The organism is Azospirillum sp. INR13, assembly GCF_015390205.1.
Taxonomy (GTDB): domain Bacteria; phylum Pseudomonadota; class Alphaproteobacteria; order Azospirillales; family Azospirillaceae; genus Azospirillum.
The window spans coordinates 1-44,755 of record NZ_VUOI01000030.1; the positions used below are offsets into that span (position 1 = coordinate 1).

General features: G+C 66.0%; 40 protein-coding genes, 1 pseudogene and 1 riboswitch. Of the genes and pseudogenes, 17 read left to right on the forward strand and 24 right to left on the reverse strand.

Annotated elements, in window-relative coordinates; translation table 11 throughout:
• Nucleotides 1–153: 153 nt before the first annotated feature.
• Nucleotides 154–510, reverse strand: a complete 357-nt coding sequence (locus F1643_RS17880) for an Hpt domain-containing protein (RefSeq protein WP_255542987.1) — start codon at nucleotides 508–510, stop codon at nucleotides 154–156.
• Between the two features lie 224 nt (nucleotides 511–734).
• Here F1643_RS17880 and F1643_RS17885 point away from each other — a divergent pair, with 224 nt between their 5' ends.
• From F1643_RS17885 to F1643_RS17900, 4 genes are all read left to right on the forward strand, one after another.
• Nucleotides 735–923 (forward strand): hypothetical protein, encoded by a 189-nt coding sequence (locus F1643_RS17885; RefSeq protein WP_194914556.1) that lies wholly within the window; start codon nucleotides 735–737, stop codon nucleotides 921–923.
• Nucleotides 924–1,114: 191 nt separating this feature from the next.
• Nucleotides 1,115–2,302 (forward strand): urate hydroxylase PuuD, encoded by a 1,188-nt coding sequence (locus F1643_RS17890; RefSeq protein WP_194914600.1) that lies wholly within the window; start codon nucleotides 1,115–1,117, stop codon nucleotides 2,300–2,302.
• A gap of 36 nt (nucleotides 2,303–2,338) precedes the next feature.
• Nucleotides 2,339–3,685 carry a guanine deaminase gene (gene guaD, locus F1643_RS17895; RefSeq protein ID WP_194914558.1) on the forward strand — a complete coding sequence of 449 codons (1,347 nt, stop codon included), beginning with the start codon at nucleotides 2,339–2,341 and terminating at the stop codon, nucleotides 3,683–3,685.
• A 26-nt stretch (nucleotides 3,686–3,711) separates the two neighbouring features.
• Nucleotides 3,712–3,837: riboswitch (yybP-ykoY riboswitch) on the forward strand.
• Nucleotides 3,838–3,920: 83 nt separating this feature from the next.
• Complete coding sequence (locus F1643_RS17900) at nucleotides 3,921–4,499, forward strand: manganese efflux pump MntP family protein (RefSeq protein WP_194914560.1); 579 nt, start codon at nucleotides 3,921–3,923, stop codon at nucleotides 4,497–4,499.
• Nucleotides 4,500–4,645: 146 nt separating this feature from the next.
• Here F1643_RS17900 and F1643_RS17905 read toward each other — a convergent pair whose 3' ends face one another.
• From F1643_RS17905 to F1643_RS17915, 3 genes and pseudogenes are all read right to left on the reverse strand, one after another.
• Nucleotides 4,646–5,236 (reverse strand): TenA family protein, encoded by a 591-nt coding sequence (locus F1643_RS17905; RefSeq protein ID WP_255542989.1) that lies wholly within the window; start codon nucleotides 5,234–5,236, stop codon nucleotides 4,646–4,648.
• 49 nt (nucleotides 5,237–5,285) lie between these two features.
• A pseudogene (locus F1643_RS17910) lies at nucleotides 5,286–6,136 on the reverse strand (ABC transporter permease).
• A complete protein-coding gene (locus tag F1643_RS17915; protein WP_194914564.1) occupies nucleotides 6,123–6,932 on the reverse strand; it encodes an ABC transporter ATP-binding protein in 810 nt (269 codons plus the stop codon). The pseudogene F1643_RS17910 and the gene F1643_RS17915 overlap by 14 nt, the downstream one beginning before the upstream one ends.
• Nucleotides 6,933–7,010: 78 nt before the next feature.
• Between F1643_RS17915 and F1643_RS17920 the strand changes: the two genes are divergently transcribed.
• Both F1643_RS17920 and F1643_RS17925 read left to right on the forward strand, forming a co-directional pair.
• A complete protein-coding gene (locus tag F1643_RS17920; RefSeq protein WP_255542990.1) occupies nucleotides 7,011–8,465 on the forward strand; it encodes an ActS/PrrB/RegB family redox-sensitive histidine kinase in 1,455 nt (484 codons plus the stop codon).
• Nucleotides 8,438–9,007 carry an ActR/PrrA/RegA family redox response regulator transcription factor gene (locus F1643_RS17925; RefSeq protein WP_044553362.1) on the forward strand — a complete coding sequence of 190 codons (570 nt, stop codon included), beginning with the start codon at nucleotides 8,438–8,440 and terminating at the stop codon, nucleotides 9,005–9,007. The genes F1643_RS17920 and F1643_RS17925 overlap by 28 nt, the downstream gene beginning before the upstream one ends.
• Nucleotides 9,008–9,094: 87 nt before the next feature.
• Here the strand turns inward: F1643_RS17925 and F1643_RS17930 are convergent, their stop codons facing one another.
• The gene (locus tag F1643_RS17930) at nucleotides 9,095–9,298 is read right to left on the reverse strand and encodes a DUF2892 domain-containing protein (protein ID WP_194914566.1); all 204 of its coding nucleotides are present in this window, start codon (nucleotides 9,296–9,298) and stop codon (nucleotides 9,095–9,097) included.
• Nucleotides 9,299–9,662: 364 nt separating this feature from the next.
• Entirely contained in the window at nucleotides 9,663–10,385 is a 723-nt protein-coding gene (locus tag F1643_RS17935) for a Crp/Fnr family transcriptional regulator (RefSeq protein WP_194914568.1), read from the reverse strand.
• A 414-nt stretch (nucleotides 10,386–10,799) separates the two neighbouring features.
• Here F1643_RS17935 and F1643_RS17940 point away from each other — a divergent pair, with 414 nt between their 5' ends.
• The 9 genes from F1643_RS17940 (at nucleotide 10,800) to F1643_RS17975 (ending at nucleotide 22,146) form a co-directional block, all read left to right on the forward strand.
• A complete protein-coding gene (locus F1643_RS17940) occupies nucleotides 10,800–12,935 on the forward strand; it encodes a polysaccharide biosynthesis tyrosine autokinase (protein ID WP_255542991.1) in 2,136 nt (711 codons plus the stop codon).
• Nucleotides 12,936–13,027: 92 nt separating this feature from the next.
• The gene (locus F1643_RS17945; protein ID WP_255542992.1) at nucleotides 13,028–14,680 is read left to right on the forward strand and encodes a flippase; all 1,653 of its coding nucleotides are present in this window, start codon (nucleotides 13,028–13,030) and stop codon (nucleotides 14,678–14,680) included.
• A 230-nt stretch (nucleotides 14,681–14,910) separates the two neighbouring features.
• Nucleotides 14,911–16,047 (forward strand): nucleotide sugar dehydrogenase, encoded by a 1,137-nt coding sequence (locus F1643_RS17950; RefSeq protein ID WP_255542993.1) that lies wholly within the window; start codon nucleotides 14,911–14,913, stop codon nucleotides 16,045–16,047.
• Nucleotides 16,044–16,265, forward strand: a complete 222-nt coding sequence (locus F1643_RS23835; RefSeq protein WP_255542994.1) for a hypothetical protein — start codon at nucleotides 16,044–16,046, stop codon at nucleotides 16,263–16,265. Before F1643_RS17950 ends, F1643_RS23835 begins: the two co-directional genes overlap by 4 nt.
• A 48-nt stretch (nucleotides 16,266–16,313) precedes the next feature.
• Entirely contained in the window at nucleotides 16,314–17,309 is a 996-nt protein-coding gene (locus F1643_RS17955) for an NAD(P)-dependent oxidoreductase (protein WP_194914571.1), read from the forward strand.
• 195 nt (nucleotides 17,310–17,504) lie between these two features.
• Nucleotides 17,505–18,470, forward strand: coding sequence for a GDP-L-fucose synthase (locus F1643_RS17960; protein WP_194914572.1), 966 nt, complete (start codon nucleotides 17,505–17,507; stop codon nucleotides 18,468–18,470).
• 6 nt (nucleotides 18,471–18,476) lie between these two features.
• Entirely contained in the window at nucleotides 18,477–19,757 is a 1,281-nt protein-coding gene (locus F1643_RS17965) for a glycosyltransferase family 4 protein (RefSeq protein WP_194914573.1), read from the forward strand.
• Entirely contained in the window at nucleotides 19,754–20,995 is a 1,242-nt protein-coding gene (locus F1643_RS17970) for a glycosyltransferase family 4 protein (protein ID WP_194914580.1), read from the forward strand. Before F1643_RS17965 ends, F1643_RS17970 begins: the two co-directional genes overlap by 4 nt.
• 2 nt (nucleotides 20,996–20,997) lie before the next feature.
• Complete coding sequence (locus F1643_RS17975) at nucleotides 20,998–22,146, forward strand: glycosyltransferase family 4 protein (protein ID WP_194914582.1); 1,149 nt, start codon at nucleotides 20,998–21,000, stop codon at nucleotides 22,144–22,146.
• Between the two features lie 141 nt (nucleotides 22,147–22,287).
• On the opposite strand, the gene F1643_RS17980 is transcribed toward F1643_RS17975, so the two are convergent.
• On the reverse strand, nucleotides 22,288–22,776 hold the full coding sequence (locus F1643_RS17980; RefSeq protein ID WP_194914583.1) for an Lrp/AsnC family transcriptional regulator: 489 nt from the start codon (nucleotides 22,774–22,776) through the stop codon (nucleotides 22,288–22,290).
• Between the two features lie 136 nt (nucleotides 22,777–22,912).
• Between F1643_RS17980 and hppD the strand changes: the two genes are divergently transcribed.
• Nucleotides 22,913–23,986, forward strand: coding sequence for a 4-hydroxyphenylpyruvate dioxygenase (gene hppD / locus F1643_RS17985; RefSeq protein ID WP_194914584.1), 1,074 nt, complete (start codon nucleotides 22,913–22,915; stop codon nucleotides 23,984–23,986).
• A 138-nt stretch (nucleotides 23,987–24,124) separates the two neighbouring features.
• On the opposite strand, the gene F1643_RS17990 is transcribed toward hppD, so the two are convergent.
• The 17 genes from F1643_RS17990 to F1643_RS18060 all read right to left on the reverse strand — a co-directional run bounded on the left by F1643_RS17990 (nucleotide 24,125) and on the right by F1643_RS18060 (nucleotide 42,394).
• On the reverse strand, nucleotides 24,125–25,249 hold the full coding sequence (locus tag F1643_RS17990; protein ID WP_194914585.1) for a hypothetical protein: 1,125 nt from the start codon (nucleotides 25,247–25,249) through the stop codon (nucleotides 24,125–24,127).
• Between the two features lie 459 nt (nucleotides 25,250–25,708).
• Complete coding sequence (locus F1643_RS17995) at nucleotides 25,709–26,878, reverse strand: AI-2E family transporter (RefSeq protein WP_370540681.1); 1,170 nt, start codon at nucleotides 26,876–26,878, stop codon at nucleotides 25,709–25,711.
• 762 nt (nucleotides 26,879–27,640) lie between these two features.
• Entirely contained in the window at nucleotides 27,641–28,324 is a 684-nt protein-coding gene (locus F1643_RS18000; protein WP_194914587.1) for a hypothetical protein, read from the reverse strand.
• 18 nt (nucleotides 28,325–28,342) lie between these two features.
• Nucleotides 28,343–28,789 carry a hypothetical protein gene (locus tag F1643_RS18005; protein ID WP_194914588.1) on the reverse strand — a complete coding sequence of 149 codons (447 nt, stop codon included), beginning with the start codon at nucleotides 28,787–28,789 and terminating at the stop codon, nucleotides 28,343–28,345.
• A 38-nt stretch (nucleotides 28,790–28,827) separates the two neighbouring features.
• Nucleotides 28,828–29,094, reverse strand: coding sequence for a hypothetical protein (locus F1643_RS18010; RefSeq protein WP_194914589.1), 267 nt, complete (start codon nucleotides 29,092–29,094; stop codon nucleotides 28,828–28,830).
• A 395-nt stretch (nucleotides 29,095–29,489) separates the two neighbouring features.
• Nucleotides 29,490–30,773, reverse strand: coding sequence for a hypothetical protein (locus F1643_RS18015; RefSeq protein WP_194914590.1), 1,284 nt, complete (start codon nucleotides 30,771–30,773; stop codon nucleotides 29,490–29,492).
• An 11-nt stretch (nucleotides 30,774–30,784) separates the two neighbouring features.
• Nucleotides 30,785–32,539, reverse strand: coding sequence for an AAA family ATPase (locus tag F1643_RS18020; RefSeq protein WP_194914591.1), 1,755 nt, complete (start codon nucleotides 32,537–32,539; stop codon nucleotides 30,785–30,787).
• 8 nt (nucleotides 32,540–32,547) lie between these two features.
• The gene (locus tag F1643_RS18025; RefSeq protein ID WP_194914592.1) at nucleotides 32,548–33,897 is read right to left on the reverse strand and encodes a DNA cytosine methyltransferase; all 1,350 of its coding nucleotides are present in this window, start codon (nucleotides 33,895–33,897) and stop codon (nucleotides 32,548–32,550) included.
• A 149-nt stretch (nucleotides 33,898–34,046) separates the two neighbouring features.
• Entirely contained in the window at nucleotides 34,047–34,961 is a 915-nt protein-coding gene (locus F1643_RS18030) for a very short patch repair endonuclease (protein WP_255542995.1), read from the reverse strand.
• Between the two features lie 108 nt (nucleotides 34,962–35,069).
• The gene (locus F1643_RS18035) at nucleotides 35,070–36,719 is read right to left on the reverse strand and encodes a hypothetical protein (protein ID WP_194914593.1); all 1,650 of its coding nucleotides are present in this window, start codon (nucleotides 36,717–36,719) and stop codon (nucleotides 35,070–35,072) included.
• Complete coding sequence (locus F1643_RS18040; RefSeq protein ID WP_194914594.1) at nucleotides 36,716–37,696, reverse strand: TniQ family protein; 981 nt, start codon at nucleotides 37,694–37,696, stop codon at nucleotides 36,716–36,718. The genes F1643_RS18035 and F1643_RS18040 overlap by 4 nt, the downstream gene beginning before the upstream one ends.
• 7 nt (nucleotides 37,697–37,703) lie before the next feature.
• Nucleotides 37,704–38,435, reverse strand: coding sequence for a hypothetical protein (locus F1643_RS21795; RefSeq protein WP_206692547.1), 732 nt, complete (start codon nucleotides 38,433–38,435; stop codon nucleotides 37,704–37,706).
• Nucleotides 38,436–38,453: 18 nt separating this feature from the next.
• Nucleotides 38,454–38,861: an ATP-binding protein gene (locus F1643_RS21800; RefSeq protein ID WP_206692548.1), complete on the reverse strand. Its 408-nt coding sequence runs from the start codon at nucleotides 38,859–38,861 to the stop codon at nucleotides 38,454–38,456.
• 36 nt (nucleotides 38,862–38,897) lie between these two features.
• Nucleotides 38,898–39,344 (reverse strand): hypothetical protein, encoded by a 447-nt coding sequence (locus tag F1643_RS21805; RefSeq protein ID WP_206692549.1) that lies wholly within the window; start codon nucleotides 39,342–39,344, stop codon nucleotides 38,898–38,900.
• A complete protein-coding gene (locus F1643_RS18050) occupies nucleotides 39,331–41,499 on the reverse strand; it encodes a Mu transposase C-terminal domain-containing protein (protein ID WP_194914595.1) in 2,169 nt (722 codons plus the stop codon). The genes F1643_RS21805 and F1643_RS18050 overlap by 14 nt, the downstream gene beginning before the upstream one ends.
• Nucleotides 41,496–41,660 carry a TnsA endonuclease C-terminal domain-containing protein gene (locus F1643_RS18055; protein ID WP_194914597.1) on the reverse strand — a complete coding sequence of 55 codons (165 nt, stop codon included), beginning with the start codon at nucleotides 41,658–41,660 and terminating at the stop codon, nucleotides 41,496–41,498. Before F1643_RS18055 ends, F1643_RS18050 begins: the two co-directional genes overlap by 4 nt.
• Nucleotides 41,661–41,683: 23 nt before the next feature.
• Nucleotides 41,684–42,394: a TnsA endonuclease N-terminal domain-containing protein gene (locus tag F1643_RS18060; protein WP_194914598.1), complete on the reverse strand. Its 711-nt coding sequence runs from the start codon at nucleotides 42,392–42,394 to the stop codon at nucleotides 41,684–41,686.
• Between the two features lie 261 nt (nucleotides 42,395–42,655).
• Between F1643_RS18060 and F1643_RS18065 the strand changes: the two genes are divergently transcribed.
• The coding region (locus tag F1643_RS18065) for a carbohydrate-binding domain-containing protein (protein ID WP_194914599.1) at nucleotides 42,656–44,755 on the forward strand (2,100 nt) is incomplete at its 3' end.

The window sequence follows — 44,755 nt, forward strand, 5'->3', positions numbered from 1 at the left end:
GGTCGAGATCGTGCGCAAGCTCGCTCATGTCGCCTCTCTGGTCGTGGTCCTGGATGGACAACGCCGCAGGAAGGCTTTTGTGCCGTGCATACCTGTCCGAACGTGGGGGGCTGGACCGCCTGTTGGTGCAAGTGCGGCCGCCTGCCTACCCGTTCAGACGCTCACGGGCTTGCGGGTGCGCAGGGCGGCGAGGGAGCGGTCGAGCAGGTCGTAGAGCCGGTCCTCCTGCGCCAGGACCGCGGCGGACGGGGCCTGTTCCAGTTCCTTGGCCAGACGGCCGAGCGCCGCCGCGCCGAGGTTCAGCGAGGTGCCCTTCAGCGTGTGGGCCGTGCGGTTGTGCGGCTCCCCGGCACGGGCCTGGGCGATCATGCCATCGACGGTCTTGCGGCCGTTGTCGGCGAAACCGTCCAGCGAGGCGCTCCAATCCTCGGCGGTCAGCACCTCCAGCAGGAGGGAGACCTGTTCCTCGTCGATAATGCCGGCGTCCGCGGCGTTCGGCGTGTCGGTCATGGCGGCCTCCGGGGCAGCGGGTTGACGAACGGCCATGGGGGCGGCAGCGTTCCGACCCTGGAACTATGCCGGAAGATATAACATTGAATAAATGCAGCAGATAGGGGCAAGCGCAGACAAGCCGGCCGGGTTGCGACGGGCTTCGGGCCAAGAAAGATCACGCTTTGGTTGCGGGCCGGTCCGCTATGTGTCGGAGGACTTCACCGCCCACCAGGGAATCCGCCGTGCCGGAACGATCCGCCGACCCTCAATGCGCCATTTACCGCGCCATCCGACTGTTGCGTGAACACAGCCGCAGCTGCGACAGCGTGGAGACCCGGCGCCTCCTGATCCACACCGAACGCTGGCTGGTCTGGATGCTCCGCCGCGAGGAGGGGGAGGAGCTTCCGGTTCCGGCGGAGCTGGCGGGGTGAAGTTCCGCGCGGTGGTCCTCCATCTTTCGCCATTTTTTGAAGCTGTTGGGACAGGAGCACGGTTTTCCGCACCCGCACACTCGCCGTAGACTCCACGCCGGAGAGGCCGGTCCCGGACCCTGTGCGGCCCGGACCCTGTGCGGCCCGGACCTTGAGCGGCCCGGACCTTGAGCGGAAGGAGCGCGCGTGTGATGGAGCCCATCCTGTGGGAGTGGATCAACGCCCTGGCGCGGTGGCTGCACGTCATCACCGCCATCGCCTGGATCGGATCGTCCTTCTACTTCATCCATCTCGACGCCTCGCTGCGCCGGCGCGCAGGCGCGCCGTCCGGGACGGCGGGCGATGCGTGGCAGATCCACGGCGGCGGCTTCTACCACATGACCAAATACATGGTCGCGCCGCCGCAGTTGCCGGAGGAGCTGACCTGGTTCAAGTGGGAATCCTACGCGACGTGGCTCAGCGGCTTCTTCCTGATGTGCGTGCTGTACTACCGCGGCGCCGACCTGTTCCTGATCGACCAGGACGTGATGGCGCTCGGTCCCTGGCAGGCGGTGGCGATCAGCGTCGCGGTGCTGGTGGCGGGCTGGGTCGCCTATGACCTGATGTGCAAGTCGCCGCTGGGCCGCAACGACGGTGCGCTCGCGGTTGCCGGCTTCGTGCTGCTGGTGGCGACCGCCTGGGGCATGACGAAGATCTTCAGCGGGCGCGGCGCCATGCTGCAGGTCGGTGCGCTGATGGCGACCATGATGGCCTGCAACGTCTTCATGCTGATCATCCCCAACCAGCGCAAGACGGTGGCCGCCATGCTGCGCGGCGAGACGCCGGATCCGGCGCTGGGCAAGCAGGCCAAGCAGCGGTCGCTGCACAACAACTATCTGACCTTGCCGGTCGTCTTCCTGATGCTGTCCAACCATTACCCGTTGGTCAGCTCCACCCGCTACAACTGGGTGATGGTGGCGCTGGTGCTGGCGGTCGGCACGGCGATCCGCCACTTCTTCAACAGCCGCCATGCCGGCAAGCCGACGCCCTGGTGGACCTGGGGCGTTGCCGCCGCCGGTATGCTGGGCTGCGTCTGGCTCAGCACCATGGGGCCTGCCGGCGGCGACACGGCCGCGGCAACGCCGGTGAAGGTCGGCTATGCCCAGGTCGAGGAGATCGTCGCCACCCGCTGCAGCATGTGCCACGCCGCCCAGCCGGTGTGGGAGGGCATCGCCACCCCGCCGCGCGGCGTGGTGCTGGAAGGCGACGGCATCCGCCGCCATGCCGAGCAGATCCGCCTGCAGGCCGGTTTCAGCAGCGCCATGCCCCCCGCCAACATCACCGCAATCACCCCGCAGGAGCGCGCGGTGTTGGCGGCGTGGTCGGGGGACATTAAGTAACCCTCCCTCATAGCTATCGAAGCGAACCGGATCCCCATGCCCGACCAGTCCGTCGCCACGCCCGTGTCCGCCGCCATCCGCGGACGCCTGCTCAGCTTCCACCGCGCGCCTGCCGGGCCGGGCGATTTCGATGCCGTGCGTCATCACGAGGACGGGCTGCTGCTGGTGGGGGCCGACGGGCGGATTCTGGAGGTCGGGGACTGGTCGGACCTGCGCGGCCGGGTGCCGGAGGGGGTGGCGGTCGACGACCACGGCGGCAAGCTGGTGCTGCCGGGCTTCATCGACACCCACATCCATTTCCCGCAGACCCAGGTCATCGCCTCATACGGCGCGCAGCTGCTCGACTGGCTGGAGAAATACACCTTCATCGAGGAGCAGCGCTTCGCCGATCCGGCCCATGCCGCCGCCAACGCCGCCTTCTTCATGGACGAGCTTCTGCGCAACGGCACGACCACGGCGGTGGTCTACGGCTCTGTCCATCCGCAGTCGGTCGACGCCCTGTTCGCCGAAGCCGAGGCGCGCGGCGCCGGGCTGATCGCCGGCAAGGTGATGATGGACCGCCACGCCCCGCCGGCCCTGACCGACACGGCGGAGAGCAGCTATCGCGACGGCAAGGCACTGATCGACCGCTGGCACGGCAAGGGGCGGCAGCGCTATGCCGTCACCCCGCGCTTCGCCATCACCTCGACCGAGGCGCAGCTGGAGGCGGCGGGCGCGCTGCTGCGCGAGCATCCCGGCGTCCACATGCAGACCCACCTGTCGGAGAACACCGACGAGATCGCCGAGGTGCGCCGCCTGTTCCCCGGCGCCCGCGACTACACCGACGTCTACGACCGTTTCGGGCTGCTGGGTCCGACCTCGCTGTTCGGCCACTGCATCCATCTGTCGGAGGCGGAGATGTGCCGGCTGTCGGAAAGCGGGTCGGTCGCCGTCTTCTGCCCGACCAGCAACCTGTTCATCGGCAGCGGCCTGTTCGACCTCGACACCCTGTCGAAGCCGGAGCGGCTGGTGCGCACCGCCATCGCCACCGATGTCGGCGGCGGCACCAGCTATTCGATGCTGCGCACGGCGGCGGAGGCCTACAAGGTGCTGCAGCTGCGGCGCCAAAACCTGCCGGCGCTGTCGGCCCTGCACTGGATGACCCGCGGCAATGCCGAGGCGCTGGGCATGGCCGACGAGATCGGCAGTCTGGAGCCCGGCTGCTGGGCCGACCTCGTCGTTCTCGACCCCGCCGCCACGCCGGCTATGCGACATCGCATGAAGGCGGTCGACGGCGACCTGGAGGAGGAGCTGTTCATTCAAATGACGCTGGGCGACGACCGGTCGGTGGCCGCCACCTACCTGCGCGGCCGCAATTCGCACCTGCGGCAATCGGGCGCTTGACCGAAGCCCCTAGTCCCTGTAGGACTTCCGCCGTCATTGGGGAGTAGCCACCCGCCGGCATTCGGACCGGGCGGGGTTCGCGTCAACAGACTTGGATGGTTCCGGCCTCCGGCCGTTACCGCCATGGCGCGCACGGCGGCCAGCGGGCCGACCCGGCGAGACCAGTGGATCGGGCATCTCTGCGGCCAGCCGGAGTCCGTCCGTTTCCACTGCGTTGTCTGGCCTGGGAATAGCCATGATCGCCACGTCCCTCGTGCTCGCCTTCAGCCTTTCCATGGATTCCTTTGCCGCCGCACTCGGCCGCGGTGCTTGTTCGCGCCGCGCCGGCCTGCCCGAGGCGGTGCGCGTGGGCGCGGCCTTCGGCATCTGCCAGTTCGCGATGCCGCTGGTCGGCTGGGGTGTCGGCATCGCCTTCGCCAGCCTCGTCGAATCGGTCGATCACTGGATCGCCTTCGGCCTGCTGCTGGCCGTCGGCGGCGCGATGCTGCGCAACGCCATCATGGACGGCGAGGATGAGGGCGAAGAGGATTGCGGTCCGGTGCGCAGCATGCGGTCCGAATGGCTGGCCCTGCTGACCACCGCCGTCGCCACCAGCATCGACGCCGCCGCCGTGGGGGCGGGTCTGGCGCTGGTCGATGTGGACATGGTGACGACATCGGCGCTGATCGGCGCCGTGACCTTCGCGGTGGCGTTCGGCGGCGTGCTGATCGGCCGCGCGGCCGGCAAGCATCTGGGCCGCTGGGCGGAGATGGCCGGCGGCGTGGTGCTGATCGGTCTGGGGGCGAAGATTCTGCTGGAGCATACGCTGGGGTGAAAAGAGTCTGCTCCTTGCGAGGTTAGGGTGGGGGCAATTCGAAGCCGACACTCACCCCGCCAGCGTCATCCCCATTTCCCAGAAATCCGCTTCCAACCGGCAGGCCTGCCGGAACACCGTAGCCAAGCGGGGGAAGCGCGCCTCCGTCATGCCGTCGGCCGCCAGCCGTCCAAATTCTCCCGTGCTGCCCGTGCCACCTCCTGATAAGCCTCGCCCGCATACTCCGTGATCCAGACGCGGTAGGGGTTGGCGTCGTCCAGCGCGCCGGGCCGGGCCGCCAGCCGCCGGCCGATCTCGGCATAGCCGATGATGCAGGGGCTGAGCGCGACATGCAGGTCCAGCAGGTCGCCGCGCAGGCCGGTCTCCAGCACATAGCGGGTGTAGGCCATCGTCGCCTTCGCCTCCGCCGCCTGTTCCAATTCGGTCGCCGACAGGCCCCAGCCGGCGCACAGGCCGACATGCAGGTCCATCTCCACGTCCAGGATCGCCTTCAGCCCGCCCAGCGACGCCCGCATCTCGCGCAGGTCGCGGCCCTTGTAGATGGCCAGCGCATAGGCACGGGCGAAATGGATCAGGAACAGGTAATCCTGCACCAGATAATGGCGGAAGCACGCCTGCGGCAGAGTCCCGTCGCCCATCCCGCGCACGAAGGCGTGGTCGACATAGGCCGACCAGTCCGGCCGTGCCTCGGCGACGAGCCGGTCGAACAGGTCGGGGCGGGAGGCAGAGGCAGTCATGATGGCGGTCTCCGGTGTCAATGACGGTGTCGGGCGCATACTCTACCGATCATTCGCCCGTTTGCAGCAATGCGCCACGCACCCGCGCCTGCCGGAAGGCGTACAGGAACACCGCCACGCCGGCCGCCATGTAGAGCGCGTTCAGCCCGACCGCCCAGGCCAGATGGTCCCAGCGCAGGACGCCCTCGAACACCAGCGCCCGCATGCCCTCGAACACATGGGCCGACGGCAGGGCCAGCGAGACCGGCTGGAGCCACGCCGGCAGGACCGAAACCGGATAATAGACCGCACTGACCGGGGCCAGCATGAAGACGACGATCCAGGCCAACCCCTCCGCCCCCATGCCGTAGCGCAGGATCAGAGCCACGATCAGCAGCCCCAGCGACCAGCCCAGCACGATCAGGTTGGCGAAGAAGGCTGCCAGCGGCAGGCCGAGCGCGAAGACCGAATAGCCGAAGAAGGGAATCGCCAGCGCCGCCGCCGGCAGCACGCCGATCAGGGTGCGCAGCAGGCTCATGGTCATCAGCGCCGTCACCCATTCGCCGGGGCGGAGCGGGCTGACGAACAGATGGCCCAGGTTGCGCGACCACATCTCTTCCAGGAAGGAGATGGATACCCCGAGCTGGCCGCGGAACAGCACGTCCCACAGCAGGACGGCGCTGACCAGCACGCCGGCCCCCTGCGCCACCCAGCCGCTGCCGCCGCCGCTGGTCGAGGCCATGAACTGGTTGATGTAGCCCCACAGGATCATCTGCATGGTCGGCCAATAGGCCAGCTCCAGGATGCGCGGCCATGACCCGCGCAGCAGATACAATAGCGCAGCACCATGGCGCCGACCCGGCGCAGCGAGAAGTCGGCCCGCGGGACCGGATGGGCGGCGGTCGCGTCATTCGGCGGCATCGGCGGCCTCCCCGGCCAGGAGCGTCGAGCCGTCGCAGGCGCGGGCGATGTCCAGGAACACTTCCTCCAACGTCTGGCGGCCATAGCGGGCGAGCAGGGCCAACGGCGCGCCGCGGTCGACGATCCGTCCCTGCCGCATCATCAGCACGCCGTCGCACAGCCTTTCCACCTCCAGCATGTTGTGGGAGGCGAGCAGGATGGTGGCGCCGGTGCGGGCGCGGTACCGCTCAAGATATGTCCGGATCCAGTCGGCGGTGTCGGGGTCGAGCGAGGCCGTCGGCTCGTCCAGCAGCAGAAGCTCCGGGTCGTTCAGCAGCGCTTTCGCCAGTGCGACGCGGGTTTTCTGCCCCGCCGACAGCCCGCCGGACGGGCGATCGAGAAAACGCGTCAGGTCAAGATGCTCGGACAATTCTCGGACGCGCTTTTTGACGCATGTCAAACCGTAGAGGTGGGCATAGACGGTAAGGTTCTCCCGCACCGTCAGCCGATGGGGCAGTTCGACGTAGGGGGAGGAGAAGTTCATGCGCGGAAGCACGGCATGCCGATGGCGCGCCATGTCGACGCCCAGGATCTCCACCGTCCCGGCCGTCGGCAGCAAAAGCCCCAGCAGCATCGAGATGGTCGTCGTCTTGCCCGCACCGTTGCCGCCCAGAAGGCCGGTCACGCTGCCGCGCGGCACGGTGAAGTCGATGGCGTCGACCGCCGTCACCTCCCCGCCGCCGGGCGTGGGAAAGCGCTTGGTCAGCCCGGCCACCCGGATGGCGGACGGATGCTGTGGAATGGTTCGCTCGGTCATGGGCACAGAATATGGCGGCGGGAGCCGCAACCGCCAGGGGCATGCGGGCGACGGGCTTGCAGGCCGGGGGTATGGATCATGGTGACGCTCGCCAGCGTATTGCCAGCCCCGGTTCCGGCCGCGGCGCCGCCGCAATGGGCGCAGCCCGACGGCCGCATCACGCTGCGCACGCTGATCCTGATCCGCTGGGTCGCGGTGATCGGGCAGCTGGCGGCGGTCGGTTTCGTCAGCCTGGGGTTGGGCTTCCCGCTGCCGCTGGGGCCGGTTCTGGCCGCCGTCAGCGCGTCGGCCCTGCTGAACGTGGTGGCAATGGCCCAGCAGGGCGGCCGGCTGCGGCTGGCCGACCGCGACGCCGCGCTGTATCTCAGCTACGACATGCTGCAGCTGACGCTGCTGCTCTATCTGACCGGTGGCCTGAGCAACCCCTTCGCCATCCTGCTGCTGGCGCCGATGACCGTGGGTGCCGCCATCCTGTCGCGCTACAGCACGGTGCTGCTGACCGGGCTGAACCTGATCTGCCTGACCGCGCTCGCCCTCTGGCACTTCCCGCTGCCGTGGGAGGAGCCGGTGCGTTCCATGGCGCCGCTCTATGCCTTCGGCGTGTGGCTGTCGCTGTCGGTGTCGTCGGTTTTCATCGCCGGCTATGTGTTCCGCGTCGCCGCCGAGGCGCGGCGCTTCGCCGATGCGCTCGCCGCCTCGCAGGTGGCGCTTGCCCGCGAACAGCGCCTCGGCGCACTGGGTGCGCTCGCCGCCGCTGCCGCGCACGAGTTGGGCTCGCCGCTCGGCACCATCGCCGTGGTGGCGAAGGAACTGGCGCGCGACCTGCCGCCCGACAGCCCCTATGGCGAGGATGTCGAGCTTCTGCAGAGTCAGGTGATGCGCTGCCGCGAGATCCTGGCCGATCTGGCGCGCAAGCCCGAGGCCGACGGCGGCGACCCGTTCGAACGGCTGCCGCTGACCACGCTGATCGAAGCCGCCGCGGCGCCGCATCGGCTGGGGCACATCGACTTCGTCGTGGAACCGCACCCGGTCGGCGAGGCGGAGGAACCCTTCCTGCGCCGCAGCCCGGAGATCATCCACGGCATCGGCAACTTCATCCAGAACGCCCACCAGTTCGCCCGCCACAAGGTGACGGTCGCCGCCGCGTGGGACGGCCGCGGCGTCACCATCACGGTGATGGACGACGGACCGGGCTTCCCGCCCCATCTGCTGGGCCGCATCGGCGAGCCGTACCTGTCCGTGCGCGGCGAGCGCTCCGGCCCCAAGGGGCAGACCGGCGGCGGGCATATGGGCCTGGGCATCTTCATCGCGCAGACGCTGCTGGAGAAGACCGGCGCGACGGTGCGCTACACCAACAATCCGCCGGCCGGCACCCCGCCCGCCGATCAGACCGCCGCGGGCACTCCAATCAGGGCGGCAGTGGTGCGCGGATTTCCGTGCGCTGGAAGACCATCAACGCCAAGAAGTGAGGTTTTACGGTGGACACCCTCAAAACAACCGATGACCTGCTGTCGGGCGATGCCGTCAAGCTGACCTTCACTGGCGACGTCACCCGCAGCCTCCTGATCGTCGACGACGACGCCCCCTTCCGCACGCGGCTGGCCCGCGCCATGGAAAAGCGCGGCTTCAACGTCGTCGCGGTCGATTGCGTGCAGCTCGGCATCGAGGTGGCGCAGGAATCCGCGCCCGCCTTCGCGGTGGTCGATCTGCGGCTGGGCGACGGCAACGGGCTGGACGTGGTGTCCGCCCTGCGCGACGCCCGCCCCGACGCCCGCGTCGTCATGCTGACCGGCTATGGCAACATCGCCACCGCCGTCGCGGCGGTGAAGGCCGGTGCGGTCGACTATCTGCCCAAGCCCGCCGACGCCGACGCCGTCGAATCGGCCCTGCTGGCCGATGGGCGTCCGCTGCCCCAGCCGCCGGAAAACCCGATGTCGGCCGACCGCGTGCGGTGGGAGCATATCCAGCGCGTCTTCGAACAGTGCGACCGCAACGTCTCCGAGACCGCGCGCCGCCTGAAGATGCACCGGCGCACCCTGCAGCGCATCCTGAACAAGCACGCCCCGCGCGCCTGACTCCCCGGCCCGGCGCTTTCCGCGAAAACACGAACGGCCCGCCCCCGGAAGGGAGCGGGCCGTTCGCATGGCGGGCTGATGCGCCCGTCAGGCGGTGCGGTCTTCCGTGCGGCAGGTCTTGACGCCCAGCAGCGTATAGGCCGGGCAGTAGCCGACGAACGCCGTCAGCAGCGGCACCAGCCCGACCAGCCCCCACAGGGTCTGCGGCCCGACGACGGTCAGCGAAAGCAGGATCAGCCCGACGATGGCGCGCAGCGCGCGATCCACCGGGCCCACATTGCGGCAATTCATGACGGCACCTGTCGTGTTTGTGTGGTGATGTCCACCGCTCTACGCCTGGGCCGTCCTTCCGTCTGTGATGGAATCACACTTGGCTACGCAATGTCGGTCGGGCCACGGGACGGATGGTGATACCTGTCCCTCTTCGAGAAATTGGATGATCCGCCGTTCGATCCGCAGCAGCATTTCGCGTGCAGGCAGGCTGTTGCATTCGCGGCTATGGTTGCGGATTTGTCGGATCACGCAGACGGTGGGGTATCGTGACGGCACATCATGACGCAATCCTCCGTCTAAGGAATGACTGACTCTATCCTATTGCTCATATTCTTTGTAGCGCAAAAGTTGGTGTGCATAGCATTTAAGTGTAAACCCTAAGTCATAGATGACCTCCGGTCAGAGCCGCCAACTCCGCCGCATCAAGCACCTGGATCCGTCCGCGCGACAGGGCCACGAGGCCGCGGCGCTCAAATTCCTTCAACTGGCGGCTCACCACCTCCCGCGCGGTCCCCAGTTCCACGGCCAGCGCCTGATGCGTGATGTCCAGCCCCCCGGCACCGTCGCGGCGGTCGGCCAGGAAACGGGCGAGGCGCAGGTCGACGCGGCCGAAGGCGACCTCCTCGATCAGCATCATCATGCCGGTCAGCCGGTTGCCGAAAGACGCGAAGACGAAGTTGCGGAAGGCGGCGGAGCGGGCCACCAGATCGTGGAAGGGGCCGGCCGCCAGCGCCACCGCGTCGATGTCGGTCTCCGCCACCGCTTCGGCGCTGTAGGGGTTGTCGGTCAGCAGGCAGGCGGTGGTGACGATGCAGGTCTCCCCGCGGGAGACGCGGTACAACACGATCTCGCGCCCGGTTTCCGACGCCATCTGCACCCGTACGGCGCCGTCCAGCACCATCATGAAGGTGTGACAACGGTCGCCGGCACGGAACAGGACGGTTCCGCGCGGAACGTTCACCCGCCGGCCGGCGTTGCCCAGGCAGGCTGCCGAGTCCGGTTCGAGCCTGGCCAGCGTGGGGAAGAGCGTGGGGATCAGCGCAGCCCAGTCGGTCCGTTCGCCCGCTCGTTCGCCCGCTCGTTCGCCCGCTCGTTCGTTCGTCATGGAACCTGTCCTTCCGAGTAACCCCTATTATTCCCCGTCCTGGCCCCGCGGTCCATACTGCACTGCAACAGGGTCAGGAAGGCTACCCACTGCGCGCCCATTGCTCGCCGCATGCACTGGATGGCCGATGCAACGGCTGGACTAACACTGCGTTTCAGCCAATCGGACGAACCGCCGAGCCTGCCCGCCGGACAGCAGCCACTGTCCGAAACGGCGGATCGGGCTAACGGACGGTCCTATGGCCGCGCATTCGGTCGTTACGCGAGGAGGACCCCCTTGGCCACCCAGGAACTTCAGGATCAACCCCGACGCAACACCCCTGAGTCTCGGCGGGGCCCAGGTTCCGTCTCCCCCGGAATCTCCTACGATCTGTCGGCCAGTGCGGCCAGTGCGGTACGCCGGACCACCGGGCTGTTGCGGCGGCACAAGCTGCTGATCGGCACGGTGGTCGTGGTCGGCACCGGACTGGCGGTCCTCGCCGCGTTCCGGATGACGCCGCTCTACACGGCCGAGACCCTGATCATGGTCGAGCATCGCAAGAACACCGTCCTCAATTTCGAGGGGGTGGTCTCCGACATGACGCCCGACATCAGCTCCCTGCAGAGCGAGGTCGCCATCCTGAAGTCGCCCGCCTTCGCCGAGAAGGTGGTGGCGAAGCTGAAGCTGATGAACGATCCGGAATTCAACGCCTCGCTGCGGCCACCGCCCCCCGGCTGGGTGGCGGCGCTGAACCCGCGCAACTGGATCCCCGACAGCTGGAAGCAGACCGGCGGCGTGCCGCTGTCGCCCGAGGAGATCGAGCGCAACCATCTGACCTCGGTGGTCAACGAGGTGCTCGACAACACGTCGGTCCGGCCGCAGGGCCGCTCCTACGTCATCGCCGTCAGCTTCGACAGCGAGGATCCGCGCAAGGCCTCCCTGATCGCCAACACCATGGCCGACCTGTATCTGGTCGACCAGCTCGACGAGAAGTTCAAGGCGTCCAAGCGCGCCACCCAATGGCTGGAAGAGCGGCTGGCAGACCTGCGCCGGGAAGCACAGACCACCGGCGACGCGGTGGAGAAGTACCGGACACAGCATGGCCTGACCACCTCCTCGGTCAATGAGAGCACCGTGGTCGGCCAGCAGCTGAGCCAGCTGAACGCCGACTACATCCTGGCCCGCACCAAGCGGCAGGAGGCGGAGACCAAGCTGCGCGACGTCACCGCGATGGCCAATTCGCCGCGCGGCGCCTCGGCGGTCGGCGACGTGCTGGGATCCCCGCTGATCCAGGCATTGCGCGAACGCGAGGTCGATCTGCAGCGGCAGATCGCCGACGCCACCAACCGCTACGGCAACAGGCACCCGATGCTGCAGGCCCTTCAGAGCCAGCTGCGCGACCTGCAAGGCCAGATCAAGGCCGATGTCGGCAAGATCGTCTCCAACCTCGGCAACGAGGTGGAACTGGCGAAGGGCCGCGAGCAGGCGCTGAAGGCCAGCCTGGATCAGGCCGAGCTCAAGCAGAACGAACAGCAGCAGGCGACCGTCGGCCTGCGCACCCTGGAACGCGACGCCACCACCGCGCAATCGATGTACGAAGCGCTGCTGACCCGGTCGCAGCAGATCGCGGCGCAGACCGACATGCGCCAGCCCGACGCCCGCGTGGTGTCGGAGGCGTCGATCCCGCTCGACCCGTCGCAGCCCAACCGCAAGCTGATCGTGCTGCTGGCGCTGGTGGCGTCGGGCACGCTGGGCGTGCTTCTCGCCATGCTGCGCGAACGGGCCGACGGCGGCTTCCGCAGCCCGCACCAGTTCGAACTGGCGACCGGCGTGCGCAGCCTGGGCATCGTGCCGCGCATCCCGCGCTTCGGCGGATCGCCTGCCAGCTATGTGGTCGACAAGCCGATCTCCGCCTTCGCGGAATCGATGCAGAACCTGCGCACCTCGCTTCTGCTCGCCAACCCCGACGGGCGGCACCGGGTGATCCTGTTCAGCTCGTCGGTTCCGGGCGAGGGCAAGAGCTCGGTCGCCGCGGCCTTCGCCCGCACCTGCGCCAACGCCGGCCAGCGGACGATCCTGGTCGACTGCGACCTGCGGCGGAAGAGCCTGCACGAGATGCTGGGCATGGCCAACACCCTTGGCCTGTCGGAGGTGCTGGCCGGCACCGCGGCGCTGGAGGACGCGATCCAGGTCGATCCGCGCACCGGCCTGCACGTCATCCCCGCCGGTCACGGCCCGTCGCTGCCGCAGGATGCCCTGGGCTCGTCCGGCATGCATCAGCTGCTGTCGCGCCTGTCGGTCAACTACGACCGCGTGGTCCTGGATTCGCCGCCGGTCCTGGCGGTGTCGGAGGGCAAGCTGCTGGCCGCGCTCGCCGACCAGACCGTCTTCATCGTCCGCTGGGGACTGACCAAGCGCGGCACCGCCATGGCCGGACTGAAGGAGGTGGTCGAGGCCGGCGGCGAGGTGGTGGGCGTCCTGTTCAGTCAGGTCGATACCCGGCGCCACGCCCAGTACGAGTTCCCGGACAGCGGCCGATACCACGGCTACCGCCGCTACTACGCGAACTGAGGACGGCTCCCCCCTCTCCCGCCCCAAAAAGGCGGGAGAGGCCGTTTTGCCCTGCGTATCGAAGATTTCTTCCACCACCGAAGAGCCTGTGAATGTCCGCTGGCCACCGCATCTTCCGGAACATCCGAGCCCTTGCCGCCGCGAAGGCGGCGACGATGGCGAGCGGGCTGGTCACTGCCGCCTGGACCGCGCGGGTGCTGGGGCCGGACAGCTTCGGCGTTCTGGGGTTCGGCACGTCGCTGATGGCCTATGCGGCCCTGTTCGTGAACATGGGCCTGTCCACCTACGCCATCCGCGAGATCGCGCGCGACCGCGATCGGAACGACCACCGGGACCGGGCGGCCGAGTTGTCGGAGCATGTGCTGACGCTGCGCACCGTGCTGGCCCTGGTGGTGGGTGCCGTCTATGCAGTCTTCATCCTGTCGCTGGACAAGCCTATGGAGGTGAAGGCGGTTCTTCTGGTGCAGGCGGTGCAGCTGCTCGGGAACGCCCTGGTGCTCGACTTTGTTTACCAGGCGACCGAGAAGATGGGGGTGATCGCCACGCGGGAGATCGGGACCTCCATCGGCTCCATGCTGCTCGTCTTCCTCCTGGTGCGTGGACCTGAGGACGCCATCACCGCGGCCGCCATCACCGGCGGTTCCATCACCGTCAACGCGCTGATCATGATCGGCCGTTTCCGCCGCGATTTCGGCACGTTGCGCCCGAGGATCGACCTGAAGGTGTGGCGCGAGATCCTGACGGCGGCGACGCCGATGGCGGTCGGCGTCTTCGCCTGGGCGATCTTCACCCATCTGGACGTGGTGATGCTGGGTTTCCTGGCCCCCCACACCGAGGTCGGCTGGTACAGCGCGGCGGTGAAGATCCAGACCCTGGCGAATCTGGTCGGCAACATCGTGATGAACGCCTTCCTGCCGCAATTGGCTGCGTCCTATGGCGAGATCGGGCCGATGCGCGACCGGATGCGCGCCTATGCCGGCGTCATGCTGGCGGTCGGCGGGCTGGTCATCGCCGGTGGCTTCGCCCTGGCGCCGGTCATCCTGGGCACGCTGTTCGGCGACGCCTACGCCCCGGCGACGCTGGCGCTGCGGCTGCTGATGCTGGCCTCGGCGGTGGTCTACGCCAACATGATCCTGGGCAACCCGCTGCTCGTCTGGCACCGGCAGACCGGCTACATGATCGCCATGCTTGCGGGTGGCGCGCTGAACGCCCTGCTGAACATCTGGTGGATTCCCCGCTACGGCATCGAGGGCGCCGCCATGGCGACCTTCACTGCGGAGTTGGCCGCCACCGTCGCCATCGCCTGGATCCACCGTCGGGCAGTGGGCGAGCTGTATGTCGGGATCACCGCGCGGGCGATGCTGTGTGCCGGCGCGGCCATCGGAGCCGCCTTCACCCTGGCCCATGTCGGCGCCCCGTTCTTCGACCGCATGCCGGCGCTGGTGCATTTTCGTTGCCGGCAGCGCGGCGATGATCGCGGTCTATGCGCTGGTGGCCGTCCTGACCGGCCTGGTGCGCCCGAAAAGGCTGCGTCGGCTGACCAGCGCGACGGCGTGACGGAGGTGAAGCATGACGGCCCGGCTGTCTGCCCCGGTGATCGCGCCCGACAATTTTGCAACGCCGCCCTCCGGTTTTCGGCAGCGGGAACGAAATGCGTCTATTGCACCACTTTCGAACGTCTCTGTTGGTGCCTCCAAGCATTCATTAGGGCGCGGCGAGGGTTAGTACCATTAATACGGCCGTGATCTGCAATCATGGTCTTTCCATCGGACGGCGATTTCTGAAACACTTCGCGCTGCACAACGCCGGTAACGAGGTACTTCATCGTCACGGCGAAGTCACAACAAGAAAACAATTTCGAATTTCGAGGTTTCTCCGTCTGCATCCTTGGCGACAGGGCAGGGCAGTCGGGGCGTCTCCGAACTCCAAGGCCCCGCCGCCGGTGGCGGGGACTCAGCAAACGGCAGGAGCGACGATGCTTCCCAAGACTTTTTCCGATCGTAACGTCAGCGTCCTCGGGCTCGGCTATGTCGGCCTGACGCTGGCGGTGGCGATGGCGGACGCCGGCTTCCAGGTGCATGGGGTCGAGGTGCGGCAGGACGTGCTCGACAAGCTCGGCCAGGGCAACCCGCACTTCCACGAGCCGGGCCTGACGGAGAAGCTGCGCCACGTCATCGCGCGCGGTCGCTTCACCTTCAGCCGCAACCAACAGGATTGCAGCCAGGCCAGCGTCTTCATCATCACGGTCGGCACGCCGCTCGGCAAGGACGGCCGGGTCCGCACCGACATGATCGAAGCGGCCACCCGTCAGGTCGCCAGCTGCCTGCATGACGGCGATCTGGTCATCCTGCGCTCCACCGTGAAGCTGGGCACCACCCGCAACGTCGTGGCGCCGATCCTGCGCGCCACCGGCAAGCAGTTCGACATCGCCTTCTGCCCGGAACGCACGCTGGAAGGGCAGGCGCTGCTGGAGCTGAACCAGCTGCCGCAGATCATCGGGGCGGAGAGCCTGGACGTCGCCACCCGCGCCGCCCAGATCTTCGGCTTCCTGACGCCGACCACCGTCAAGGTCTCCACCCTGGAGACGGCGGAGCTGATCAAGCTGGTCGACAACACCTACCGCGACGTCACCTTCGCCTTCTCCAACGAGATCGCCAAGCTGTGCAACGCCATGGAGATCTCGGCGGTCGAGGTGGCGCGCGCCGGCAAGCTGGGCTATCCGCGCACCAACCTGCCGCTGCCCGGCCCGGTCGGCGGCCCCTGCCTGGAGAAGGACCCCCACATCCTGATCGAGGCGGCGCGCGAGGTCGGAGTCGAGATGGCGATCACCGCCGCCGGCCGTCTGGTCAACGAAAGCCAGCCGGTCGAGGTCGCCGACTTCCTCGGCAAGCTCGCCCATTCGATGCAGGGCTTCCCGGAGGTGCCGACCATCAGCCTGATGGGCCTCGCCTTCAAGGGCCGGCCGGCGACCGACGACTTGCGCGGCACCATGGCAAAGCCGGTGCTGGAGGAGCTGCGCCAGCGCTTCCCCGCGCCCGTCTGCGCGGCTTCGACGCGGTGGTGCGGCCGGACGACATCCGCTCCTTCGGGCTGGAGCCGGCGGCCAACATGACCGAGGCGGTGTCCGGTGCCAATCTGGCCGTCATCCTGAACAACCACCCGGTCTTCACCTCCATGCCGCTGCCGGATCTGGCCCAGCGGATGGACCGGCCGGGCGTGATCTACGACTTCTGGAACAACTTCAACAGCCGCGACGTCGACCTGCCGGACGGCACCGCCTACGTCGCGCTCGGCAGCCATGGCGCCGCCCGCTACGCGCATGTGGCCTGACGTCATGCCGGGCCTGCCAAGCGGTTTTGGAAGAGGAATTTGATCGACATGAAACACTATCTCGTCACCGGCGGCAGCGGCTTCATCGGCGCCGCACTGGTCCGGCGGCTGGTCCGTGACGGCCACCGCGTCCGCGTGCTGGACGACAACTCGCGCGGGCATACCGGGCGGCTGGCCGGCGTGCTGGACGATGTGGAGTTCGTCCAGGGCGACATCCGCGACCCGGCCGCCGTGCGCGAGGCGGTGCGCGGCGTCGACGGCGTGCTGCATCTGGCCGCCGTCAACGGCACCAGGCATTTCTACGAGAAGCCGGAAGTGGTCCTGGACGTCGGCGTGCGCGGCATGCTGAACGTGCTGGACGCCTGCCGTGCCGACGGCGTCGGCGACCTCGTCGTCGCCTCCTCGTCGGAGGCCTACCAGACCCCGCCGGTGGTGCCGACGCCGGAGGATGTGCCGCTGGTGGTGCCGGACGTGCTGAACGCCCGCTACAGCTATGGCGGCTCCAAGCTGATCTCGGAGCTGCTGGCGATCAACTGGGGCCGCAACGGCTTCGACCGCGTGGCGATCTTCCGCCCGCACAACGTCTACGGCCCCGACATGGGCTGGGAGCATGTGGTGCCGGAATTCTCCCGCCGCGCGGTGGAGGCGATCGCCTCCCATCCCAGCGGCCCGGTGCCCTTCCAGATCCAGGGCGACGGCCGCCAGACCCGTGCCTTCTTCCACATCGACGACGCCATCGACGGCATCGTGACGGTGGTCGACAAGGGCGAGCATCTCGGCATCTACCATGTCGGCAACCCGGAGGAGGTCACCATCGCCGACCTCGCCCGCCAGACGGTGTCCTGCCTCGGCCGCGAGGCCCAGGTGATGCCCGGCCCGGCCGCTCCCGGCGGCACCGACCGCCGCAGCCCCGACATCGCCAAGCTGACCGCGCTCGGCTTCACCCCGCGCATCCCGCTCTCCGCCGGCCTGCCCGGCGTGGTGGAGTGGTACGCGGAGCGGGCGCGCGCGGATCTGGGGCGCATGGGGCAGGCGGCGGAGTAGGGGGGCGTTAGACCCCCAGTCCTCTGCCCCCTCCCTAACCCTCCCCCGCTTCGCGGGAGAGGGGACTGCCGCCGCTTCGGCGGTCAGGTCACGCCGACAAGCGTTCTACCCCCTCTCCCGCGAAGCGGGGGAGGGATGGGGAGGGGGCCTAGGAGCTTCCACCCCAAGACACCTCTTCATCAGGAGACGGCCCGCATGGACCGCAACAGCCGTATCTTCGTCGCCGGCCACCGGGGACTCGTCGGGTCCGCCATTCTGCGGCGGCTGACCGAGGCCGGGCACACCGACCTCGTGATCCGCGACCGGTCGCAGCTCGACCTGACCGACCAGGCGGCGGTGCGCGCCTTCTTCGACCGCGAAGGGATCGAGCATGTGATCCTGGCCGCGGCGAAGGTGGGCGGCATCCTCGCCAACGACCGCTTCGGCGGCGACTTCATCCGCGACAACCTGCTGATCCAGAACAACGTCATCGACGCCGCATGGCGCGCCGGCGTGAAGAAGCTGCTGTTCCTCGGGTCCTCCTGCCTCTACCCGAAGCATGCCGAGCAGCCGATCAAGGAGGAGGCGCTGCTGTCCGGCCCGATGGAGCCGAGCAACAAGCCCTACGCCGTCGCCAAGATCGCCGGCATCACCATGTGCCAGGCCTACCGGCGCCAGTACGGCTTCAACGCCATCTGCGCGATGCCGTCCAACCTCTACGGCCCCGGCGACCATTTCGATCCGGAGACCTCGCACGCCCTGCCGGGCATGATCCGCCGCTTCCACGACGCCAAGCTGGCGGGCGATCCGACGGTGACGCTGTGGGGCACCGGCACGCCGCGGCGCGAGTTCCTCTATGTCGACGACATGGCGGACGCCTGCCTGCACCTGATGGACCGGTACGACAGCGAGGAGATCATCAATGTCGGCCCCGGCGACGACATCGCCATCGCCGACCTCGCCGCGCTGATCCGCGACACCGTCGGCTACACCGGCACGCTGACCCACGATTTGAGCAAGCCCGACGGCCACCCGCGCAAGCTGATGGACGTGTCGCGCCTGTTCGCCACCGGCTGGCGCCCCAGGGTGTCGCTGGAGGAGGGGCTGCGCCGTACCTACGACTGGTTCCTGGAGAATGCCGCTCCGGACCGTCGCCAAGCTTCCAAGCAGGCTGCGGAGTAACGCCCGATGCCGGACGATTCCATCCATCTGCGGGAGCCGGTCATCGACCGGCCGTCCAGCTCGCTTTCCCTGTCGGACGTGCCCGTGCCGGAAGAGCTGCTGCTGGTGGCGCAGAGCTATTGGCCGGAGCCGGCCGGCAGCGCGCCGATGATGACCGACCTCGCCACCGCCTTCGCGGCGGCCGGGGCCGAAACGACCGTACTGACCGCGCGGCCCAACTATCCCGGCAACAAGGTCTATGACGGCTACGCCGACGGGTCGCAGGACCGCAAGACGGTGGACGGGGTGCTGATCGAGCGCCTACCCACCATCCCGCCGGCCGGCGGCGGCATGAAGGCCCGCCTGATCCACGAGGGCGTGCTGCATGCCGGCTTCGCCGCCGCACTCGCCCGCGGCCGGGTCGGGCGGCACGACGCGGTGCTGTCGCTCTGCCCGTCGATCCTGTCGGTGGCCATCGCCGACCGCCTGACCACGCCGGGCGGCCGCCACGTCGCCATCGTCCACGACATCCAGTCCGGGCTTGCCGGTGCGCTCGGCATGGGCGGCAAGGCGGCGGTCAAGGCGATCCGCGCCATGGAGCGCACGGCGCTGAACCGGGCCGACGCCATCGTCGTCCTGTCGGAGCCGATGCGCGGCGTGCTGGAGGAACTGGGCGTCACCAAGCCGATCCATGTGATCCCGCCCCATGTCGATGCCGACGCGGTCCATCCGCTGCCGCGCCCCGACCAGTCGCCGACCGCACTCTACAGCGGCGCCTTCGCCCGCAAGCAGGGGCTGGAGCAGGTGCTGGACATGGCAGGCCATCTGGCCGAGCTGATGCCGCAGGCCCGCGTCAAGATGCGCGGGCAAGGCGGGCTGGAGGACGAGCTTAAGTCGCGCGCCCGCGCCATGGGCCTGGGCAACGTGATCTTCCAGCCGCTGGCGCCCAAGGACCAGTTGAACGAAGCAATGGCGGAGGGCGACGTCCATCTCGTGCCCCAGCGGCCCGAGGGGGCGGCCTTCGCCATGCCCGGCAAGGCGGTGACCATCCTCGCCGCCGGCCGGCCCTTCGTCAGCACCTGCCTGCCGGGGTCGGCGCTCGCCACGCTGGAGGCGCAGGTCGGCGCCTTCCTGTGCACCCCGCCGGAAGAGCCGCGCGCGATGGCGGAGGCGGTGGCGGCGCTGCTGTCCGATTCCGCCCGCGCCACTGCGATGGGCCGCCGCGGCCGTGCCTGGGTGGAGGCCAATGCCACCCGCGCCGTGGCGCTCGACCGATACGCCCGTCTTCTGTTGGGAGAGGCAGAATGAAGAAGCCCGCGCTGGTCTTCAGTTGGGAGATGTTCGGCCCCTACCACATGGACCGGCTGGAAGCGGTCGGCCGCCGGCTGGGCCATGTCTATGACGTGATCGGGCTGGAGGTCGGGTCGAAATCGCACACCTACGCCTGGGATTCGACCGGAACGGGCCAGAACTTCCGCAAGGTCACCCTGTTCCCCGGCCGGTCGAAGGCCGATTTGTCGAAGGCCGCGGTCTACCGCGCCCTGCTGCGCGAATGCCGGCGCGTCGACGCGCGCTTCGTCTTCCTGTGCCATTACGAGGATCCGGACGTCTTCGCCCTTGCCCTGACCATGCGGCTGACCGGGCGCAAGGTCATCAACATGAACGCGTCCAAATACGACGACAAGCCGCGCATCCTGTGGCGGGAGATGGTCAAGAGCGTCTTCTACTCCCCCTATCAGGCGGGGATCGGCGGCAGCCACCGCACGGTGGATTACTTCCGCCTGTTGGGACTCCCGAAAGACAGACTCTATATCGGGTACGACACGCTGTCCCTGGACCGCATCCGGCGGCTGTCCGGGATGGAGCCGGCCCCGGGGGGAGTACCCTTCGCCGACCGCCACTTCACCATCATCGCGCGTTTCGTCCCGAAGAAGAACTTGTTCCGGGCGGTCGAAGCCTACGACATTTACCGGCGGCTGGCCGGTCCGGCCGCCCGTCCGCTCCACCTCTGCGGGTCCGGTCCCCTGGAGGCGGATCTGCGGGCCGAGGTGACGCGGCGCGGGCTGGACGGATCGATCATCTTCCGCGGTTTCCTGCAGGAGAAGGGGATCGCCGAAACGTTGGGGTCGACGCTGTGCCTGCTGCTGCCGTCGTTGGAGGAGCAGTTCGGCCTGGTGGTGAACGAGGCATTGGCCATGGGGGTTCCGACCATCCTGTCCGATCAGTGCGGCGCCCGCGACGTGCTGATCCGCAGCGGCCTGAACGGCCACATCGTGGAGCCGGACAACCCGGAGGGGCTGGCGCGCTACATGCTGTCGGTCGCGGGGGACGAGGACGAATGGCGCCGTCTGAGCTTGAACGGGCGGCCCTTCCAGGCCTTGGCCGATGCCAGCTTCTTCGCCCAGTCGGTGGAGAAGGCCGTGGTGGCGCTGGGCGGCCCGAAGGCGGAGCGCAGCGCGGACACGGAGTATGCGTCCGACTATTCCGCCGACCCGGAGGATGGCCAGCATGGCCGGTCCGCCGGAGCGGCCCTGACCGGGAGTTGACGATGGAACGGAACGCGCGCACCCATGTGGTCGTCTCGGGACGGCTGCCGCCGCCGGTGGACGGGATGAGCCGGGTGACCGCCCTGGTGGTGGACCGTCTCCGGGACCGCATGCGGGGGCGCGGCCGTGTCGAGGTGGCCGACCTGTCGCCGGGATGGAACGGCGGCGGCGCCGCCTACCACCTGCGCAAGATGGCGCGGGTGTTCGGGACCATGGGCCGGCTGGCCGCCGGGCTGGGCAAGGCCGACCGCCGTTTCTACATGCCGGTCGATTCGGGTTGGGGTGCGCTCTACACCACGGCGCTTGCCGGCACCGCGCGTCTGTTCGGCTATGAGCGGGTGCTGCACCACCATTCCTTCGCCACCATCAGCAAACCGACATGGCGGATGCGGCTGCTGACCCGCGTCGCCGGGGCCGACTGCACCCATGTGCTGCTGTGCCCGGCGATGCAGATGCGCTTCCAGTCGATCTACCCGGCGGCGCGCAGCTGCATGACCATGTCGAACGCCATCTTCTCCGTTCCCGACGCTGCCCCGCGTCCGCGGCGCGACGGCCCTCTGCGCATCGGCCATCTGTCGAACCTGTGCAGCGAGAAGGGGCTGGACACGATGTTCGCCCTGCTGCGCGCCCTGCAGCTGGATGGGGTGGACGCCAAGCTGGTGCTGGCCGGCCCCGGCCTGAAGCCGAAGGACAACGCGATGATCGCCGCGGGCCTGATGGCGTTCGACGGGGCGGTCGAGTATCACGGCCCGGTTCATGGCGACGCCAAGGAGGCCTTCTACCGCGACATCGACGTCTTCGTCTTCCCCACCCGCTACCGCAACGAGGCGCAGCCGCTGGTCCTGTTCGAGGCGATGGCGGCCGGCGTGCCGGTCCTGGCCTATGAGCGCGGCTGCATCGGTTCCGACATCCCGGCCGACGGGCTGGTCCCGCAGGATGCCGACTTCGTGAAAGCGGCGCTGCCGATCCTGGCGGCCTGGGCCGACGACCGCGAGGCTCTGGCCGCCGCGTCCGCCCAGACGCTGACCCGCGCACGGGTGGCTTACGAGACCAGCCGAACGGGTCTGGATCTGCTGCTCGACCGCATCGCCGGCCCGCACCCCGCGACCGCCGCCGCCGCAGTGCCGGCCAAGCGCCGGGTGGCGGGGTAGGGGAGGCCACCGCTTCATCGGCCGTCATTCCCGCGAAGGCGGGAATCCAGGCGGCTCGGCAGCCGAACCGCGGAGTTTCCTGGATCCCCGCCTTCGCGGGGATGACGGCTGAAAGACGTGGCTGCGGCAAGCACAACCACACTACACCCCGTCCCCCAACGTCCCCCCCAATGGCAGCGCCGTCTCGAACTTGATCTCTTTCAGGGCGAAATTGGAGCGGATGCGGACCTGGAAGGGCAGTTGGAAGACGAACTCCTCCAGAAAGCGGTTGTAGTCGGCGATCGCCCGCACCGCGACCCGCAGGAGATAGTCCGCATCGCCCGACACCGCATAGCATTCCAGCACCTCCGGCCGCTTGCGCACCGCGTCGATGAAGACGGCGGCGGTCTCGGCCGAATGATGGTCCAGCGTCACATGGGCGAACACGCACTCTCCCACCGACGCCGCCTTCGGATCGACCAGCGCCGTGTAGCGGCGGATCACCCCGGTCTCCTCAAGCGAGCGCAATCGGCGCCAGCAGGAGGAAGGGGAGGTGCCGACCCGGTCGGCCAGCTCCTGCACGGTCAGGCGCGAATCCTCCTGCAGGGCGATCAGGATTTTGATGTCGATTTCCGATAGAGACGCAGGCAACGGCAAACTTCTCCGGTGGGGCGGTGACCAGCGAAAAATCCTTCCAAAATCATAGGTGCGCCCGCCCCACTTTGAAAGCTATTTCCACGAACAGTCCGGCATACTGATCGCATAACGAACCAAGGGAGAGGCGATCATGGCCGACATGTGGGAAAACCCGATGAAGACCGACGGATTCGAGTTCATCGAATTCACTGCGCCGGACACCGTGGCGCTGGGCCGCCTGTTCGAGCAGCTGGGCTTCTCGGCAATCGCCCGCCACCGGTCCAAGGACGTGACGCTCTACCGCCAGGGCGACGTGAACTTCATCGTCAATGCCGAGCCGTCGGGCTTCCCGCGCAATTTCGCCGCCCAGCACGGCCCATCGATCTGCGCCATCGCCTTTCGCGTCGCCGACGCCGCCTTCGCCTACCGCCGCGCGGTGGACCTCGGCGCCTGGGGCGTCGAGAACCGGGTCGGCGCGATGGAACTGAACATCCCCGCCATCAAGGGCATCGGCGATTCGCTGATCTATCTCGTCGACCGCTATGGCGAGCGCGGCAGCATCTATGAGGTCGATTTCGTGCCGCTGCCGGGTGTGGACCAGCATCCGAAGGGCGCCGGCCTGACCTACATCGACCATTTGACCCACAACGTCCACACCGGGCGGATGGAGGAGTGGGCCGGCTTCTACACCCGCCTGTTCGGCTTCCGCGAGATCCGCTACTTCGACATCGAAGGCAAGCTGACCGGCCTGCGCTCGAAGGCGATGACCAGCCCCTGCGGCAAGATCCGCATCCCGATCAACGAATCCGCCGACAACAAGTCGCAGATCGTCGAATATCTGCGCGACTACAAGGGCGAAGGCATCCAGCACGTCGCGCTGGGCACCAACGACATCGTCCGCACGGTGGAGACGATGCGCGGCCTGGGCACCCCGTTCCAGGACACGCCCGACACCTATTACGAGCGCATCGATGCCCGCGTGCCCGGCCACAACCAGGATCTGGAGCGCCTGCGCGCCAACCGCATCCTGGTCGACGGCGCGCCGACCGAGGGCCAGGGCCTGCTGCTGCAGATCTTCACCCAGAACGTCATCGGTCCGATCTTCTTCGAGATCATCCAGCGCATCGGCAACGAGGGCTTCGGCGAAGGCAACTTCAAGGCGCTGTTCGAATCCATCGAACTCGACCAGATCCGCCGCGGTGTGCTGAGCGAGGACGCCGCCTGATCATCGGGCGCGTTCCACGGCCAGGGTTCCGAACGCCGTCCGGTCGCAAGACCGGGCGGCGGCGTCCCTCCCTGGACCAAGCCTGCCTTCTGGTCAGCGGCGCAGTTCGTTCACAATCAAAACCGGCGGTCCCGCCGCTCATGGCACCAGTTCGCAGCGATAGAGCCTGCCGCGCTGCTGGTGCAGGTTGATCACTGCCTCGTCGGACCCGCGAAACACGCCATTGCCATAGCATATGTCGTCGCGGCACAGGAGCATGCCCACCATGTGGATGGTCAGTCCGGTATCGGCCTCCACATAATCGAGCTGGTCGAGATAGGGCTGGAACATCAGGCTCGGCCAGTCGCCGCGAATCAGTCCGGCCCATTCATCGGCGCTGCACCGCGACCGCACCAGCGTGCCGATGCCGCGCCCGCCGCTGTTCTGCTTGGCGATCCAATCCCCGTCCTGCTCCAGGAATCGCTCCGCCTCGTCGGCCGAACCGATGCAGAACGATGGGATCAGGTGTGGCTGCAACTCGGCATACAGGTCTCCGGGCATCGCCTCACGCATGATCGACCCATCGGACAACACGGCAAGGACGCGCTTGTCATGCACCAGGATCAGCGTGCGGACGTCGTTGAAATAGTCGCCGGACTCCATCAGCCGATCGAGAACGGCGGGCTGGAAGCAAAGCAGTTCAGTGCGGTCCATCTGCAGGATCAGGCGATCCAGTACCGTCCCGCGGGCCGTCAGGCGTCCGTCGCGCAGGTCCATCTCCTCCGGCTTCACGGAAAGGAAATGGACACCGGTGCGCTGCAGATGGTCCGACAGGCAATCGACCTCGCCGCCGGGCTCCTTCCGGTGCACCAGGGCCAGAGTGCTGCCGGGCGTGTAGGGGGCGCACAGATCCGTCCAGAAATCGGTGTGTCCCTTCGACAATGCGCGGCTGACCATCCAGCCGTTCATGGAGTAACGGGCGCCGATCTCGCAGATCCGTGTCGTGCCCTCGCGGTCGAAGATCACGTCCGGCCGGTACCAGCCGACCCGATAGTGCCTCGGCGCAGCCCGGCGCAGGATGTCGTCCAGTTCCGGCGGCAGGGCGTAGATGGCGCGGATGCGTTCATCCTCGCCATACCTCCGGACGACCGCTCGCAAGGCCATGTCGAGCAGGACGGTCAGCCTGCGCATGCGGTCGCGATAAGCACTGGATATGGACAGCACCTGATCGGGGCAGTCCTTGGGGTCCAGCAATGCGCGCAGGGCGGCGGGCGCATCGGCCATCCATCCGCCGCCACCCGTCCCAGCCGTCTCTTCGATCTGCGGCCGGGTCAGGACAGGGAAGAGACCGTTATTCAAGGCTGCCGGAACAAGGGCTTTTTCCATATCGGTTCTCTCAAATGGGTTTTTGGCGAGCCGACCTCGGAAAGTCGGAGGTCTCGAAGGCTGTCCGTGCCTGCGAAGCTCTTGGCCGCAAACCGACAAGGAGCAATTGCAAGGCGCGCGCAACAATCAAGAATGCGCGTGAAAAGTAATATAAATTTCGAGATACGTATATGAAAAATACGTTATCCAGACGCCTTCAAAACCTGAGATGACATAAAACAAAAAATTACACGTTTTAAGGGTTAAGCATGACCGCGTCTTCATTTTCCATAATGATAGTTATGTATTTTTCGTGTGCAGGCGCAAAGTCAAAATGTCAGTCCCTCGCAACATAGAACTGTCAGTCTCCGGTCCGGGTCACTCCGCCCGTGTGTGGGCGTCGAAGCGTTCGCGGTCGCTCTTGTCGCTCATGAAGATGGCGAATGGACGTAGCGCGTCGGCGTGGTTCAGGGTGATGGCGATCAGCACCGCCATCGGGGCGGCCAGCAGCGCGCCGGCGGCTCCCCACAGCCAGCTCCACAGCAGAAGCGCGATCATCACCACCAGGGGCGAGATCGCCAGCTGCTTGCCCTGCATGTGCGGCGCGACGAAATTGCCCATCACCTGCTCGATCACCAGCAGGCCGGCGGCGACCGCCATCGCCGTGCCGGCGTCCTTTGTCGCCACGGTCAGCAGGACCGGCAAGGCCCCGGCCACCACGGATCCCACCACCGGCACATAGTTCAGCAGGAAGGCCAGCAAGCCCCACAGCAGGACCAGCTCCACCCCGAACAGCGACAGCCAGCCGATATAGAGCGCACCGGTGATCAGCCCCAGCACACTGCTGACCACCAGATAGCGGCGAAACTGCTGGGCGATGGCGGCCACCGCCTCCACGGCGGCTTGGCAGCGCTCGCGGCCCAGCGTCATGACGATCTTCTCCCGCCAGACCGGCGCTTCCAGCTGCATCAGCAGGGAGAGGAAAACGGTCAGCACCAGAATGGAGGCCGTCTGGCCGGCCGATGACAGGGCCGCCTTGGCGAAGCCGGTGATCGGGTCGACCGGCACCTCTCCGCCGCCCTGCCCGGCCTGCTGGCCGCTCCCCTGCCCGGCTGCCGGCCCCAGATCGGCCTTGGCGCCCTGGATCCACTGTTTGACCTTCGCCCACAGCTTGCCGAGCGCCTCGGCATATTGCGGAAAATCCTCCGCCACGCGCTGTGCCACCAGCGCCATGCTGCCGAAAAAGGCGGCCAAAATGCCCAGGATCAGCAGCATCGACGCGGCCAGTCCCAGCCAGGACAGGCGGCGTGGAACCCGCTCGCGCACCCAGCGGCTGACCGGGGCGACGGCGACGGCGACGAAGAAGGCCGAGATGATTGGGATCAGGATCGAGGCCGCCGCCTGCAGCACCCACAGAACCGCCACCCCGGCAAGGATGCCGAGCAGCCAGAGGGCGAGGTTGACGCGGTCGATGCGCCCCCTGCCCGGTGCCGGCCCGTCGTGCCCCTGCCCTTCATCCCAACGCCCGCCCTCCGTTCCGCTGTCCACGCTCTCCGCCTCCGCATGCCGCATCCTGCGTCGCCGGGGACGCTCGTTCTAGACGCAATTCCGGGCCCTTCGGTTCCATTCACCCGACAGGGTGCCTCCCGCGGATGGCAATCCCATGGTGCCAAGTCGGGCTGCCAAGAACGTGGCGTTTGAGCTTATTCCGCAACGCTTTCGTCAAATATAAACAGCCAAGCTCAAGGTAACCGGGAAAATCTGCCGCCCGGTTGCTCCGGGTTTCCCCGGATTGCTGAAGTTTCGTTTTTGGCTGAATCATGACCAACGAGAGATGCCCGTTTTTTGTTGTAGGCTGACAAAAATGTTTGCCCCTGATTGCGCGCTAAGTCATTGAATTTGCGAGAGCGCTCTATGCACTGAAATGGGTAAGTTTGCTCCTCATGGCACGCTCTGAACGGCACCTATCATGAAATCCCGACAAAAATGTTTGCTCTTGAGAGCTCCCTTGTCGACTTGTCGCATCAGCGTCTCAAGGCTTCGGCAGGCTTGCCGCAATCCGAGAATGTTGCCGATGGCGATCAGGCTGCCATGGACGGCAGCGCGGTGGCGGCGGCGTCAAGGATGATCCGCATAATTTCGGGGGCAGTGGCGGCGTCCCACACAACCGCGCCGCCTCGTCCTCGGAAGCTGTGACGACGAGCGTTCCATCGGACGAGAACGCAGCGATGGTCGTCATCCTGAACGCCGATAAATCATCGTTGGGAAGCATGGCGGTTTGAGTGCCGGTGACGACGTCCTAGACGATCATCACCCCGCAGGCTGAGGACGGTCCCTCCTGTAAGTCGTGAGGAAGACTTCCCGATCCGGCGGCAGGCGGATGCTGGGATTACCGGCCACCCACACCTTAATCTTGCTCCGACCGCCGTTACGATCTCCCGACAGGAGACAGGCACCGGCAGGCGCCATGCGCTGGGCCATTGTGAAATCGATCGGTTGGTCGATGCTCCAGAATCGGAAACGGAAGTCTTCTTCCCACGTCTTCAAGTCGCGCACCCCGGCCTGGAAACCGCTTGTCGCCTTGATATGGGCGATGCCGTAGGCGTCCATGAGGCGGGAAACGTTGGGGAAGCGTTCCATCACCTTGGTCGGCACCGTCAGAGCGTCAGGCATGCCGCAGAACGGAAAGGGCATGTCCTGGTCGAGATAGACTTCCTTCGTCGTCCATGCCCGGTGCAAGAACTCGCCGAGGTCGATCAAGTTTTCGGCGGTCGCGGTCTCCGCGTAGAACGACCCGCTATAGTGGTCCCGCAAAAGGTAGTGGACGAGGTGGTTTCGTTTGGCCGTGTCCAGTCGTGCCAAGTCGATGTCGATGGCTTTCCACTGGAATGCGACCGTTCCGTTGCGCCGGACATAGAAGTGTTTCGACACACTGACCAGGAGCTGGTGGACTTGGTTGGGATGATCGGTTCGGTACCGGTGAAGCATCCGCACGCAGTCTCCTATTTCAGATCAGCGATTGAGGTGCTTGGCGCGCCAAACTGGCAGTGTGGCCAGAAGCGCCACGAAGCCGAGAATTGCAAGTGGTTCGCCGTAGAACGGACGCGTTTCGAAAGGGAGCTGCTTTTCCCAAAAGTCGAATCCCGCGACGTGGTGGGCGCGCTCGATGAGCAGAGGCGTAACGGCAACGGCGAGGGACGGAGCCAGAACGAGAATACGGAGTAGGGTGTCGGACGAGGGATCAGTGGAGAGCAGCGGCACGACCATCGGAACCGTGAACGCGAGGATCACCAAAGCCATGGTGACATAGACAATCGGCTCCGGGATCCCGGTGAGGGCAATGATGACCCTACAGAGTATTTCACCTGCGCCGAAGACAATTGAGATGCCGAATATACCTGTAATGGCATCAACAAAAAGGTTTTTCATGGACAGTTCCTTTTCTATGATATCGATCATGCATTGATTATATGCGTTGAAGCTAAGCTCACCATATTTCAATCTTCCGGAAGTTTCCCCCTGAAGAACTTCTCGACACGACGAATTTGCTCGTCTTGGTCCGTTGGCCAGCCAGACGCGGTTCGAAGATAGGATCGTGCGTGGCTGACGGCGTCGCTGACGGTCAATCCGTAGACCTTCGCTTGGTCCAAATAATTCCTGGCGCGTTGCCGATCAAGTGGATGCACCGCAAAGGGAGCAGTCATATGAGAAAAACCTCCTCCAATGAGTTTAACCCAATCAACCTCTCCTTTTCCCTCGGTCATTATCATCGTCCTACGTTGGTTGTCTGTTCTATAAGTGCGGATCCTGATCTCCGCTCGTTCTCTTGATTTCCTGACATCTTTTCTATTTAGCGTTGAAATGATGTTTTCTTTGCAAGCAGCTGATAAGATGCCGAGGTGGTGTGTAGGAGCACTGGATGATCAGGCCCATCCGAAAACGGACGTCCCACCAGACCTGCGGATGAGACAACCTGAGATTCATCCCATGCCCCCTCCTCATAGATGACGTCCTCCACGAGCCGCCGCAGTTGCCGTCCGCCGCCGGCAGTGCAGGCGTTTACGGCATCGTCACGTCCGGCCACGCCGCTCTCAAGTGACTGCGACGCCGCGTCGCGCTTCACCGGGTAGGGCAGACCGGGAGAAAGAAGCCCCCCGCATCAGGCGAAGGCTGCGCGCAAAGTTCGGACGAGGCCTTCGCGGTCGCTTCCGGACAGCAGAACCAATTCTCCCGGTTTCACCTCTTCCAACGGACGGAACGCCTCGGGAACAAGTAGAACGGCTTGAGGAACAATGCCATGCGCCTCGGCGGCCCCCACAGCCTGCGTAACCCAAAGATCCCGGAAGTCGTGAAGATAGCCGAACATTTTGTAAACGCTGTCGGACAGATACTGGCCGTCTGTCGATTTCTTGACCTCGACCAGGACCGTCACGATCGTGTCGTCGGGCTTGGACAGTCGCACCAGCACGTCGGGTCGGCGCTCCTGGCCACCGATTCCTGCATGGGCATCGCGCACCACGGAATAGCGGCTCGTCACCCCGAGAGCGACGGCCGGCGTCTGGTTGAAATACACATGCACCTTACCCATGCGCGAATCGAAGCACGCGACGTGCTTCCGTTCGGGTGCGACGAGACCGTATTCGACCGGCTCTCCGAAACCGAGTTCCTCGGCGAGGACATCGATGGTGAGCACCAGAGAATACAACTCGAAGAGGTTGTCGTCTTTGATCGGCTCCAGCCAACCCACGGCCAGAAGTTCCAGAATGGTCCGCCATTGCAGATCGTGCTCCTTGGAGCCGAGGGCGAGACGATGAGCCGCCAGAGCGGCCGCTCTTCGGTATTCTGGGCGACGATGCCGACGCGCGGCGATCAGCATGGCGTTCGTCAGCGTCGGCGGTTCGTCGATGCTTCCGAACCAATGATGGCGTAGGGCTTCTTCACAACGTGCCGACAGAACACGCAGATCAGGATGAAGCCCTTTTGCCTTCACCCGGCGGCGGATGTCGATGACCGCTCCGAGAAGGTTACCGACGAGCCAACGCAGAAGCAGATTTTCGGGAAGATCGAACGACCGGTGAGCCGTTCTGCTGACGTAGCGTCCGGGGGGAAGGCTCCCCGCCATTCGCCCCAGAACCGTCCGATCCCATCGGGGATTGCCCCGAAGTGCGGGGCCGACAACCTCGTCCCGTCTGACCATTTCGTTGGAGAGATGATCGAGCAGACGGTGAAGATCCTGAACGACGAACGCGAGGCAATCGCCGAGAATGAGATCGACGGCATTCACCAACAACGCCACATCAGCCGGACCCTGCCGAAGCCGATCGAGAAAGCTCCGGAGAACGTCCAAATCGACCGCATCGGCCTTCTTTCCTCGAACCGCGGTTCCGATGCTCGAAAGATATCGACCGGCATGACGGGGGGAGCAGATGAACTTGCTCCACACCTCCCTGGACGTCACTGGGCGTAACCTGTCCAGACGGACAGAACACGCTCGAACTGGCCGATGGAGTCCTGGAGCAAAGGTCCGAGCAGGTCGATGCAACCGGAATGGACGTCGGCCCGCCCTTGAAGTTGAGGGACGACGTACAACTCCAGCGCCGACCTGAGCACTTCCGTTTGAGATCGAGCGGCATCGATGTCCCATTCGCTTCTGGCGTGCCGAATCATCGACTGGGGAATTGCCGCCCCCATGGGCATTCCTATCTCTGCGAACCCGTGATCCCGATGCGAAAACAAATCCACCAACCGTTCGACGAACATGCAGAGCTTTCCTTTTTCGGCAGAACGCTCCGTTGCGGTCATCTCCCTTCGGAGGAGTTCGGCATATATCTCGGGCTCGGGAAGATCGACGGGCACGAAGGCGAAACGCCGCACGAACGCCATCGACAGCCGCTTCAAGCTGGCCTTGTCGGCATCGTTCATCGCACCGATCAGACGCCACCACGAGGGTACCATGATCGGGTCGATGCCGGTAACGTCCGTGACCGGCCCGACTTGAAGCCTGACGCGCCGGAAACCACCGCCTTCGCTTCGGCGGCGATAGGGAAGTGTGACCGATTTTCCGCTGAGCAGTGTGAAAAGTTCCCCGAAAGCCTTGTCGATATCGGCCCGATTGATCTCGTCGACGATCAGGCATTGCCCACGCTCAAGCGATTCGACCACCGCTCCCGCGAGAAAATCCAGCCGGTCGGCTCCTTCGTTCTCCGGCGGCGGTGTCGGAAAGTAACCGCCGATCGTCTCGAAGGTGGTCCATTGATCGGTCGCGGGCACGGTCCAATAAGGGAAAGCCGCTTGCTCACACAGGCGGATGGCAAGCTCCGTTTTGCCGGTGCCGGGCGGACCGGTGAATATGACGTGCATGCCGGCCTGTAACGCCGCCACGGCGCGAAGCGCAGGTTCCCTCAACCCGACCAGCCCGCCCAGATTTCCGAGGTCGGCCTCTGTCAAGTCCCAGCTTCCAGGAGCCTCCTGTGGTATCCAAACCTGGGGGCGCTCCCGCTTTGCCGGATCGAGGGGAGCGAGTTCGTCGGCATCGGGAAGCCCCTCCTCATGCTCGGGTTGCGCCTCGGTGCGATCGGGTTGATGGCGGACGATCAATTCCAACAGAGTTGCGTCGCTCACCGGCTCGTCCGCCATCGGCAGCGCCAGAAAATCGACCGGTGCATCAAAGGTGAATATTTCGTTCAGGAGGCCATAACGGTCCAGACCGAACTCTTTCGCGAAGTCGGCGGCGGCGTCTTGGGCCGAAAGAACGTCACGATCTCTGTAACACCAAGCCGCCAGAATCGGGACCGAAAACGGAATTGTCCCGACCTTGTCATTCGGCATTTCGCGGATCGCTCGGGCGAAATCGGGTTGCAGCAGCCAACGCCGATTGTCCTTCGGGTTTTGGACGAAAAGGTCGTTCCGGTCCCGCCGCTGACGCTGGAGACTTCTTCCGGCGAAGTTGTGATTTCGCCAACGGGAAACGCCCCGATGCGCTCCGAAGGGCATAAGGAACGGTGCCGTTTCCGGACCGCCTCGCGGCGCGAAATACCGTTTGAGCAGGCGGTTCTCATTCCGACTGCCGAAGGGTATCGCGTCCTCGGCCTTCGCGGAAGCCGGCACTCCGTCGTGCAGCATGGCGAGCAGGCTCATCAGCGTGGGATGAGCCTGTTCTTCGAAATAGACGAGGCACCGGGCGAGGTGCTCCTCGGTAAAGTAAACCATACACCCTCTCAGGGGAGTCCTGTCTCCATCTGCGTTGCTGCCCGCTGCTTGCGAGGCGCACGCAATTGGAGAATGTCCGTACCGGCTACTCGATTGTCAATAAGTATCGTATCGCGCACCGGTGCGACGACCGCCCCGTATACATCCCGGACGACGAGTGGCAGGATGGCCTCTGCCAAGCAGCGCCCCAGCATGGGTGGTACGGCATTACCGATCTGGTGGCGGATTTGGCTCGGAGAACCTGAGAAAACGAACGAGTCCGGAAAAGATTGCAGTCGAGCCGCCTCCCGAAGCGTCAGCGTACGTGGCTGCGACGGATGGATGAAGGCTCCTGTGGTCCCCTCGTTGAACTTCGTGGTGATCGTATAGGCGGGGTGATCCGGACGTAGGCGCTTCAGCAACGTGGTGGCGTCATAGGGACGGATGCGGCGGAAACGATCGGGAAGGACCTCCATCGGGAGGTTGCGCCAGTTCTCTCCCGGCTTCAAGGTGCGGGCTGCGATCCGGTCGAGCGCAGGGAGTTCAGCCGCAGCATGCTGCCGGACGAGGTGCGAATCCGCCCGCATCGCCTCCTGATAGGCACCTACGGGCAAGGTGCCGTACGGCACCCCGTCCAGCTCCTCCCCTTCGCCGACCGGCGGAAGATCGGAGCAGGCCTCATCGAAGGTGACGTGCGGCAGAGCGGCATCCACCCGCCCGTGTCCGATGCGCGAGAGGTGCGCGAACGGCAGGGCGTAATTTTTCCAAAGCTCCGGGTTTCCGTGAGTGGCGCTAGGAAACGCGATGTCCGATCCCGTCCGGTTGCCGACGAACACCAATCGGCGCCGCAGTTGGGGCACGCCGAAGTCCGCCGCCAACAGAATCATCGGCACCATGACGTAACCGATTTCCCGGAACGCCCGAACCATTTCGAGCGCGACACGTCCGTTCTCGTAAAGGAGAAGACCGGGAACGTTTTCGAAAACCAGCCACGACGGACGCAGCCGCTCGACGATGTCGAGATAGTTGAGGAACAGGCGGTTACGTGGATCCTTCTCGTCTCGGCCGGTCGAGCGGCTCAGGCCGCCCGAGGTGCTGAACCCTTGACAGGATGGTCCGCCGACGATCACGTCCACGTCGCCGCCGACGAACTCGGCAACATCCTCCAAGTCGGGGACACGCAGATCCCTGACGAGCCCCTTCGCTCCGGAAATGTTGGCCTCGAACGAGCGGACCGCCACTTCCCAAGAGTCGATCCCGCCTACCACACGGTAGCCGGCTTGCGCAAATCCGTGGGCCAAGCCACCCGCCCCACAGAACAAATCAAGAACGATCGGGCGATGCAGACACTCGGCCCGCTTTGCAGTTCGTTCCGTCACGTGCTCGTCCCCCGTCCGGTCGTTACCTCGGACTTTAGATGTTGTCCCTCGTGAAGGGAAGGCTTCGATAGTCGGTTCCGAATGCAATTGCAACGCTCCAGCCGTGCCGACGTTCCCGATCGCCCGGAAACCGCCATATTCAGAATGCTTCAGCCGAGCTCGTCCGAGCGGCTTACCTCGCGACGGAGCGCCTCCAAACCCTGTTGCATATATTGCAGTAATTTGAGCGCTTCGTCAATATCGCGAATTCTCGACCCAGGATCCTCGTCGGACGCGACAGCCCGACAAGGAGATGCGTCCGGGGTCGCATCGGACACTCGCCCCTCCAGCCGGTCGAGCCCTGCCCCGATCCGTGCGACGAGAGCTTTGCTCCAACGCCCATTTTTGCAACCTCGGTAGAATGTGGACGGCACTTCGCCCATCTGAACGGCAAGCCCGGACAGGGCGCAGCCTCGCTCTCGCGCCACCCTCTCGAGTCTGCGCGCAAGATCTTCTGACGAAGGTTCGGGTCGTCGAGCCATCGTGCGACTATGCCTCAGTTGCTGCCGTAGCACAACCATAATGCAATTATCGCAATTATCGCAAGCCCACCGATCCGCGAATCGGCCCGGTCCTACTCGACCGAGAAAGGTTGCGAGCGTTTCAGCCAAGCGCTCGTCGTTGCGGCTTTCGCATTCCCAAATGACCAGGACACGCCAACCGGCATCCTCGAGTGCCTGCACGGCTTGACGGTCGCGCATCACGTTGGCGTCGAATTTCCGAAGCCAAAATTCGCGGTTCGCCTCGGGGACCGACGCCTTCCGGCATCCCACGTGACGGTGCCAGAAGCAGCCGTGCACGAATATGGCCACCTTGCGACGTGGAAAGACGATGTCCGGGCGTCCCGGCAAGCGGGCGTCATGCAGTCGGTAACGGTACCCCATGGCATGAGCTATCCGTCTGACCCGCATTTCCGGCGCCGTATCCTTACGCCGGACCTTCGCCATCATATCGCTACGCTTTTCGGCGGAAACCCGATCCATCACGTCCACCATGCGGCGAGCTCCGCCGAACATTCCGAACATGTGGGAGTCCGCAGCCAAGCCTTCAACGAAGCTGCCGCCCGGAAGATCGTAACGGTCGGATGAACACCCCAGGTGCGGGGACGGACACGGGCGCTTCGTCGCATCCTGTCATTCGTTGACCTCGACGAAGCCAAGCCGCACGCTGAGTCTTTCGGCCCATGCCGCCAGATAATCCGCGTCCGCCAGCCGATCGCGGCACCGCAGCACCCTCGGGAGCCGTTTCACCATGACCAAGTCGTTCCATTTCCTAACCGCATCGGTGTCCCAATGCCCGCCGGCGTCCACCAGCCCACCCAAGAGCGCCGCGAGATGCTCTTCAATCTCCCGAAAGGCGCAGGGGCGGCGGTAGGTAAGGGCGAGGCTGGACAGAGCATGCTCGCCGGAGTGATCGACGTTCAACAGCACCAGCGGGATCCCCGTCTTGGGGGTGAAGAGTGCGGTCAGGCAGGGGCGGCGGTGCCGGCCGATCAGGGAAAAGGCCCGGCCTGGCTTCAGGAGACACAGCGAACTGGCGACCTGCACGGTCGGCAGTGCGTTGGCCATCAGCCGGATCACCGTCATCATCGGTTCCAGTTCCCCTACCTCGTCCGGCCCGGCGGGCTCCAGCAGGCGAAACTCGATGGGCGGCAGGGCATCGGAGGAATCCTCCTCGGCGACGCTGACCGCGCTTCGGAGCCGGCGTGGATTCCGGCGGTCCCGCTGTGGCCGGGATGGCGCCCGCGCCGCCGTATCGTCCGATGACTCGGAAGGCGGGCGCGCCTCAAGGATCACCCGCTCGATGGGAACAATGCGGTCGAACGTGCCGAGCTTGCCCGGAACGTGTAACGCGGTCTGCCGAGCATTGGCCCGGCTGCCGGTGGCCGTGACGTCGATTTCCGGGTCGTAGGCGTTCACCGGCTCCACCGTCGTGGCGGCACCGTCCTTATCCTGGTGATGCTGCTTCGCGCCAACGGAGCGGAACGGCTTGGTTTTCCGGATGGACGGATGCGAATAGCGGAGGACATCGCAGGGAAAGCGCTTGCCGGTCATCGACAGAATTTCCAGGACCAGGATCGTCTCCTCCCATTCCACGGCACGCACCATCCAACACGACTCACGCAGAGACGGCGGCGTGAGGCTCACGTGTGGCCTCCCCACTGTTCGGTCGCGGACGCTGTCCCAGGAGCGGCGCCCCTCCGGAGCGACGGCGATCCATGCGAATTCGCTGACGAAGGCGTCGGACAGGCAGGAGCGAGGCATTCCCCTGGTGAAACGTAGATGTAGGTTCGATTGAAAGCCGGGCTCCTCGGGGCAGAAAAGCTCCATGATCCCATCGGGACGCATCAGGGTATTGGCCATAGTCTTGTTGTGTAGGAACAAATAGCGGACCAGCTCGATGGTCGGCACGAGGATGTCCATGCCTCCCTGGCAATAGCGCAGCAAGCGCTGGACCCCTCGCTTGCGCTTTCCGAAGGAATAGAGCTCCGGCGGAATCTCGGCGCTCGTGACCTCCTCACCAGCCCCGACATCGTCGATCTGCAACGGCATGGCACGACCGCGGCGCGGAACGGTGGAGCGGCAGCCACGGATGAAGGCGTAGCCGGGCGCCAGCAGGGGCAACAGCCCCATCGGCAACCACCATTTCCTCAAGGTACCGGCGTCGATGTCGCTGGTGACGGCCAGGGTCTGCCACTTGTGATCGAGCGTCTTCCGGAAGCCGGCCAGCCAGAAAATCTCCAGGTCTCCAGGATGTTTGAGAAACTGTGCCACCAAAGTCATGGCGTCTTCCGCTCCCACACCAGCGCGCCCACCGGAGCTATTCTCCCGCGCATCGAGAACGTCGCGGGAGCCTTCGGCAGGGACGCAACGGGAAGGGTTTCCAGCAACAGGTCGAACAGAACGTGGTGCAGGGGGTGAATCGGCGGGCCGTCAGGGTTCGTCATCGACCGCAGCCAGTTGGTGCCCCGCACTTCCGGCAGCACCGAACGGATTGGATCGACGAACCCGGCGAAGGCCTCGCACGACGCCCTGTGGTCCGCCCGCGTTGGTCCCTCGGTCAGCCCCCGCGCGGCCAAGGCGTCAAGGCGGGTCGTTGCCGTCTTCTCCGCCGGCAACGCCGACAGCAGTAGGCAAGAGCGTCGGGCGATGTCCAGGAGCAAGGTGGCGCAGGGGCCGTGCCGCGCCCAGGCCGGCAGCGACGGCTTGGCGAAATCCGACAACAGCGGTGCCGGGATCAAGCGCTGAGACTCGGCCCGCCCCGCCGTGTCGGCGGTGATCAACGGAACGGCATGTTCCGGGCAGAGCATCACGCCGGGCAGTTGATGCGCCCGCCGCCAATAGGCTTCGCCGAACCGCTCGGCGGCCTCGACCAGGCACACGGGGCAACAACGCAAGGCGGCTGGGAAATGGGCTGGCCCGGCGGCGATGTCCCAGCCTGCATCGGCGCGGTCGCCGGCCGGTCGGATCAGGCCACTCAGCACGGCGTGGCGCACCGGTGCCGGTTCGTAGGCCACGCAGTAGGGGTAGAATGTGGTGGAGAGCGCCAGCCGCTCGGGCGTCAGGTTGCGGTCCGGCGGCAGACGGCGGGCGAGATCCCCGAGACGTCCGACCAGGACCGGCGTGAGGCGCACGGCCCGGCTGCCGAACAGATCGATCAGCGTTTCCTTCACGCTGTTGGCCGCGGTGTGGCGATGATAGCGCGCCACTACGCTGTACAGCGTCTCGTCCGGATAGATGGCCGGGAAGTAGGGCAGCACCCCGCCCTCACGCGGCGAAATCCGCCAGCGGCGGCTTTACCACCCCGGCGTCGAGGAAAACGGCGTGGGCGGAGCGATCCTCCGTCTTCGCCCGTGCCGCGAGCGACCGCAGGTCGTCGGCGTCCAGCGGCGGCGGGGCGACCTTCCCTTTCCGGACGGCGCGCCGCTTCACCGGGCGCATCTCCGGTCCACGATCCTGGAGTTTGCCCGCGATCCGACCGATCACGTCGATGGGGTTGAGGCCGGGCGCTTCGGCAAGGATCTCGGATAGGATGCGCTCGGCAATGTCGGGGGCCAGTCCGAGGGTCTCCATCGCCTGCAACAGCGCAGCCCGGTCACCGCCGGCCACCGGGGCGGCTGGCGCCGATGGAACCGCGCGGGATGGCGCCGATGCGGCGAAGGCGGCCAGCCGCGCCGTCGCGTCGCCGATTGTCTGCTGGACGAGATCGTGCAGCGGGCTGAGATCGTCGAACAAGGCCAGTGCCTTGAGGTCGTTGGTGCGCAACGCCTCGATCATCGGGGCCACCAGCGTGAAGCTCTCGCCGGCGACGTGGCGGAGCAACCCGGCGTCCAGCTTTTCGTCGCGCCCGCGCATGACGCCGAGCTGGATGGCGTGGACCTGGGCCAGCATGAACAGCTTCACCACCAGATCGACGATCCCCTGCGTCTCCTGGTAGAGGACATGCCGGATGTCATCGGTCAGCGGCGTGTGTTCCCGAGTCCACTGAAAGCTCCACATGCGCTCGACGAAGCCGTCTCAGGCCGGGCCCGGCGGCAGCCGCTCCCAGGTCAGGCTGCCCATGCCGCTGGCGCGGCGCGCCTGACGGAAGGCGCTTTGCAGCAAGGGAACGGCGGCCAGTGTGCCGATGATCATCACCGGAATGCCGATGGTGTTGACCAGCGTCACCAGGAAGTTCAGCAGATCGTCGCGGCTTGCCCCCGGCGCTTGGCGCAAATGCTGGATTTCATCGACCACCAGGACGCCCAGCGCGTGCAGTTCGACGACGTAGGCCACGCGCGCCATCATCTCGTCGACCGCGTGGCGGCTGGCGCCGTACTTGCGCTGATAACGGGTGCCGAGCAGCCGGTCCATCGCGGCGAAGAAGTTGATGCAGAGCTGCTTGGGCGAGCCCTTGTAGGGGCAGTCCAGCTTCAGCCAGACCACCTGCTCCAGGCTGAACGGCCGGGAATGGTGGACGGTCTAGGGGTAGAGCGACAGCACGCGCTCGATGCCACGGCTCTTGCCGATGCCCGAGCAGCCGACGATGGCGAAGCCGTTGGCGGTCGGCTCGATGGCGTGGCGGACGACGATGTCGAGGTCGCGCTGTTCGAGCCGCTCATGGGCGTTTTGCAGCCGGCGGACATAGTGGCCGTTGGCCGGATTGCGGCCGAGATAGCCTTGGCGGATCAGTATCGAGAACCGCGCCTCCAGGACCAGGTGGCGGTCGAGCGGGTCGAAGTAATGCCCCAGCCGCTGGACGCAATGGGCGCGCAAATGGGCGGGAAAGCGCCGCTCGGCCGCGTCGAAGCGGGGCAGATCGGTCAGGCGCCCCAGAGCCTCCGCCGTCGACAGGATCGGCGGCAACCGCTCGATGAAAGGGTTGTCGCGGTATTCCGGCAGGGTCAAGGGTGCGTCAGCGCTGTCCATCGTCGTCCGGTCCCTTCGCCAACAGGGCGCGGATTTCCGCGGCGGTCGGCAGGCTGTAATCCTCGGCGGGCGGTTGCGGCACGATGGGAACCACTTTCCCGCCAGGCGACGTCTTGGCCGGGAGTGAGCCGAACCGGAAGGCTTCACGCTCCTGGTTCTCGCGGCGCTCCTGCCGGCGGTTGTCGCGAATGCCCTTCAGCTTGCCATGATCGCTGCTCACCTCCGCCGGAGCGGCAGCGTGCTTCGCTTCGGCGGTGGCGACGATGTCCTTGACCGACTGCATGAGGTCGATCCGGCCTTGCAGTGCCTGGGGCTGGTGAACGTTATGGACCCGGCGCTCCTCCTGCCGGACTTGGTCGATCTCCCACAGGGTGCGGTCGCGGTAGGCCGCGCTGCGGTCAGTCATGACGCAGGGAACGAAGCGGATGCGGCCACCATCCGTGCCATGCAGGTAGACCTCGTTCAAACAGCGCGGATCGTAGGACACCCGCACCGTCCAGCTTCCTCGCTGACGAGCACGGTCGAACCAATGCTCGGCCATCGCCTTGGCACAGGTGTAGAAGCAGCCGTAAAAGCGGATGCCATGTGGGGTGACGGTGGCGTCATCCGAAGGCAGCACGCTCTGCCTGACCAGATCGGGCGGGTAGGCGCGCAGTTGGCCGCTCCGCCGCGCCACGCCCCATTCCCACAGCTCGATGGGAATCGCTCGGACCTCTTCGGCAATCATCTCGGCGTCCCGCGGATACCCTCGGATCAGGTGCTGCGTGTTGTAGTAACGCGCGCACTGGATGACGATGGCGGTGAACTCGTCGATGTCGAGGGTGCCGTCGAGACGGTAGTCGCGGGCGCCGCGCTGCTGGAAATCCTCCTCGATGTAGCCCGGCGTGTAGGCGCGAAACTTGGCCGGCAGCAGGCGGAAGCGCTGCTCGACGATGCCCTTCCAGTCGGCCCGGTAAGGCGCGGTGTTCTCGATCTCGACGTGAAAGTTCCGGATCAGGGTTTCGACCGCGGAGCCGATCATCTCGCCGCGGTCGCCCAGCAGCCGGTCGGGCATGTGGCGGCAGGGCCAGTCGGCCTCGCCGATCTCGATGCCGAACGACCGGCAATAGGTCCCCTTGTCGGTGGCGGCGTTGGCGATCGCCATCATGGCGCCGACCCAGGACGGCCCCTCGAAGCCGATGTAGAGCCCGGTGATCATGCGGCTGAACACGTCGATGACGACGTAGAGCACCGGACGGCCGACGATCCGCAGCCGGTTGAGCCGGGAGACGAGGTAGACGTCGGCGATGGTCGCGTCGATCTGGTAGCGGGAGCCGGGGCCGAACACCTCGCTGGTGGAGGTGTTGAGCAGCGCTCGCAGATCCTTGTCGTAGACCCGGGCCGTCCGCCGCTGGCGCTCGATCCGGAAGACGTCGTTGTCCTTCTCGAACCAGTAGCGGAACTGGCGCAGCGTCGGCAGGTCGGCGCGGATGACGGCCTTCTGGCGGCCGATGTCCTCGTCGAGCCGGAGATCGGTAAAGTGGTCGTTGATCAGTTCATCGTAGCAGCCGGCCATGTCAAGGCGGCGGTTGACGGCGAAGTGACGGGTCACGGTGTCGCGGAACAGGCGGCGCATGTCGGCATCCACGTTGACGCCGGCGATGCCGGTCGCGCTGATCCGGCCGCGCTTCTTCTCCGACACCGCCTTGGCCTTACCCCGCCCACCGCAGCGGTCGTAGTCGGGCAGCAGCGCGTTGGGCGACATGCCACGCTGCCAGAAGCGCCGCAGCAGCCGGTAGAGGGTGAAGCGGTTGGAGCCCATCTCGGCACCAAGCTGCCGAACCAGCGTGGCCCGCCGGTCGGGATGGAAAATGTCCGGCTGTTCGACGACGAGCGGACGGATCAAGGCCCAGGCGGCGTCGCGGCGTGTCCGGTGACCTTCGGGAATCGTGGCTTCGGCCAGCGGAGCGAGCCAGGGATCGTCGGCGACGTCGGCCAGCAGAGCGTCGGAGCGCAGCCGGTCGATCTCCTCCGAGGAGCGGAACACTGGCATCGCTGCCCCGTCGTCGAGGTCGATGAGGAAACCGCCCCGGCCGAGTGGGTCGAGCCACAGCACCCGTTCGGTTCGCGATTCCGCGACGAAGCCGACAAGCGCGTTGATGCGGAGGAGGGTCATGCCGACTGCCTCCCCTGGCCGGAAGCCTCCGGTCGCAGCCACGTCAGCGGAGCGTCATGGTTCAGGGTCTGGGTCATGTCGCAGACCAGAACCCGCGTGGCGATGAGGTGGCGGATCAACATCAAAGTGGTGGCCGGCGGCAGGGCAAGCCGAAGGTCCATCTCGGCGCAGAACTGGTGGAGCGTCAGGTAGTGTCGCAGACCAGAACCCGCGTGGCGATGAGGTGGCGGATCAACATCAAAGTGGTGGCCGGCGGCAGGGCAAGCCGAAGGTCCATCTCGGCGCAGAACTGGTGGAGCGTCAGGTAGGCGCGCATCGGCACCTCGCGGGCGATCAGCGCGGCCTTCTCGGCGTAATAGCCAGGGAAGGGCTGCGCCAGGTCGGCGACCGAGGCGCAATTGTGGACCCGCCCGATGTTCTCGGCGTAGGTCGCGGGGATGTCGGCGTCGGTGACGATGCCCCAATCGACGTCCTGCTCGACCCAATAGCGGCGCTCGATCTCCTGCTTTTCGACGACCCGGTCGTCCTGGAGCTTGTCCACCGGCTTCACCGAGCGCGCGATCAGGACACGCCGGCCGTCGCGCATCGCGTCGCACAGGAAGTCGGTGGTCATCACCAGCGGGGTTCGGGTCGCCGTGTCGCGGGGATGCCGAACGCCGATCCGTTCGGCGATGGCCTGGGTGATCCCGCGGTCGAGGGGGAACTGCTCGCGGATGTCGATGACGGATGGAGACCAGTCGAGGATGTAGAAGAGATCGCGCTCGATGTCGGACAGCAGGTGGTGGACCCGGCCGGTCTTCATGCCGTGGGGCCGGTGCGTGCGGCCGCTCGACGGCACGTCCTGGATGGTGAACCACGGCTTGTAGTCCGCGCCGGCGCCAGTGCCGCGCCCCATGCCGTTCCCTCGGAAGCGATCTACCTCTTTCGAGAGTACGCCGATTCCGGTGAAGCGCAAGCTCGGCTAAGAGCAAACATTTTTGTCCATGTGCAGACTATTTTGTCCATGTACAAACATTTTTGTCGTCTCACATTTGTCTCATTCATGCCACGGGAAACCGCCTCATTCATAATTTCCTAACCATAAGTGTTAGTACCCGATTAAGGCTAACAGACGAGCCTGCGGAACAAGGCGATACCCAAAAAGCGGAGTTCCAAAATGGCTACCACCAACACCGACGGCACGATCCAGGTCACCTTCGCGGTCAATGCCTGGGGCACAGTGGCTGGCGGGAAATGGCCGCATTTCCAACTGCTTGTCGATGGCAAGGTCATCGGCGACGCCACCGTCGCCTCCGCCTCCCAGTCGCGCTACGTCTTCACCGCCAACGTGCCGGCCGACAAGGCCCACGCCCTCCAACTGATCTACGACAACGACGACACGGTTAACGGCGTCGACCGTAACCTGTTCGTCAAGTCCTTCGAGGTCAACGGCAAGACCATCCTCGCCATCGATCCCTCGGTGAAATACGACACCGGCAAGATCGACGGGCTGAACGTCATCGCCGGGCAGAGCGAGATGTACTGGCCGGGCGCGCTGAACCTCGCGCTGCCCGCCACGCTGTTCTCGACGGCCCCGGTCGACACCGGCACCGACACCGCGACCATGACCACGACCATCAAGGTGAAGGCCTACGGCATCAGCGCCGGCGGACAGGCCCCGCACTTCAAGCTGCTGATTGATGGCGAGGTGGTGGGCGACGCCTGGGTCAACGCGACCTCGGCCACCGACTACACCTTCACCGCCAAGGTGGACCCCAACGAGGCTCACAAGATCCAGGTCTGGTACGACAACGACGCGACCGTGAACGGCGTCGACCGCAACCTGTACGTCAAGTCGATCAACATCGACGGCAAGACCATCGCCGCCACCTCCGAGATGGCCTCCTACGACAAGGGTCCGGTGGACGGCAAGTATGTGGTCGCCGGCCAGGAAGGGCTGTTCTGGGGCGGCGCCCTGTCCTTCGGCGTGCCGGAGGAGTATTTCGGCGGCGCCTATGTCCCGCCGCCGCCGCCGATCCCGACCAAGCCGGTCGACATCGTCGTCAACGCCTACGGCACCTCGGCCGGCGGACAGGCGGCGCATTTCAAGCTGCTGGTCGACGGGCAGGTGATCGGCGACGCCAAGGCGTCTGCCACCACCACGGGCTACAAATTCACCGCCGACATCGATCCGACCAAGGCCCATACGGTCCAGGTCTGGTACGACAACGACAGCACCGTGAACGGGGTCGACCGCAACCTGTTCGTCAAGTCGGTGGTCATCAACGGCAAGACCGTCGCCGCCACCGACAGCATCGTCACCTATGACAAGGGCGCGGTGGACGGCAAGGACGTGGTCAAGGGCCAGGAAGGCCTGTACTGGGGCGGTGCCCTGACCGTCAAGGCTGGCGCCGACATGTTCGGCGACACGCCCGCTCCGCAGAACCCCGTCCCGACCCCGCCGACCAAGCCGGCCTTCTACGTCGCCGCCAACGGCAAGGACAGCTGGTCCGGCAAGCTGTCGGCGCCGAACGCCGACGGCACCGACGGTCCCTTCGCCTCGCTGGAAAAGGCGCAGGCCGCCATGCGGGCCAGCTCGACCATCGACACCACTTATGTCCGCGAGGGCACCTATCACCTGACCAAGACGCTGGAGCTGACCTCGCTCGACAACGGCCACAGCTTCCAGAACTATCCCGGCGAAAAGCCGGTGCTGAGCGGCGGCGAGGTGGTGAAGGGCTTCACCAGCGAGGGCAACGGCCTCTATTCGGCCAAGCTCGCCACCGCCAGCAACCTGGACCTGATCGTCGGCGACGTGCGCCAGCATCTGGCCGAGAAGTACGCCTATGACGCCGGCGACGTCACCAGCGGCTGGAAGTTCGCCGATGCGGCGTCGGGCGGCCCCAGCGGCTGGTACATCCGCTCCCACGGCACCGAAGTGACCGCGGCCGACATCCAGCCGGGCACGATGATCCAGGTGATGGACGCCGAGCGGCTGGGCGACACGCTGACCAGCATCGACAGCTTCAACGCCGCCACCCGCACCATCAAGCTGAAGAACGGCGCCTCCCTGCCGTTCGCGGAAGGCACCACCTACAAGCTGCTGAACAACGCCTCTTATGTCGATCAGGCGGGCGAGTTCGCCTGGCGCGCGTCGGACGGGAAGCTGCTGTACAAGGCCGCCAGCTCCGGCTTCGCGTCGACCGGCGTGGAGGTGCCGCGGCTCGGCACGCTGATCAAGCTGACCGGCGCCAGCGACGTCACCATCGACGGGCTG

Bases quoted from the DNA above. Each gene is read 5' to 3' on its own strand.
- F1643_RS17880 (WP_255542987.1), bottom strand. From the start codon at position 510: ATGACCGACACGCCGAACGCCGCGGACGCCGGCATTATCGACGAGGAA.
- F1643_RS17890 (WP_194914600.1), top strand. From the start codon at position 1,115: ATGGAGCCCATCCTGTGGGAGTGGATCAACGCCCTGGCGCGGTGGCTG.
- guaD (WP_194914558.1), top strand. From the start codon at position 2,339: ATGCCCGACCAGTCCGTCGCCACGCCCGTGTCCGCCGCCATCCGCGGA.
- F1643_RS17900 (WP_194914560.1), top strand. From the start codon at position 3,921: ATGATCGCCACGTCCCTCGTGCTCGCCTTCAGCCTTTCCATGGATTCC.
- F1643_RS17905 (WP_255542989.1), bottom strand. From the start codon at position 5,236: ATGACTGCCTCTGCCTCCCGCCCCGACCTGTTCGACCGGCTCGTCGCC.
- F1643_RS17915 (WP_194914564.1), bottom strand. From the start codon at position 6,932: ATGACCGAGCGAACCATTCCACAGCATCCGTCCGCCATCCGGGTGGCC.
- F1643_RS17920 (WP_255542990.1), top strand. From the start codon at position 7,011: ATGGTGACGCTCGCCAGCGTATTGCCAGCCCCGGTTCCGGCCGCGGCG.
- F1643_RS17930 (WP_194914566.1), bottom strand. From the start codon at position 9,298: ATGAATTGCCGCAATGTGGGCCCGGTGGATCGCGCGCTGCGCGCCATC.
- F1643_RS17935 (WP_194914568.1), bottom strand. From the start codon at position 10,385: ATGACGAACGAACGAGCGGGCGAACGAGCGGGCGAACGAGCGGGCGAA.
- F1643_RS17945 (WP_255542992.1), top strand. From the start codon at position 13,028: ATGTCCGCTGGCCACCGCATCTTCCGGAACATCCGAGCCCTTGCCGCC.
- F1643_RS17950 (WP_255542993.1), top strand. From the start codon at position 14,911: ATGCTTCCCAAGACTTTTTCCGATCGTAACGTCAGCGTCCTCGGGCTC.
- F1643_RS23835 (WP_255542994.1), top strand. From the start codon at position 16,044: ATGACCGAGGCGGTGTCCGGTGCCAATCTGGCCGTCATCCTGAACAAC.
- F1643_RS17955 (WP_194914571.1), top strand. From the start codon at position 16,314: ATGAAACACTATCTCGTCACCGGCGGCAGCGGCTTCATCGGCGCCGCA.
- F1643_RS17960 (WP_194914572.1), top strand. From the start codon at position 17,505: ATGGACCGCAACAGCCGTATCTTCGTCGCCGGCCACCGGGGACTCGTC.
- F1643_RS17965 (WP_194914573.1), top strand. From the start codon at position 18,477: ATGCCGGACGATTCCATCCATCTGCGGGAGCCGGTCATCGACCGGCCG.
- F1643_RS17970 (WP_194914580.1), top strand. From the start codon at position 19,754: ATGAAGAAGCCCGCGCTGGTCTTCAGTTGGGAGATGTTCGGCCCCTAC.
- F1643_RS17975 (WP_194914582.1), top strand. From the start codon at position 20,998: ATGGAACGGAACGCGCGCACCCATGTGGTCGTCTCGGGACGGCTGCCG.
- hppD (WP_194914584.1), top strand. From the start codon at position 22,913: ATGGCCGACATGTGGGAAAACCCGATGAAGACCGACGGATTCGAGTTC.
- F1643_RS17990 (WP_194914585.1), bottom strand. From the start codon at position 25,249: ATGGCCGATGCGCCCGCCGCCCTGCGCGCATTGCTGGACCCCAAGGAC.
- F1643_RS18005 (WP_194914588.1), bottom strand. From the start codon at position 28,789: ATGATCGATATCATAGAAAAGGAACTGTCCATGAAAAACCTTTTTGTT.
- F1643_RS18010 (WP_194914589.1), bottom strand. From the start codon at position 29,094: ATGACCGAGGGAAAAGGAGAGGTTGATTGGGTTAAACTCATTGGAGGA.
- F1643_RS18020 (WP_194914591.1), bottom strand. From the start codon at position 32,539: ATGGTTTACTTTACCGAGGAGCACCTCGCCCGGTGCCTCGTCTATTTC.
- F1643_RS18030 (WP_255542995.1), bottom strand. From the start codon at position 34,961: ATGTTCGGAATGTTCGGCGGAGCTCGCCGCATGGTGGACGTGATGGAT.
- F1643_RS18035 (WP_194914593.1), bottom strand. From the start codon at position 36,719: ATGACTTTGGTGGCACAGTTTCTCAAACATCCTGGAGACCTGGAGATT.
- F1643_RS21795 (WP_206692547.1), bottom strand. From the start codon at position 38,435: ATGTGGAGCTTTCAGTGGACTCGGGAACACACGCCGCTGACCGATGAC.
- F1643_RS21805 (WP_206692549.1), bottom strand. From the start codon at position 39,344: ATGGACAGCGCTGACGCACCCTTGACCCTGCCGGAATACCGCGACAAC.
- F1643_RS18050 (WP_194914595.1), bottom strand. From the start codon at position 41,499: ATGACCCTCCTCCGCATCAACGCGCTTGTCGGCTTCGTCGCGGAATCG.
- F1643_RS18055 (WP_194914597.1), bottom strand. From the start codon at position 41,660: ATGGACCTTCGGCTTGCCCTGCCGCCGGCCACCACTTTGATGTTGATC.
- F1643_RS18060 (WP_194914598.1), bottom strand. From the start codon at position 42,394: ATGGGGCGCGGCACTGGCGCCGGCGCGGACTACAAGCCGTGGTTCACC.